This is a genomic window from Rhizobium sp. LARHSG275, assembly GCF_052871115.1.
In genome coordinates this window covers 1-56,391 of record NZ_JBIXJN010000030.1, presented here as the reverse complement: position 1 = coordinate 56,391, position 56,391 = coordinate 1, and the positions used below count along the sequence as shown (strand labels likewise).

Below are 56,391 nucleotides of genomic sequence, written 5' to 3'. Positions count from 1 at the left end.
AGAACCAACCTCCCGCATGCGAGACCAGCAGCAAGGCCAGCCGGTCGATCATCAAGGCGGAGAACACGGCAAAGAGATAGAAGATCGAAAAGCCGAACAGCTTCTTTGCCGGGATCATCTTCAGATCGCCGTCGGGCATGCGCCAGACGGCGATGGAACAGTATATGAAGATCGCGCCGAGGGCGGCAGCAACGAGGCCGTAGCCGAAGCTGGCGAAACCGAGGAAGGACGGCAATACCGCGCAGACGGCGGTCAGCACCGCATAAGCGACGATCTGATGCTTGGTCACCCGTTCGCCGGCGACGTTCGGCAGCATCGGCACGCCGACGGCCTCGTAATCGCGCATCTTGAAGAGCGCCAGCGCCCAGAAATGCGCCGGCGTCCAAAGGAAGATGATGAGGAAGAGAACGGTGCTCTCGATCGTCACGCTGTTGGTTACGCAAGCCCAGCCGATCATCGGCGGGAAGGCGCCGGCGGCACCGCCGATGACGATGTTCTGCGGCGTCGAGCGCTTCAGCCACATGGTGTAGACGACGGCATAGAAGAAGATGGTGAAGGCGAGGATGCCGGCCGAGAGCCAGTTGACCGCAAGGCCGAGGATCACGACCGAGAAGCCCGACAGCACCAGGCCGAAGGCGAGAGCCTCCGACGGCGCGATACGGCCGGCCGGGATCGGACGGTTGGCCGTGCGGCTCATGATGGCGTCGATATCGGCGTCATACCACATGTTCAGCGCGCCGGAGGCGCCGGCGCCGACGGCGATGCAGAGAATGGCGATCAGGCCGAGGACGGGATGGATGTGGCCCGGCGCCAGCACCAGACCGGCAAAGGCTGTGAAGACCACGAGCGACATCACTCGCGGCTTCAGCAATTCGAAATAATCGCGCGCACTCGCTTCCGACAATTCGCCGTCCTTTGCAAGCACCTCGTGATTGTCGATGACCGTCATCATTCCGTCCTGAATGTCTTACCATCAGGACGCCGTACCGCATGCGGCGTCCTGATGTCCGAGCAAATTACTTGATGCGCGGAAGCTGTTCCCACTGGTGATAGGGCGGCGGCGAAGGCAGCTGCCATTCGAGCGTCGTTGCACCCTCACCCCACGGATTGTCGCCGGCGACGCGCTTCCTGGCGAAGGCTTCGAAGACGCCGAAGAGGAAGATCAGCACACCGAAGGCCGAGATGTAGGAGCCGATCGAGGACACGTAGTTCCAGCCGGCAAAGGCATCCGGATAATCGATATAGCGGCGCGGCATGCCGGCGAGGCCGAGGAAATGCTGCGGGAAGAACACCAGGTTGACGCCGATGAACATGACCCAGAAATGCAGCTTGCCGACGAACTCGTTGTACATGTAGCCGGTCATCTTCGGGAACCAGTAGTACCAGCCGGCGAAGATCGCAAAGACGGCGCCGAGCGACAGAACGTAATGGAAGTGGGCCACGACGTAATAGGTGTCATGCAGCGAGCGGTCGAGACCGGCATTGGCAAGCTGGACGCCGGTGACGCCGCCGACCGTGAACAGGAAAATGAAGCCGATTGCCCAGAGCATCGGCGTGCGGAACGAGATCGAGCCGCCCCACATCGTCGCGATCCAGGAGAAGATCTTCACGCCCGTCGGAACGGCGATGACCATCGTCGCGAAGACGAAATAGCGCTGCGCATCGAGCGACAGGCCGACCGTGTACATGTGGTGAGCCCAGACGACGAAGCCGACGGCGCCGATCGCGACCATGGCATAGGCCATGCCGAGATAGCCGAAGATCGGCTTCTTCGAGAAAGTCGAGATGATGTGGCTGACCATGCCGAAGCCCGGCAGGATGAGGATGTAGACCTCGGGGTGACCGAAAAACCAGAACAGGTGCTGGTAGAGGATCGGGTCGCCGCCGCCTTCCGGAGAGAAGAAGGAGGTGCCGAAGTTGCGGTCGGTGAGCAACATGGTGATGCCGCCTGCCAGAACCGGCAGCGACAGCAGCAGCAGGAAGGCGGTGATCAGCACGGACCAGGCAAACAGCGGCATCTTGTGCAGCGTCATGCCGGGAGCGCGCATGTTGAGGATCGTGGTGATGAAGTTGATCGCACCGAGGATCGACGAGGCGCCGGCAATGTGGAGCGCGAAGATCGCAAGGTCGACCGCCGGTCCCGGCGTGCCGCTCGTCGCCAGCGGCGGATACATCGTCCAGCCGCCGCCCGTGCCGTAGGCGCCTGCCGGGCCTTCGACGAACATCGACAGCAGCAGCAGCGCGAAAGCGGGAACGATCAACCAGAAGGAGATGTTGTTGAGGCGCGGGAAGGCCATATCCGGCGCGCCGATCATGATCGGCACCATCCAGTTGGCGAAACCGCCGATCATCGCCGGCATGACCATGAAGAAGATCATGATCAGCGCGTGCGCTGTGGTGAACATGTTGAACATCTGCTTGGCGCCGTCGATCGCGGCATCGCCCTCATAGCCGTAGACCATCGAGGCCAGGCCGTGGAAGATCTGGATGCCCGGTTCCTGCAGCTCCATGCGCATGGCAACCGACAGTGCGCCGCCGATGATGCCGGCAATGATCGCGAAGATCAGGTAGAGCGTGCCGATGTCCTTGTGGTTCGTCGAGAACAGCCAGCGATTGGCAAAGCTCGGCTTGTGCCCGTGATCGTGATCGTCGTGCGCGTGGTCATGATGGGCGGCGTGATCGCCATGCGTGCGATCGTGACCATGAGAATGATCGTCGTGAGCGGAAGGTCCAGCCATTGTCCCGATCCCCTTAATTACTGTGCTTCGGCGACGTCGAGGGTCTTTGCGGGACCATCGGTTGCGGCCATGAGTGTCTTGTAGGCGCCGGGCAGGTCGCTGGCGGCTGCGGTCAGCCACTGCTTGTACTTGTCCTCGGAGACGACGCGGATGGCGATCGGCATGAACGCATGGTCCTTGCCGCAGAGCTCGGAACACTGGCCGTAGAACAGGCCTTCGCGCTCGGCCCTGAACCAGGTCTCGTTCAGGCGGCCCGGCACGGCATCGATCTTGACGCCGAAGGACGGCATGGCGAAGGCGTGGATGACGTCGGTCGGCGCCGAGGTCACGAGAACGCGGACCGTCTTGTTGACCGGCAGGACCAGCTCGTTGTCGACGGCGAGAAGTCTGGGATAGATCGACTTGTCTTCCTTGCCGGCGGCCGCGCGATCCTGATCCTTCAAGAGGTAGGAATCGAAAGCCAGCGGGCTTTCGCCCGAACCTTCATATTCGTAGTTCCACTGCCACTGGGTGGCGGTCGCCTTGATCGTCACGTCGGGATTTTCGGGCAGCGTCAGCTGCGCCGTCAGCAGGTTGAACGAAGGAATGGCGAGAAGAAGCAGCACCAGAACCGGCCCCACGGTCCAGGCAATCTCGATCATCGTGTTGTGGCTCGTCCTCGAGGGAACCGGGTTCGCGCTGGCGCGGAACTTGAAACAAACGACGATGAGCAGGACCAGAACGAAAAGCGTGATCGGAACGATAAACCACAGGGTATATTGTTCGAACCAGTGGATTTCCCGCATGATCGGCGTTGCCGCCGGCTGCAGCGTCGCCTGCCACGGCATGGGCTGGTCGGCATATGTGCCGGAAGCAAAAAGCAGACAGACCAGCGCGGTCAGGGCTGCATAAGCCTTCTTCATCACCTTATTATCTCCCTCGAGCGCTTGACCTGCACAATAGAACGCAGAATCCTTGCCATCTTCAGCGCTTCAAACCACAGTTTGGCATTCGCCGCAACAGGTCAGAGCAATTGTCTATGCGGCATTTTTGCTCAAAGCATAGGCAGGCCGGAACGGCAAAACATACCAAGTTTTTCATCAGCATATGAAAAATCGGCTTTCCGGCCAATCCGCGCGCGACACATTATTTCGCAAAGGTCCAATTTCCGCCGCAGTCCCCCGGTTTTCACGGGGTGGGGCTTTTCATTTTTGGTGGGCAGCTTCAACAATAGCCGCAATGATTCGATATCCAGAGGTTTCCATGGGTTTCCGTTCCCTCGCGCAGTCGCTTCTCGTGACTGCCAGCATCGCGGCCGCAGCGACGACGCCCGTTTTCGCACAGCAGCAACCCACCCCGTCGGAGGCCAAGCCGCCCGCTTCGGCGCCGGCTCCGGCGCCGACCCCTGCTCCGGCGCCGCAACAGCCGAGCGCCGCCAAACCGAATGTCGAACAGGTGACGCCCGGCCAGACGCAGCCGCCGGCGCCCGGCACGGTGAAATCCAATCACGGCGCATGGTCTGTCGTCTGCGACAAGCCGGCCGGGGCTTCGACCGAACAATGCGCGCTGATGCAGAATGTCATCGCCGAGGATCGGCCGGAGGTCGGCCTTTCCGTCGTCGTCTTGAAGACGGCCGACCGCAAGTCGAAGATTCTCCGTGTGCTCGCGCCGCTCGGCGTGCTGCTGCCGAACGGCCTCGGGCTCAATGTCGACGGCAAGGATATCGGCCGCGCCTATTTCGTCCGCTGCTTCGCCGATGGCTGCTATGCCGAGGTCGTGCTCGAGGACGAGCTGCTCAAGACCTTCCGCAGCGGCGCCCAGGCAACCTTCATCGTCTTCCAGACCCCGGAGGAAGGCATCGGCATCCCCGTCGACCTCAAGGGCTTTGCCGAAGGTTTCGACGCCCTGCCGTGAGCGCCGGCTAGTCGCGACGTCTCGATTCCCTCTTCTCCCCAGCGGGGAGAAGGTGCCCGTAGGGCGGATGAGGGGGCCGGCGAAGCCGGTCTTTTCAACAACGCCCATACGGGCTTCGACAGCGCTGGCGTCATCTCGGCCGTGCTCAGGGTCTTGGCGCGGTGTTATCGTTAGCGAACCGGGAATAGGATTTGCGTGAAGGATGTGCCGTGTGGCCCCCTCATCCGCCTGCCGGCACCTTCTCCCCGAGGGGAGAAGAGATTGCGCCGCGCCCTCTCCGTTCCCCGCCTACTCATCGTATGGTACGTTCCGTCTCGTCACATCATCCCATTAAAAAAGAATAATTCGACGGCGGGGCTTCACTCCTTATTATGTGGAGCCCTATCTAGGGAGTAAGTGCACTCCTGAACGCATGCCCATTGGAGCCCTATCATGACCACCGATCTCCTGACGCTTTTCGATGCCGATGAAGCCACGATGCGCAAGCGCGTCGCCGAGGCTCTGTCCGGCGCCGATGACGGCGAACTGTTCATCGAGCATGCGCAGGCGGAAGCGCTGACCTTCGACAATGGCCGGCTGAAGGGCGGCAGCTTCAACACCGAACAGGGTTTCGGCCTGCGCGCCGTTGCCGGCGAAGCTGTGGGTTATGCCCATGCCGGCGATCTCTCGGTGGCGGCGCTGAAGCGGGCGGCCGATGCCGTCGGCGCGGTGACGCGCGGCTATTCCGGCTCCTATGCGGCAGCGCCCCAGGGCACCAATAAGAAATTCTACAGCGACGAGAACCCGATCGGCCAGCCGAGCTTCGAGGAGAAGGTCAAGGTCCTGCAGGACATCGACGCCTATCTCAGGGGCAAGGACGACAAAGTGCGGCAGGTGACGGCCTCGGTCGCCGCGAGCTGGCAGGTCGTCGATATCCTGCGGGCCGACGGACATCGTGTGCGCGACATCAGGCCGATGACGCGCATCAACATTTCGGTGATGGTCGGCGAAGGCGATCGGCAGGAGAGCGGCTCCTATGGCCACGGCGGGCGCATCGGATTCGGCGACTTCATCGCCGAGGGCAGCTGGCAATACGGCGCCGACGAGGCGCTGCGCCAGGCGCTCGTCAATCTCGAGGCGATCGATGCACCGGCGGGCACGATGGATGTCGTGCTCGGTTCGGGCTGGCCGGGCGTGATGCTGCACGAGGCTGTTGGTCACGGGCTGGAAGGTGATTTCAACCGCAAGAAGACGTCGGCATTCGCCGGGCTTCTCGGCCAGATGGTCGCCGCTCCCGGTGTCACCGTCGTCGACGACGGAACGATCGACAATCGCCGCGGCTCGATCACCATCGACGACGAGGGTACGCCGTCTGCCTACAACGTGCTGATCGAAAACGGCAAGCTCGTCGGTTATATGCAGGATCGGCAGAATGCCCGGCTGATGGGCATGGCGCCCACCGGCAACGGTCGCCGCCAGGGCTATGCCCATGTGCCGATGCCGCGCATGACCAACACTTATATGCTCGGCGGCGACAAGACGCCCGAGGAGATCATCGCCTCCGTGAAGAAGGGGATCTACGCGGTCTCCTTCGGCGGCGGCCAGGTTGATATCACCTCCGGCAAGTTCGTCTTCGGCTGCACGGAAGCCTATGTGATCGAGAACGGCAAGGTCGGCGCGCCGATCAAGGGCGCGATGTTGATCGGCAACGGTCCAGATGCGATGAAGCGGGTGTCGATGATCGGCAACGACATGAAGCTCGATACCGGTATCGGCAACTGCGGCAAGGCCGGCCAATGGGTTCCCGTCGGCGTCGGCCAGCCGCATCTGCGCATGGATCAGGTGACGGTCGGCGGCACGCAGACCTGAGGCAAAAGGAACTGTGATGGCGGACATCGAAATCAGGACCTTCACAGCCGATGACGCCGATGCCGTGCTTTCGGTGATCCTGCCGATCCAGCGCGAGGAGTTCGGCATCGACATCACCGCGGATGCGCAGCCGGATCTCCGGGTCATCCCGGATTTCTATCAGTCCGGCAAGGGACAGTTCTGGGTTGCCGTCCAGGATGGCGCCATCGTCGGCACCGTCGGGCTCAAGGATATCGGCAATAATCAGGCGGCGCTGCGCAAGATGTTCGTCTCAGCTGCGGTTCGCGGTCGCGAGCACGGCGTGGCGGCGCGGCTTCTCGATCGGCTGTTTGCCCATGCCAGGGAAGCCGGCATTACCGATATCTTCCTCGGCACGACCGACAAGTTCGTCGCCGCGCATCGCTTCTACGAGAAGAACGGCTTTACCGAGATTGCCAAGAGCGCCCTGCCCCGCGCCTTCCCGCTGATGGCGGTGGACAGCAAGTTCTACCGCCATAAGGTCGGCTGATTTAAGTTTTGGGACGATCGTGATGCGGCTGAACACGAACAGCCTCGCCTAAAGCGACTATGCAGTCGTCCGAAAACCGCCGCACGTTTGGCCGCCCTGCATCAGCTCTTCGACGTTTGCGCCGGCTGAAACAGCCACTTCCGTTCGATGGCGGCAGCAAGGTCGATATCGTTGCGTCGGGCGAAGAGCAGGAGGTGGCCGAGAACGTCGGCGGTCTCGTCGGCAAGGTCTTGCTGCATATCTTCCGGTGAACGCCCCTTTGCACGGCCGCGCCCCGTTAGCCGGTTCCAGGCCTGTGTCAGCTCGCCCATTTCCTCCTGTAGTTTCAGAAGGAACCAATCGGCATCACGCTCAATGCCGTTGGCGGCGACGTGGGTAGAGGAAGAAATTTCGAACTGATCGGCGAGACGGCGCAGCATGGGCGTTCTCCTTTTGTTTAGGGAGGAGACGCTGATTCCCCATGATTGTCCAGACTGGGATTATGCCAATGCCGGGCGGCGATCAACCGCGATCCGGCAGCAGCATGCAGTCATAGGAGCGCTGCTTCAGCGCATCGCAGGCCGAGACGGCAGCATCCTTGCTGGCGAAACCGACGAAGCGGGCGCGATAGATCTTATTGGCCCCCTGCCCGACCGCCTCGGTATAGGGCGAAGCAGAAAGGAGTGGCGCGCCGCCTTCCGACTTCGCCTGGGCGAGGAGCGCGCGTGCGGCGTCGGCGCTCGGAGCGGCCGAGATCTGGATCTGCCAGTCGCCATTGGTCTTCCCCGCCGATGTCTTCGGTGTCTTGCCGGCGTTGAGGATCTCGTCCATCGCGACCGGACGCTCCAGCGGCACGACGGCGTCATCGGCGTAGGCCAGGCTCTTGGCTGCGAGATCGTCGGCTTGGCGCGGAGCATTGAGCGGCACCGGAACATCCGAAGCGTCAGCGGCGGACGCGACTTCGACAGTATCTTTGGCGCCGACGCTCGCCACCAGCTTTGCGCCGCCGGAAGACGAGGCACGGCCGAGATAGCGGTCAAGCAAACCAGCCATCTTGTCGTCGCGGCTGCGGGCGGTCCGGCCGCCGAGCACGACGCCGACCACGCGGCGGTTGCCGTCTCTGACGGCGCTGACGAGGTTGAAGCCGGAGGCGTTGGTGTAACCGGTCTTGATGCCGTCCATGCCCTGGTAGCGGTACATGAGATTGTTGTGGCCGCGCACCGTCCGGCCGCGGAAATTGAAACTTGCCGTCGAAAACAGCCGATATTCGTTCGGATAATTCTTCATCAAGGCGACGGCGAGCGTCGACATGTCGCGCGCTGTGGTGACCTGGCGGCCGTCCGGCAGGCCGGAGGCATTGACGAAGACGGTGCGGCTCATGCCGAGCTGGCGGGCCCTGGCCGTCATCATCCGGGCAAAACCGCTTTCCGAACCGGCGAGCGTCTCGCCCATGGCGGAGGCGGCATCATTGGCGGATTTGACGATCATGCCATAGACCGCCTCGCGCACGGTGATCGTGCCGCCCGCCTTGACGCCAAGCTTGGTCGGCGGCCGGGCGGCGGCGTATTTCGAAATCCTGATCGGAGTGTCCCAGGCGATCTTGCCGCGTTTCAACGCCTCGAAAGTGAGATAGAGCGTCATCATCTTCGTCAGCGAGGCCGGATGGTTCAGCGTATCGGCGTTTTCGGCAGCGAGAACCTTGCCAGTGCGGGCATCGAGGATCAGCGAAGCGCTGCCGGCAAGGGCCGCAAGCGGCGCCGAAACGGCAAGCGCTACGGTCAACAGAGCCGCCAAAAGCTTTCTCATCCACTTTCCCCTCATACGCTTGCCCTGATGCTCGGCACTTGATGCACCGGCTCTCGGTCAGATCGGCGTTTGTGTCGTAATGTGACAGAAGCCGTAAGTTTGGCGCGACTTTGAGGCAACGCCTATCATTTTTCTAGTCTTTTCATCACCTTGGTTAACAGGAAATCAAGGACATGTGCCGGATCGGGATTCAGCAAGGCTTAAGTCGCACTTGCTAGTTTCCGGCAAAGGCAACGAACGGGCGCCGCATGACGGGACAATTCAAGCGACTGGCAAAACGTGCAGCGATCGGCGCCGGGCTCGAGCTTTCCTGGCTGCTCGGCTCGGCCGGGCTGATGCGCGAAGCGCGCGGGCGCGGCGTCGTCTTCACGCTGCATCATGTCCGCCCGCACATGCCCGAAATCTTCGAACCGAATGCGCATCTCGAAATCACCCCGAGTTTTCTCGACGCGGCGCTGCAACGGCTGAGGCGGCAGGGCTATCGTTTCGTGCCGCTCGATCAGGTGCCGGCGCTGTTGGCAGAGCCCGAGGGCGCACAGCCGTTTGCGGCCTTCACCCTCGACGACGGATACGGCAACAATCTGGAACATGCGCTGCCGGTGTTCGAGCGGCATCAGGCGCCGTTCACGGTGTTCGTCGCCAAGGGTTTTGCCGAGAGCTCTCACAGTATCTGGTGGGAGACGCTGGCGATCCTCTTGCGCCAGGCGCCGGAAATCCGCTTCGATTTCGGCCGCGGCATGGAGCGCCTGGTGCTCGACAGCCTGCAGCAGCAATGGCATGCCTTCGATCGCTTCGCCTGGTATATCCACCGCTCCGACGAGGCGCGCGCCGTCGCCGCGATCGATCTGCTGGCGCGGGAAAACGATATCGAGCCGACAGACATCGTTCGCGAACTGGTGATGGGGCCTGGCGAATTGCAATGGCTCGCCAGCCATCCGCTCGCAGCGCTTGGCGCCCATACGATCAGCCATCGCGCGCTCGCCCGCCTGCCGGAAGCCGAAGCGCGAATCGAGATGCAGGCTTCAGCGGATTACCTTGAGGCGGTGACCGGCTTCCGTCCCGAGACGATCGCCTATCCCTACGGCACGCCGGAGGCTGCGACCGCCCGCGAGGCGCGCATCGCACGCAATCTCGGCTTTACCCTCGCGGTCACCACGCAACCCGGGCTGCCGGCAGCGCGGCTCACCGGCTATCTCCCGCGCATTTCGCTCAACGGCTTCTACCAGAAGCGACGCTACGTCTCGGCGCTTGCTTCCGGCATACCGCTGAAGCTGATGGGCCGGTAAAGCCCGCTACGGATACATCCGCACCTTGTCCCATTCGCCTTCCGGTGATGGCCGGCGAAATTCGACACGGTCGTGCAGGCGGAATTTCTGGTCCTTCCAGAATTCGATCGAGGTCGGCCGGATGCGGAAGCCCGACCAGTGGGCGGGGCGCGGAATCTCGCCGATGGCATAACGCGCGGTATATTCAGCCACGGCCTTCTCAAGCGCGAAACGGCTTTCGAGCGGACGAGATTGTTTAGAGGCCCAGGCGCCGATGCGGCTGCCGCGCGCACGTGTCTTGAAATAGGCGTCGGCTTCGGCGTCGGTGACGATCTCGACGGGACCACGCAGCCGCACTTGACGGCGCAGGCTTTTCCAGTGAAAGCACATGGCGGCCTTTCTCTGGCCAAGAATTTCGCGGCCTTTCTGGCTCTCGAAATTGGTGTAGAAGACGAAACCATCTTCGTCGAATCCCTTCAGGAGAACCATGCGGACATTCGGAAGACCATCTTCATCGACCGTCGCCAGCGCCACCGCATTGGGGTCGTTGGGCTCGGAGGCCTCCGCTTCTTTCAGCCATTCGGCAAAGAGCTTGAAGGGCTCGCCACTTTCGGTAAAGTCACCGCTTGTTAACTCGTTTGCCGACATATTGGTTCAAATGCCCCGGATTATTCAAAACTCGCCCAGCTTTTGATAACTGGACAGGATGCAGGGTGGAAGTCATAGCAAAGTCATCTCGCTATACAAAGGGGCTGCGGCGACGCAGCAGCGCATCCTTCGTCATCGGCGTCGCGATGTTGTCGCTTTCCGGCTGCGTCGGCGGCGGCATGGATTTCCTGAGTGACGCCAAGGTCGACCGGTCGGTGGCAACCGGCACCGTGCCGCAGACGCCGCCGAGCACGGACACGCTCTCCGACGAGATGACCGTGCGCAACGCCGTCACGTCGGCCGACGTGGAAAGGCTGGAGGGCCAGCCGCTTCCCTGGGCGAACGCATCGACCGGCAGTGCCGGCGTCATCGAAACGATCGTCGAGAACAATGAGTCCGGCCAGGTCTGCCGGCAGTTCCGCACGACCCGCCATTCCTATGTCGGCATCGCCAAATTCTACGGCAAGACCTGCCTCGTCGGCGGCGGCAACTGGCAGCTTCTGAGCTTCCAGCCGGAAAGTTGATCCGGCGGGAAAGTTGATCCGGCGGGAAAGTTGATCCGGCGGGAAAGCTGATCTGCCTCTGCATAATCAAATGTGTGACAGCGTCCTTTTGCGCGCCCGAAAAGACGGGTAGCGCCGTCGCCGACAGGTTAACGCCCGTCCACTTTCTGCCGCGTGCTTAGCAAAGAGCTAACCATTCGCCGCAAAACACCCCACATGTCTCCACAGAAATAACAAGTGATTAGCAACTCCGCCGCAGGATCGGCGTTGAGAGTGGCTGTTCCTGCCTATGTAGCGGGCGGCGCCACATACGTTTTATTGAACGGGGATGCCGGGCAAGGACGAGGCTTGCCGCATCGCAACACCGGCGGTTTTAACATGCGCGATCCTTATAAAATTCTGGGCGTCAAGCGCGACGCGGCAGTAGACGAGATCAAGGCGGCTTGGCGCAACATGGCCAAATCAGCCCATCCCGACCACAATCAGGACGATCCGACAGCAACGGCCCGATTCGCCGAGATCGGCCGCGCCTATGAAACGCTGAAGGACCCGCGCAAACGCAGCCTGTTCGACAATGCCCTGCGGATGGCCGAAGCCAAGAAGCACGAACAGACGATCATGCAGCAGCGCCAGGCCGCCCGCGAGGCGGCCGTGCGCGCCAAGGGGGCGCAGGCCAATGCCGAGCGCGTGATGGAAGAGCTGGCGCGCGCCGCCGCCCAGAAGGCTGCCGCCGACGGCTCCAGGCAACAGGCAGGTTCCGCTGAGGCGGCCGATGAGATGGTGGATCGCATTTTCGGCGCCCAGGCCCGGGCTGCCGCCGGCGGCCAAGCGCAGGGTCGCGCCCAGCGGACGCAATATCAGCAGGCCCAAAATCAGCAGACACAAAACGCCCAGGGCGACGCCGGCAAGCGCATGGATGGCGACGCCGCCGAGGCCGACACCAAGGGCGACGAGGAAGCGGGCGAAGCGGCGGCAAATGCCGCCGCCAACCTGTCGCTGCCACTCAGCATCCTGACAAATCTGGTGCGCCGTTTCACCGGCGCCAAGGACACCGGCCTCGAAAGGGCGCCGGATGAGGTGACAACGGCGACGGTCACTATCGACGACGTGTTGAAGAGCGGCTGGATCACGGCGTCATTGCCGGAGGGCCGCGAAGTCGGCTTCGCATTGCCGGCAGGCACGACCGACGGTCACGAGATCAGGCTCAAGGGACAGGGCTTCAAACTGCCGGGCATGCAGCGCGGCGACGCCGTCGTCAACATTCGCATTGCACCCGATCCGCGCTTCACGGTCGATGGTTTCGATCTGCACGCCGTGCTGCCGCTCAGCATCGAAAATGCCGTGCTCGGCACCGAGGCGCGTATCGAAGGACCGAGCGGCCCGCTGAACGTGACGATCCCGGCATGGTCGGGCTCGGACAAGACGATCCGTGTTCCCGGCCAGGGATTGCCCCGCGAAGAGGGCGGCAGAGGCGATCTCGTCGTCGAATTGCGCATTATCTTGTGGGAAAAACCCGACGACAAAATCACCGATCTCATGCGGAGCATGCGCGAAGGCCTGTTCCTATGAAATTTTTATGACATTCGCACCCTTTATTACGATCCCTAACAGTTGATGATCCCGGCCAAGCTTGAACCGATTAACGGCCTATGCCATAGGCAGGATCGATCAGAATCCTAGGGAGCGAAATATGGCTCAAGCATCCGGCCTCATGGCAGGCAAACGCGGCGTCATCATGGGTGTCGCCAACAATCGTTCGATTGCGTGGGGTATTGCCAAGGCCATTCATGCGCAGGGCGGAGAAGTTGCGCTCACCTACCAGGGCGATGCGCTGAAGAAGCGCGTCGAGCCGCTCGCCGCCGAAATCGGCGCGACGCTCGTCGGCCATTGTGACGTCGCCGACGAAGCAACCATCGACGCCGTTTTCGAAAACGTCGAAAAGCTCTGGGGCAAGATCGATTTCCTCGTGCATGCGATCGGCTTTTCCGACAAGGACGAGCTGACCGGCCGCTACGTCGACACCTCGCCCGACAATTTCACCAAGACGATGCAGATCTCCGTCTATTCCTTCACCTCGGTCGCACGCCGCGCCGAGAAGCTGATGACGGATGGCGGCGCCATGCTGACGCTGACCTATTACGGCGCCGAAAAGGTGATGCCGAACTATAACGTCATGGGTGTCGCCAAGGCCGCGCTCGAAGCCAGCGTCAAGTATCTTGCCGTCGATCTCGGCCCCCAGAACATCCGCGTCAACGCCGTTTCGGCCGGACCGATCAAGACGCTTGCCGCCTCCGGCATCGGCGATTTTCGCTATATTCTGAAGTGGAACGAATATAACGCGCCGTTGCGCCGTACCGTCACCATCGAGGAAGTCGGCGATGTCGGCCTCTATCTCCTGTCGGATCTCTCGCGCTCCGTCACCGGCGAAGTGCATCACGCCGACAGCGGCTATCATGTCATCGGCATGAAGGCGGTCGACGCGCCCGACATTTCCGTCATCAAGGACTGATTTCTCCATATGGATGCGAGACCGTGCTTATCTACGTGATCAGACACGGCCAGACCGCCTGGAATGCCGAGCGCCGCCTGCAGGGTCAGAAGGATATCCCGATGAATGCCACGGGCCTGGAACAGGCCCGGCAGAACGGCATCGCGCTTGCCGGGATTCTCGGCGACACGATCGACCAGTTCGATTTCGTCGCAAGCCCGCTCCAGCGCACGCGCGCGACGATGGAAATCATGCGCACCGCCATGGGCCTGCCGCCGCTGGCCTATCGCACCGATCCAAGGCTGGTGGAAATTTCCTTCGGCGACTGGGAAGGCTCAACGATCAAGGAGTTGAAGGCGACGCAGCGCGAGCGGGTAGCGGAGCGCAACGCCTCGAAATGGGATTTTATCCCGCCCGGCGATGATGCGGAAAGCTATGAAATCCTCTCCTGGCGCACCGGCTCTTGGCTGAACTCGGTCGATCGGCCGACGGTCTGCGTGACGCATGGCGGCGTCATCCGCACGCTGTTCCAGACGATCGCCGACCTGCCGAAAAGCACTGCTGCGGAAGGTGCGATCCCACAGGATCGGATCATCAGGATCGAAACCACGGAGCGGACGATCGTCTGGCTGTAGGCATTGCCATTGCGCCTCGATCAAAAAGCCTTCGGAAGTCCGGCCTGTTTTAGCGTTTCATTGGCCGTATGGCGGGATTTTACACCATGGTCGACCGTGAAGTGGCGGTTAGAAATCGGCTGTACCAGATTTCATGATCACCCTTTCCCGGTCGCACGTATTCGCAGCCGGCTTTCAGCAATAACTCTTTGAGTTCGCGGAGATAGCCGGCCATGCGCTCAGTAGGTCGGATTGGGGATGCGAACGAGCTGTTCGGCCATGATATGGACGGGGATTTCCGGCAGACTCGAGGTGAAGCCGTTAAGCTCGAAAAGGTCGGTTATAGCTGCCACAACTTTAGGCTCGAGGGCTTCGAGGGTGTCGGCCTCGACGGCCAGCCCTTCGATATCGTTGCTACTGGCAACCCAAACACCAGCCTCTTCATCCCAATCCGCGCGCACTATGATCGAGGCGTGCTTCATACGATCAGTCTCCATAGCGGACACGATTGTCCTACGAGGTTGCGCACCACTGTGGGCACTACGCCGACGTGGCATAGTGTACATATGTAGTGGAATGGAAGTGAATTTTATACGCCGATCTAGGCGTTACGCTGCCTATTTGACGATATCGAGATCGTTGATGACGCGCTTGCCGTCGACCTCGGTATAGAAGACGATCACCTTCACGCCGGCTTCGAGGCCGTCGAAATTGAATTCCTCGGGCGCCTGATAGGTTTTGCCGTCATCTAGGGTCAGCACGAGGTTGGCCGTGTCGACCTTCTTGATCGTCGCCTCGACATCGGCGCTCTCGGCAAAACCGCTCATCGGGGACAGGAAGCTTGCTGTTGCCAAAAGCGTGGCGACGACGAAACGCATGGCGACAATCCTTATAAGACGCTGCACGAGAAACTGACTGGCCACAGATAAGCTCCTGAATATGGCGAAAATTGCCCGGAAGAATGGCTTTCCCCGCCCAATTGATGAATAGGATTTTAAATATAATCAAGATGCCGCGTTAACCCGGGTTTTTACGCCTTTCTTCGCCTTCCCGGAATCGACGGCGGGCAATCGTAAATTAACCCGCGCGCCCTACAGTTGCTCGTCAACATGGGGGTTTCATTTTGTTATCCAGGCTCAGCGACAGCAAGCAGTTGCGGCGCGTGTTGAAGAATAGCCGCGTCTCGTTTGTGGTTTCGTCGCTTGTCGCCCTGGTCGTCATCGTGGTCGGCTTCGGGCTCGACCAGGCCAATACTGCGTCTCATGTGCGCGAACTTCGTATCCGCACCGAAAACGAGACGAACCTGATCCGCGCCCGCGTCATGGCCGAGATCAATATGGACCTCAGCATCGTGCGCGACCTGACGAACCTGATCTCCGTCAGCACGGCAAACGGAGAGGAGATGGAGCGCCAGATCAACTGGCTGCTGATCCAGAACCCCTGTTTCATTCATATCGCCGTCGCGCCTGATTTCATCGTCCGCGACATCCACCCGCCGCAATCCGGCAATGAGCGGATCGGCCGCGACGTGCGCGAGGCTCTGTTCTTCCGCCAGGCGATGACCGGCGCGGCCGGCGACCAGTCGGCGCGCTTCTACGGCCCGATCAGCATTGACAGCCGCGACGCCTTTGCCATCTTCTTCCCGGTTTTTGTCAGGGAGAACGGCGAACGGCGGCTCTGGGGGGCGGTCGAAGTCGCCATCGACCAGACGATGTTCTACCAGGCGACCGGGCTGATGCCGGCACGCGACCGCGAGAACCGGGAACGCTATCCGCATCTCGACCATCTGTCGATCGCCATCCGCGATATCGGCGCGGCGGCCGCGACCAATGCTGCTCTGCCGGCACCGTTCTTCGGTTCGTCCGATATCGATGACAAGCATCCGATGCGCCAGAAGATCGGCTTTGCCGGCGGCAAGTGGGAGCTTTCCGCGGTCCCGAACAGCGGCTGGGACGCGATACCCGAAAACCGCACCGAGCTGCGCCTGATCATCCTTGCCGGCGGCTTCGTCATCATCGTGCCGATCTTCTTCGCGACCCTCCTGCTCGGCGAGCGCAATCGCAACATTATGGCGCTGGAGACGCGCGAGGCAAAACTGCTGGAACTGTCGCAGCGGCTCAATCTGGCGCTGGAGTCCTCGAATATCGGCATCTGGGAGCTGCAGGATGATTCGAGCAGCCTGCTCTGGGACACGCGCGCCGCGGCCCTGCACGGCAAGCCGGCCGAGGAAGGAAGCTGGGCGCTCGACGAATGGCTGGCGGCTGTCCTGCCCGAGGACCGCGACATCGCCGAAGTGCATTTCTTCAGCTGCAGCATCGCCGGTGCTGCCTGCACGGCACAATACCGCATCATGCTTGCCGACGGCGGTATCCGCCACCTGCGCTCGGTCGGCGCCTTCTATACGGATGCCGGCGGCATCAGCAAGACGATCGGCATCGTCTGGGACGTGACAGCCGATGCGGAGATCACCGACAGGCTGCGCAAGGCCAAGGATATGAGCGAGGTCAAGAATGCCGAGCTGGAGCTGGCGCTTGAAGAACTCTCGAGCCGCGAGGGGCAGCTGGCCGAGCTTTCCAGCCGGCTCGACCTGGCGCTCGATTCCTATCAGTGCGGCATATGGGAAGCCCGGCCCGGCCGAGGCGGCTCGATCTGGAACGAGCGGATGCACGAGCTCTATGGGCTTGCGCCGCGCAACGGCTTCATGACCGAGGAGATCTGGCTTGGCTGCATCCACCCCGAGGATCGAGCCTTAGCGCTCGAAAGCGCACGCCACTTCAAGAAGAACGGCGATACGCACACGCTCGTCTGCCGCGTGCTGGTCGACGACGGCTCGGTGCGTTATGTGCGCTCGGTCGGCAAGGTCCACCAGACGGGGACGGGCGAGATGAAGGTCATGGGCATCGCCTTCGACGCCACCGAAGACGTGCTGATGACGATCCGGCTGAAGGCCGCCAAGGACGAGGCGGTCGCCAAGAATATCGAGCTCGAGCTTGCCAAGAACAGGATCGAGCACAACTCGCTGCACGATCCGCTGACTGCACTCGCCAACCGCCGCAAGCTCGACATCGCGCTCGAAAATCTGACCCATGACGGACGCCGAGAGCGGCAGAAATTCTCGATCCTGCATATCGATCTCGACCGCTTCAAGGACATCAACGATACGCTCGGCCATGCCGCCGGCGATGCGATGCTGGTGCACGCCTCGAAGGTGCTCGCCAAGAACGTCCGCGGCAGCGACGTCGTCGCGCGCATCGGCGGCGACGAGTTCGTCATCCTCGCCCTCGACGTCGGCGACAAGGAGATGGCGCAACTTTCGACGCGGATCATCGAGGAGATGCGCCAGCCGATCGATTTCCAGGGCTTTTCCTGCCGCTGCGGCGTGTCGATCGGCATTGCGCTCGCCAACGGCATCCATGTCGATGCGCGCAAGATGCTGATCAATGCCGATATCGCGCTCTACCGCGCCAAGAGCATGGGCCGCAACCGCTTCGAATTCTTCAATCACAATCTCCAGGCCGATATCATCAATACCAAGCGCACCGCCGACGAGATCCTTGCCGGCATCGACAATGGCGAATTCACCGCATGGTATCAGCCGCAATTCTCGGCCCGGACGATGGAACTGACGGGCGTCGAGGCGCTGGTGCGATGGAACCACCCGTCCAAGGGGTGGCTCGCCCCCGACAAGTTCCTGCGCATTGCCGACGAGATCAATGTCGTGCAGATGCTCGACCGGATCGTTCTGGAAACGGCGCTGCGTGACAAGGTGCGCTGGACAGCCCGTGGCATTGTGGTGCCCAAGGTCTCGGTCAATGTTTCGGCGCGGCGGCTGCATGACGGCAGCCTGTTGGAATCGCTCGCCGACCTGCATATCCGTCCGGGCGAGATTTCCTTCGAACTGGTGGAATCGATCTTCCTCGACGAGAGCGAGGACGTCGTCTCGCAGAATCTCGAGCGCATCAAGGCGCTCGGCATCGATATCGAGATCGACGATTTCGGCACCGGCCATACCTCGATCGTCAGCCTGTTGAAGCTGAAGCCGAAGCGTCTGAAGATCGACCGCCAGCTGGTGCAGCCGATCGTCAATGCCTCGCAGGAGCGGGCACTCGTCAGCTCGATCATCGAAATCGCCCGCTCGCTCGGGGTCGAGACGGTGGCCGAAGGGGTGGAGACGGCGGCACATGCCGCACTGTTGCGCGATCTCGGCTGCGATATCCTGCAAGGTTATGCCTTCTCGCGGCCGCTCTCCTTCGACGACTTCACCGAGGAAGCCACCGGAACGGGGTGGCGGCTGGCGTCCTGATCGCTGCCTGCCGATCGCCCCCAGCCCTGACCCCTCCCCGCCTGTGCAGAGAGAATGGCGGCACAATGCACCGCCCGTCCATGACAACGGACGGAAACAGCATTTCCTGAGCTGCCGGTTTGGCGCAAAGAAAGGCTTTTGCCTCGGCGGTTTTTTGGCCTATGAGTGTCGCGCCTTTTCAAGCAATGGCGCGGCCGGCAGCGACCGGCTTTGGCGCGCCACCGTGGGAACACATGTCGCACAATACATTCGGTCACCTTTTCCGCGTAACCACCTGGGGCGAAAGCCATGGTCCGGCGCTCGGCTGTGTCGTCGACGGCTGCCCTCCGGGGCTGCGCTTCAAGCTCGAGGACCTGCAAGTCTGGCTCGACAAGCGCAAGCCCGGGCAATCCCGCTTCGTGACGCAGCGGCGCGAGGACGATCTGGTGAAGGTCCTGTCCGGCGTCATGATGGACGCCGACGGCGAGACGATGACGACGACCGGCACGCCGATCTCGATGCTGATCGAAAATACCGACCAGCGCTCCAAGGATTACGGCGAGATCGCCCGGCAATACCGCCCCGGCCATGCCGATTATACCTATGACCTCAAATACGGCATTCGCGACTATCGCGGCGGCGGCCGCTCCTCGGCGCGCGAGACCGCCGCGCGGGTTGCCGCCGGCGGCATCGCCCGCCTTGTCGCGCCTGGCGTTACCGTGCGCGGGGCGCTGGTGCAGATCGGCAAACACAAAATCGACCGCCGCAACTGGGATTGGGACCAGATCGATCAGAACCCGTTCTTCTCGCCCGATGCGGCGATCGTGCCGGTCTGGGAGGAGTATCTCGACGGCATCCGCAAAAACGGCTCCTCGATCGGCGCAGTCATCGAAGTGATCGCCGAAGGTGTGCCGGCCGGCCTCGGCGCGCCGATCTATGCCAAGCTCGACCAGGATATCGCCTCGCTGCTGATGTCGATCAACGCCGTCAAGGGCGTCGAGATCGGCAATGGTTTTGCCGCCGCCGAGACGTCGGGCGAAGACAATGCCGACGAGATGCGCATGGGCAATGACGGCACGCCGATCTTCCTTTCCAACAATGCCGGCGGTATTCTCGGCGGCATCTCCACCGGGCAGCCGGTGGTGGCGCGTTTCGCCGTCAAGCCGACGTCCTCGATCCTGACCGAACGCCAGTCGATCGATGCGGACGGCAAGAATGTCGATATCCGCACCAAGGGCCGGCACGACCCCTGCGTCGGCATCCGCGCCGTGCCGATCGGCGAGGCGATGGTCGCCTGCGCCATCGCCGATCATTATCTTCGCGACCGCGGCCAGACCGGCCGCCTGAAATAGGAGCGCTTGCCCCATGTCTTATGACCAGAAGCGCGTCGTCGACGCCATCCGGGCCTTCGAGGCCGGCGAGATCGTCGTCGTCATGGACGACAATGACCGCGAGAACGAAGGCGACCTGATCGTCGCCGCGGTGCATTGCACACCCGAGAAGATGGCCTTCATCGTGCGTCACACCTCCGGCATCGTCTGCGCGCCGATGCCGAAGGAAGAGGCAAAACGCCTCAACCTCAACGCCATGGTGGCGGAAAACGATTCGGCCCATACGACGGCCTTCACCGTCTCGGTCGATTTCAAGCACGGCACGACGACCGGCATCTCCGCCGACGACCGGACGCTGACGGTGCGCAACCTCGCCAATCCGAATGTCGGCGCCTCCGATTTCGTCCGCCCCGGCCACATCTTCCCCCTGGTTTCCCGCGAAGGCGGCGTTTTGATGCGCTCGGGCCATACGGAAGCGGCCGTCGATCTCTGCAAGCTTGCCGGCCTGCCGCTGATCGGCGTCATCTCCGAGCTGGTCAATGACGACGGCACCGTCACACGCGGGCCTGAGGTGGTCGATTTTGCCGAACAGCACGGGCTGAAACTCGTCTCGGTCGCCGATCTCATTGCCTATCGCCAGCGCAAGGAAACGCTGATCGAACTCGGTACCAGCTTCGACATCGAGACGCCGTTCGGCAAGGCCAAGGCCCATACCTATTCCCTGCCCTGGGATCCGATGCAGCATCTCGCCGTCGTCTTCGGCGACATCCGCGACGGGGTCGACATCCCGGTGCGGCTGCATCCGGAGAATGTCGCCGAGGATCTTTTCGGCAAGAACAGCCCGGTCGATTTCTACATGCAGAAGATTGCCGAGCAGGGCCGCGGCGTCATCGTCTACCTGCGCGAGGGCTCCGTCGGCGTCGGCCATCACGACAACGGCCGCAAGGCCCGCAACCAGGGCCGGGAGGCCCATTCCGAAGCCCAGACCCGCGAGAGCGAATGGCTGGAAATCGGCCTCGGCGCACAGATCCTCAGGGATCTCGGGGTGAGTTCGATCAAGCTGCTCACCAGCCGCGAGCGCCACTATGTCGGCCTCGAAGGCTTCGGCATCAAGATCAGCACGACGGAAATCTGCTAGCGGGGAGCCCGCCGTCGGCAAGGCAGAGACAAAGACCCCTCCCCAACCCCACAAGGGGGAGGGACTAACCCGCGGCATAGTCCTGCCACCAAAATACGCCGCCACATGCCGGATCGTCTGGAATGAAATGCGACGGGCGCCACACGGCCGCCCCTCCCCCTTGTGGGGAGGGGTTGGGGAGGGGTTTTCGCGCAGGATGCTGCTGCTCCGGCGAAAGCTTTACCCTCTCCAGCCCTCCAGAAACACGACCTTCTCCACGCCGGCAAACCGCGCGACCCGCTCCAACTCCGCTTCCAACCTCTCCAGCCGGCCGGCCGACGGCTTCACGCCCGGCTCCAGCCACAGCCGCTTGATGTCGAGCGTCGATTTCTTCCGATCCGCCTTCATGTCGATGCGGCCGATCAGCCGGTCGCCTTCGAGCAGCGGGAAGACGTAATAGCCATATTCGCGCTTCGGCTCGGGCACGAAGACTTCGATGCGGTAGAAGAAGCCGAACAGGCGTTCGGTGCGGTTGCGGTCGCGGATCATCGGATCGAAGGGGCTGAGAACGCGGATGCGCGGCGGAGCATCGGGATAGCTGTCGAGCGTCGACGGGAAATCGGCAAAGGCCCAGGATGGGCGCGCCTTGCCGTCGAGCGCCGGTTCGATCAGCACTTCGGTCAGCTCGTCGCGATGGGCCGATACCCAGGCTTTGGCCTCATCGGGCGAGACCAGGTTCCAGAAGGCCGATATCTCGCCGTGGGTGGCGAAGCCGAGGCGGGTGAGCGCGCTGCGGCAGGCCCAGTCGATGAATTCCTCGCGGCTCACCTCGGGCTCGCGGAACTCGGCCGGGATGACGCGCTCCGCCAGGTCATAGATCTTCTGGAAGTTCGAGCGGCCGGCGATGGCGAACTTGCCGGTGTGCCAGAAATATTCGAGCGCCGTCTTGTTCGGATGCCAGTTCCACCAGCCGCCGGAAACGTGGCCGTCGGCCTTGACGTCGCGCGCCAGCATCGCGCCGTCGCGACGCACGCGCTCATAGGTCTCCTCGAAGGCTGCCTCGAAACCCTCACCGCGCCATTTGCGCCAGCGTTCGACGAGGACCTTTTCCTGATGGCGGAACTTGTGTTTCCAATAGACGAAGAAGGCGCTCGGCAAAATCGAGGCGTCGTGCGTCCAGTGCTCGAACAACGCGCGTTCCTTTTCGAGCAGCGCCTTCAGATGCTCGCGCCTATACGTCTGGTTGCGGGAAAACAGGATCTGATGATGCGCCCGCTCCACCGTCTGGATGCTGTCCACCTGGACGAAACCCAGCTCATGGATGAGCTGCAGCAGGCCGGCCTTGGTCAAGGCGCGGTTCGGCGGGGCGCTGAGGCCCTGCTTGGCAAGAAAGACACGGCGGGCGTCGGAATTGGAAAGCAGATTCGTCATGACCCCATCATAATCCGGAAAATCTTCCTAGCCACTCGATATCGACAGCGCAATTTGCTCTTTCATCAGGCTGATGTCCCCGTATAGAAGCATTGCTATCCGGTTGGCGCCAATGGCTGCCCCTCACCCTAACCCTCTCCCCGCCTGCGGGGAGAGGGGACGTGCCAAACGCAGCGTCGAGATTGAGGAAGCGGGTGCGGCATATCCCCTTCTCCCCGCGAGCGGGGGTCCGAAGGACGGGTCGAGACATGTGGCTCGACCCAGGCAGAGGTGGCGGCAGGCGGATGAGGGTCGGGCGGCAATCTCCTGGGGCAAGGCGTCGAAGACGTACCACGCAGGATGCGAGGGATTGGTTTGGATATTCGTTTCGAAGGTGCCGGTGTCAGTTTCGGGGCGCGGGTGGCGCTGCAGCCGCTGACGCTTGGCATCAGTGGAAAACGCATCGGCGTCATCGGGCTGAACGGTTCGGGCAAGACCACTTTTGCGCGGCTGATCAACGGGTTGACCAAACCATCGGTCGGCCGCGTCACCGTCAACGGCCGCGACACCAGCGATGAAAAGACTGCGGTGGCCGATGTCGGCTTCATCTTCCAGTCGCCGCAGAACCAGATCATCCTGCCGATCGTCAAAGACGACATCGCCTTCGGGCTGAAGCGGCGCGGCTTCAGCAAGGCGGAAATCGACGCGAAGGTCGAGGGCGTGCTGGCCCGGTTCGGCGCCGAGGCGCTGGCCGACAGGCGCGCGCATGAGCTTTCCGGCGGCGAGCTGCAGGTGGCGGCCCTCTGCTCGGTGCTGGCGACTGGGCCTGGCATTCTTATCCTCGACGAACCGACCAACCAGCTCGACCTCAAGAACCGGGCGCTGGTCGAGAAGATTATCGCCGGGCTGCCGGAAAGCGCCATCATCATCACCCATGATCTGGAGCTGATCGCCGGTTTCGAGCGGGTGCTGCTATTTCATGAGGGGCGGCTTGCCGCCGATGCGCCGGCTACTGAGGCGATCGCCCGCTACAAGGAGATCGCCGCCTGATGCAGTCACTCTATGTCGAAGGCAACAGCGTGATGCACCGGCTTTCGCCGCGGCTAAAACTGCTGTCGCTGACGGTCTTCGGCGTGGTGCTGTTCATCAGCGGGAACCTCGCCCTGCTGTCGATCGCCGTGCTGCTGACGGCGGTTCTCTACCGCATGGTCGGCCTGCCGTTTGCCGATGGGCTCAGGCGGCTGCGGCCGATCTTCCTGACGATCGCGGTCGTGGCACTCTTCAACCTCATCTTCAATCCCTGGCAAGAGGCGCTCGTGCCCCTGCTGCGGCTGACGGCGCTGATGCTTTTGGCCGCCACCGTGACGGCGACGACGTCGATCACCGAGTTCATCGACGAGGTAACGGCGCTCGCCCGCCCGCTTGAACGCACCGGCTGGGTGCAGGCCGACGATATCGGCCTGGCGCTGGGGCTGGTGCTGCGTTTCGTGCCGGAGATCGTCGGGCGTTATCAGGCGATCCGCGAGGCGCACAAGGCACGCGGGCTGAAGGTGCGGCCGACAACGCTGCTTGCGCCGCTGATCATCCTGACGCTCAAGGATGCGGATAATATCGCCGCGGCGATTGACGCGCGCGGCATTCGGCGGCATGTGAGTTAACGATTGATAAACACGGAATTCATGATGAGCACTCGCGACCTCGTTCTTACCGCCCTCTTTGCTGCGATCATCGTGGCGCTTGGCCTGCTGCCGCCGATCTCCCTCGGCTTCATTCCGGTGCCGATCACCGCCCAATCCCTCGGCGTGATGATGGCCGGCGTCGTGCTCGGCGCCCGGCGCGGCGCGATTGCCGTGCTGATCGTGCTGGTGCTGATCGCGATCGGCCTGCCAGTGCTTTCCGGCGGTCGCGGCGGGCTTGCCATTTTCGCATCGCCAACGGCCGGCTTCCTGATCGGTTGGATCTTTGCGGCCTTCGTCACCGGCTGGCTCAGCGAACGGCTGGTCAACCATCAGCAATCCGGCCTGGTGCAGACGGTCAGCTTCTTCCTCACCGCCATGGTCGGCGGCATCGTCGTGCTCTACGCCTTCGGCATCACCTATCTGGCGACCGTCGCCGGCCTCGGCTTCACGAAAGCCTTCGTCGGCTCGATGGCTTTCATTCCCGGCGATGTGATCAAGGCTTTCGTCGCAGCCCTGCTCGGCCGCGCCGTCATGGTCGGCTATCCCCTGCTGCCGTCGCGCGCCTGAGGCATAGGCCAGTCTTGTCCGGTGAACACCCCCAACGGCCCCCTCGGGGGCCGTTGCGCTTCCGGTCCGCATAAACGGGAACTTCCGAACCTTCATTTTATTTTTCCGCAATGAACATCCCTGGAGGAGAACCCATGCGAGGCGACCGGCAGGAGGAGGTGGCTGCCTGGTTCCGGTCGCTGGATCCTGTCCAGCCGAAGGACATGGTCGGCCTTTGGAGCGGCGTCGGCATTCCGTCGGGTCATCCGCTAGACGGCGTGCTCGAGAACCTCAACTGGTTTGGCAAGCGCTTCCATTCCGACATGCGGGCGGACGCCCTGCTCTTCACATGGAAACCGGGCCGACTCGTGGCGCTCGAGCCAAGCTTGTTACCCATTAATCTGGCGATCAAGATGGCGCCCTTTGGCCGGACATTCGTTGCCCGCGGCTGGTTCTCATACCTGCAGAAGGTGCTTCGAGCGAGAGGCACCACAGCTTCGTTGCGGCTTCAGGCCCTCGACGGCATCGAAACGGCTGCGATGATCTACGACAAACAGCCGATCGTGGACTATTTCCGCAGGATTGACGATGACGAGATTGCCGGAATGATGTGCGTGCGCGGCGACCCTCGGCGGTTCTTCTTCAAGCTCCGGAAATTGACGGACTGAGGTATGCAGCAAACGGCTGGCGGCCACCTCTGGAACATCGCGGCACACGACCATCGAACGCATTGCCCAATTCTTTCCTCAATCCAAAACAGGCTGAACATGCTATGAAAGCAGGGCAGAGGGCGAGATGACCGTCATCGATCGAAATCATGTTCAAGTCCGGGGCGATGGCCAGCGTGCGATGATATTTTCGCATGGATTCGGATGCGACCAAAATATGGGGCGCTTCGTCGCCCCGGTCGGCGAATTCGTGCATCAGCAGGTCCCAAACAGTCAATTGGTCGTGCTGAACGCCAGGGGCCACTGCCCCAATCTCAGCGCTCCCGACGAGGTCATATCCGCAATCCGGCGGTTCGTCCGATGACCGGTGGCGACACGCAAATCGTCATGCCGGCGGAAGACCTTGAGGACCTGTACGAAAACGCGCCATGCGGCTATCTTTCGCTGCAGCCGGACGGGCGCATCGTCAAGGTGAACCGAACGCTATCGACCTGGATCGGCATCCCTGCCGAGCAACTCCTCGGCAAACGACTTCGCGACCTGCTCAACACGTCGGGCCGGATATTCTACGAAACCCATTTTTCGCCTCTGCTGCGCATGCAGGGGGTTTTCAATGAGGTTGCTCTCGATCTTATGACGGCCGACGGCAGGACCTTGCCCGTGCTCGCCAATGCAATGGAAAGACGCGCAGAAGACGGTGCCCTGCTTTTCACCCGCGTGACGATGTTCCAGGCTGCCGAGCGTCGCCGTTATGAACGGGAGCTGGTCGAGGCGCGCGCAGCCGCGGACGCAGCCGGCGCCATCGTCAAATCCCAGCTCGACCTTGAACAGCAAACCGCCGAATTGCGGGAGCAGTTTATCGCTGTCCTTGGCCATGACCTGCGCAATCCGCTTGCCTCGATTGCCGCTGCGGCTCGCATGCTGCGAAAGGAGGAGCAGACCGATCGCTCGACCAACATTCTCGATTTGATGCAGGGCAGCGTCGTTCGCATGTCCGGCCTGATCGACAACGTTCTCGACTTCGCGCGCGGACGATTGGGTGGCGGCATCACGATCGAGAGGCGAGCGGAGTATCTCGAACCGATCCTGCGACAGGTCATCGGAGAACTCCGCTCCTGTCATCTCGACCGCGCAATTGAGGTGAGTATCGACTTCGCCGGACCGATAAACTGCGACAGCGGCCGGATTGGCCAGCTGGTGTCCAACCTGCTCGGAAATGCCCTGACCCATGGGACGCCGGACGAACCGGTGCGGCTCTCGGCGGCAACTGTCGACGGAAGACTGGAACTTTGGATCGCCAACAGCGGCCCTCCGATTTCCTGCGATGCGATGACAAGGCTTTTTCAGCCTTATTTCAGAGGCGAAATCGGTACAAATCAAAGAGGATTGGGGCTGGGTCTGCACATCGCTTCGGAAATCGCCCGCGCCCATGGCGGGACGATCACGGTCAGTTCCGATGACAAGGAGACGCGCTTCACCTTTGTGATGCCGTTGGATTGATCCGGACGGTAGATCGGTTCGTCCACTTGCCCCTCGGATAGCTTTCGGTAGCTCTGCCTGCGTTCCCGCCTGCGGCCGTCTCGACACTGTAGAATGCCGTTCGATGTGCGCTTCGATGTCCCTGGATCATCGCCGGAGTGGACCGGGCGTTGAGCCGATGGGAAGGGCAATCACGATGGCCGCAAGCAGCGCTGCGACGAGCATGCCGACACAGGCCGGCCAGCCCACGTGATCATAGATCTGGCCGAGTACGAGGCTGCCTGCGAGACCCCCGGTGTAATAGGAGGCGAGGTAAATTCCGCTGGCGCCTGCCTTGTCCGTGACCGCGCGTCGGCCAACCAATCCGGTGGCGATCGCTTGGGCGAGGAATGTCCCTATTGCCACGAGCGCCAGTCCGGCCAACACCAGAGGCAAGCTGACACTCAGAAGTGCCGCGAGGCCGACAATGGCGAGCCCAAGCGTCGAAATGATCCCAAGTTTTGCCCCGATCCGGACCGCGAGCTTGCCTGCCATCGGCGTGGTCAGCATCGACGGCAGGAATACCAGATAAACCAGGCCGAGCGTCATCGGCGACAGGCCGAGAGCCACGAGTTGGAAATTCACATAGGTGAAGGTTCCGATGAAGACGAAAAGGATGAGGAAGCCGATCGCGAAGACGCGGCGCAGCTCACCATCGGCGAGATGATAGGTCCAGCGGTACGTGTTGAACGAGCCGTCTTCGCTGGTCTGCATCATGGAGGAGGTCTTTTTGAGGGTGAGCCAGACAAGCAGCGCGCCGGCGATGTTGAGGGCCGCGAAGGTGAGGAAGTTGATTTCAAGCCCACCGAACCCGACCACTATTGCAGAGAGGATGCGGCCGAAGAAATTGCTCGCGACATTGCCGGTGACATACGCCGCCAAGGCGCCTGTCGCCTGGGTTGGCGAGAAGTGTTCCGAGAGATAGGCAATGGTCAGCGTGAAGGCTGCCGACATGCAGAGGCCCTGGACGATACGGAGGACGGCAAAAACCGTCAGATCGTGGGTAAAGGCCAGAGCTGTCGTGGGAAGTGAAAGCAGCGCAAGGCTGATCCAGATACCGCTGCGGCGATCGATCCTGCGACCGAAGAAAGCTATGCCAAGCCCGGCGACGGCCATGCCGAAAGTGCTGGCATTGACGGCAAAGCCCATGGCGGCGCGGCTGACCTGAAATCTCTCCACAAGCGCGGGCAGGATCGCCTGAGCCGCGAAGAGATCGACCAACGTCAGGAAGGAAATCAACGCGATGACGGCAAAGCGCCAGCCATCGGCGGCGGTAGCGCCGAGGGTCGTTCTCGGCGGATTGAGGACATGCTCGATGCCGGTCATGGCGATCACTCCAAGTGTCTGGTGAATGCGTGTGGCGTCTCCGGCTTGGCGGGGCCGGAGACAGCTGTCAGCGAGCTCGGAAGCGGCTCACATGGATTCGTTCTTTTGCTCTTCCGAGGTCAGGATGTCGGCGGAGTAGAGAACAGCCGGCTTGCTGCCGTTGTTCTTCCACCAATGCGACAGCATGCCGAATTCGGCAGTCACGTCGCCAGCCTTATGCTCGATCGGCACTTTGCACGTGCTGCGGTATTCGGTGATCGAGCCCGAAACGATCAGGATGTTGGCCGGACGGCTCTCATGCGAATGCCACGGCACGACGCCGCCAGGCTGCACAACCAGCTTGCGCATCCGCAGGGCGCTGTTCTTCCAGGCGTCTCCCTTGGAGGCGAGGTCAATCGATGAGATGAGCTTGTCAGTCACACCCTTCGGCATCATTTCGCCGGGTTGCATGCCGTTTTCGGCGACCTGGCCGGCCGGGCATTCGCCGGCATAGGCTTGGCCTGTGGACATGGTGGTGAAAGACGCGAGAGCGAGGACGGAGGCGAGCGTCAGGCGCTTGGCATTCAGTTCGAATTTCATCAGAGTTCTCCTGGTTGGGCCCGGATGAAGCGTTCGCGCCGGGCATGACAAGGAGCATGGAGAAGGTGATGGCGAATGAGAAATGCCGCCTCATTCTCAATTCCATAGCCTGAGGCTATCGTGAAACGCAGGACGTGCGGACGCTCCGCATCGCCAGGACACGGAGCACAGTTCATTATTCGCTATGCTTTCAATGTGAGCGGCCTGGCAGCGCGGCCCAACCGTAAGATTTGACAGCGCCGACGAAAGTCGAGACGGCCGGGGAGAAGCGGCGGCCAGCTACGGTTACAAGGCAGACTTCGCGGGTTACCTCCGGTTCGGCGACCGGCCGGACTTGCAGGCCAGGCACGACGGCGCTGTATTCAGGAATGAAACAGATACCGAGACCACCAGCGACAAGATTCTGAATCCAGTCCTCACGTTCGCTCGAATAGGAGACGATAGTGCTCACACCCTGAGCGTCACAGAGATCCGTCAGGTAGTCCCAGTACTCGCAATTGACACGGCGAAGATAGATCTCGCCATCGATCGCGGCGATCGGAATGGCATCGTATTGGCTAAGCCGGTGCCCCGCCGGAAAGGCCAGCATGAACCGTTCCCGAAACAGCGGCGTCACATCGAAGCGCTCCGGAAAATTGTCGGCGCTCGACATGATCGCGATATCGAGTTCGCCCTGCTCCAGCAATCCCGCCAACTTGGCCGGAATGCCCTCGACGAGTTGGAGCTGGATACCCTTGTGGCGCATGTTGAAATCGGTGAGCAGGCCGGTAAAGCGCCGCGGTCCGATCGTGCACATGATGCCGACCTTGAGGTGCGCGTCGTTGAGACAGAGAAATTTCGATGCCTCGGTTTTGACGCCCAGGAGTTCGTCCTGCACTTGCTGGAAACGCGGACGCAAGAGATTGCCGAGATCGGTGATGTGGGTGAGGTTTCGTTCGCGACGAAAAAGCAGCCCGCCCACCTCGTCCTCGAGCTGCTGAACCGCTCTGCTCAGCGCGGGCTGAGTGACATTGCAGTTCTGCGCCGCGCGCGTGAAGTTGCGCGTTTCGCAAACGGCCAGAAAATACCGGATGTGATGGATATCCATATCCGCTCCCCAACAATTCCAAAGTAAGCCAATGCATCTACTCTGGTCCCCGGCGCTATATTCGGCCAATGCCACTGAATTATCAATTCCATTAGTGAGCGGCATTTCTCTTATGACTGCAACCGCGCCATTTTGAACGGGAAGCTACAAATCGTGGCGTCTAAAAATGGAGAACGCAATGCTCAATCTGCTTGCTACCGAAACTGAACCCCTGGCTGGCCGCAAGATGCTCGAGGGTCGTACGGCGATCGTGACCGGCTCGACCAGCGGTATCGGCCTTGGCATTGCCCATGCGCTGGCAAGGGCGGGTGCCTCGATCATGCTCAATGGATTCGGCGATCCCGCCGGCATTGAAACGTTGCGCGCCGAGATGGCCGAGAGCAACGATGTCGATGTCGCCTATGACAGCGCCGACATGTCGAAGCGCGACGCTATCCTGATGATGGTGGAGCGCGCCAAGGCTCGATTCGGCCAAATCGATATCATCGTCAACAATGCCGGCATCCAGCACGTTTCTCCCATCGGCGAATTTCCGCCTGAGAAGTGGGATGCGATCATGGCGATCAACTTGTCGGCCGCCTTTCATCTTGTCCAGGCCACTTTCGACGGCATGTGCGAGCGCGGTTATGGCCGCATCATCAATGTCGCCTCGGCGCACGGCCTTGTCGCCTCGCCTTTCAAGTCGGCCTATGTCGCAGCAAAGCACGGCATGGTGGGGTTCACCAAGTCGATTGCACTTGAGGGTGCCGAGTTCGGCGTGACGTCGAATGCAATCTGCCCCGGCTATGTCTGGACGCCGCTTGTCGAGCAGCAGATCGACGCGCAGGCGAAGTCGCACAACATCGCACGCGACGCAGTGATCCGCGACGTGTTTCTCAAGAACCAGCCGACCAAACGTTTCGCGACGGTCGAGGAAATGGGCGCGCTCGGCGTCTTTCTCTGCTGCGATCTCGCAGGCTCCATCACCGGCACGGCCATTCCGGTCGATGGTGGCTGGACGGCGCATTGAAAATCTCAACACGAAGAAATCGGGGAGTGAGGACCATGAACAAGCACGCAGGTGTGAAGAAAATAATCGCCGACAGCGCGGTTGTCGCCTCCTCTGAGCGAGGGCCGCGGACGCTCAATCTGGCGCTCCAGGGCGGAGGCGCGCATGGCGCCTTCACCTGGGGCGTGCTCGACCGGCTGCTCGACGAGCCGAACCTCTCCTTCGAAGGCATTGTCGCAACCAGCGCCGGCGCGATGAATGCCGCCGTGCTGGCCTATGGCCTGGCCGAAGGCGGGCGGAGCGGGGCGCAGACCGCGCTCGCCAATTTCTGGCGGCGCGTCAGCCATGCATCGGCATCCGGGCCTTTGCAGCCGACGATCTTCGACAAGATGACCGGATCTCGGGCGCTGGAATTTTCGCCGGCCTTCATGATGTTCGACATGGTGACGCGACTGATGTCGCCCTACCAGTTCAACCCGTTCAATTTCAATCCGCTGCGGCAGATCTTGGAGCAATCGGTCGACATGGATGCGATCCGCACGGCGCGCTGTCCGGTGAAACTCAGCATCTGCGCTACCAATGTCCGAACCGGCAAGGTCAAGGTGTTCGGCAATGACGAACTGTCGATCGACGCCGTCATGGCATCGGCTTGCCTGCCCTTTCTGTTTCAGGCCGTCGAAATCGACGGCGAGTCCTATTGGGATGGCGGCTATATGGGCAATCCGGCAATCTTTCCGCTGATCTATGGCTGCGACACGCCGGATGTGCTGGTCGTCCATATCAATCCGATCGAGCGGGCCGAGGTGCCGCACACCGCCTCCGAGATACTCAATCGCATCAACGAGATCAGTTTCAATTCGTCGCTGCTGCGGGAAATGCGGGCGGTGGCTTTCGTCACCGATTTGATCGATGCATCTCCTGAAAGTACCGGCAATCTCAAGCGCATCTTCGTGCACGGCATCTCCGACGACGAGACGATGAAGAGCCTTTCCGTGTCGAGCAAGCTCAATGCCGATTGGGGGGCGCTGGTCGATCTGCGCGACCGCGGCCGGGAATGCGCCGACATGTGGCTGCTGACCAACTACCAGGACATCGGCAAGCGCTCGACAGTCGACATTCGCGAACGATATCTCTGATTTTCCAAGGAGTTCCCTCCGCGTCGCCGGTTCCGGTCCACGCCACCTCCCCCCGTCGCCCCGGGGGTTATTTTTTGCCTTCTCGCCAGCCGCCGCCGCGCATAGCGCCAGTCTATGAAAACCATGCCGCAACAGCATTTCAAACATCGGCGGCAATGCGGGAAAGTAATTCCAGTCAAGCCGGAAACCGGTTTGATCCAACCTCAACCAGGAGACATTTCCATGAACTCGACCCGCATCCTCATCGGCTCCGCCCTTGCTGCCATCACCTCCCTGGCTGCCTCCAGCGCCTTTGCCGGCCCTGCTGCACAGCCCGAATTCTCGTTCGAGAAGTGCTACGGCGTCGTCAAGGCCGGCCTCAACGATTGCCAGACGGCCACCCATTCCTGCGCCGGCACCTCGACGGCCGACAACCAGGGTGATGCCTGGGTCTACGTGCCGGCCGGCACCTGCGCCAAGATTTCCGGCGGCGCGATCGAACCCAAGGCCTGAGCCTCCCTGGCTTCATCCAACCCATATGAAGGAGTGACCAATGTCCAAGATATTTCCCAATCTTCCAGTCCCGGATGCCGCGGGCATTGGTCTGCGCTCCCCGCATATTTCCGATATGATCTCCCGCCGGCCTTCGGCGGGATGGCTGGAGGTCCATGCTGAAAACTACATGGGCGATTCCGCCGCCGTCGACGCTTTGGAAAACTTGCGCGAGACCTATCCGCTGTCGGTGCACGGCGTCGGTCTCTCGCTGGGCAGCGCTTCGGGTCTTGATCGGGACCATCTGGAACGGTTGCGGAGCGTGTGCATCCGGTTTCAGCCAGCATTGGTCTCGGAACATCTGGCCTGGAGCGTTGCCGACGGCGCCTATCTCAACGACCTCCTGCCGCTCCGCTACGACGAAGATGCGCTCGATATCGTTGCGGCCAATGTCGACCAGTTGCAGGACAGGCTGCAGCGCCGCGTCTTCATCGAAAACCTGTCGGCCTATATCGCCTTCGCCAATTCCACGATGACCGAGGCGCAATTCCTCGCCGAGCTCGTCAAGCGCACCGGTTGCGGCCTGCTGCTCGACGTCAACAATGTCTATGTCTCGGCCTGCAATCTCGATTTCGACGCCAAGGCCTTCATCGACGACCTGCCCGCCGATGCCATCGGCGAAATCCATCTCGCCGGCCATGCAGTCAACGAGGTCGAGGGCGACATCGTGCTGATCGACGATCATGGCTCCCGCGTGCCGCCGGCCGTCTGGTCGCTCTATGCGCATGTGCTGCGCAAGATCGGCCCACGCCCGACGCTGATTGAATGGGACACCGAGGTTCCCGCGCTCGATGTGCTGCTCGGCGAAGCAATGTGGGCCGACATGATGGCCGCCTCGATCGGTTTCGAGCAGCGCGGTGCGCCGCAGATCGCCCAGCAGCAGAACCGCCGGTTCCGCGGCATCGCGCTGCCCTCCACGAGCAATCTCGCACGCGGCGCCATGCCGGCGATCTCGGCCTTGACGACGATTACACCGTCGGTCTTCGCGAGCAACTCCGTCACGCGGAGGGCGCGTTATGCTGTCTGAACTCGAACTGCAGCACGCCGTCGCGGATGCTATCCTTAACCGTCGAGGGCCGGATCTCGGCCCCTCATTCGATACGGGCGGCCGCTTCGATCCGATGCGCCGCTTCAACATCTACCGCAACAACACATTCGCATCGCTGAGCGCCACGCTCGTGTCGGTCTTTCCTGTCGCCGTCAGCCTGATTGGAGAGCGGTATTTCCGCCATATCGCCGCAAGCTTCATTCGCGTGAGCCCGCCGTCCGAAGCGCGGCTGGTACGCTATGGCAGCGACTTCGCCGACTTCCTCGGCCGGCTCGAAGACCTCAAGTCTATGCCCTTCATCGCCGATACGGCGCGGCTTGAATGGTTGATCGCCGAGGCGCTCGATGCGCCGGCGCTGCCGCCTGCGAATATGGCGGAACTCTCCCGGAGTGGCGAAGACACCATGCCCGAGCTGATCCTCCAGCCGTCGTTGCGACTGCTCTTTTGCCGCTGGCCGGCGCTCGACATCTGGTCGGCGCACCAGGCAAGCGGCGATCTCGAACAGCTTGGCGGCATCAGAAGGCAACCGCAGCGGATCGCGTTGTGGCGGAACCGGGACAGCGTTCGCTTTCTCCGCCTCAGCGGCGCCCATTACGCCTTTCTGCAGGCGCTGAAGAGCGGCCGCGGACTTGAACATGCCGTCCGGAAAGCCGCCGCGCGCGATCCGAATTTCAACCTCGTCTCCTCGCTCGGCGGTCTCTTTGCTGACGGCCTCGTCACCCGCGTCCGCCACCAACCTGCAAACATCAACTGAGAAGGAATGGATCGATGACCATGATGACCCCGACATCCATGCCCGAACGAGGCGGTTTCGCCGGCCTTTATTCGCATGCACTCCGGCTGGCCTCGTCCGTACCGCTTTCGGCGGTCCAGTTCGTCGCCCGGCTCACTGTTGCGAACGTGTTTTGGCAATCGTCGCAGAGCAAGCTCGCCTCCTGGCCCGTCACGGTCCAGCTCTTCGCCTTGGAATATCGGCTGCCGGTACTCGATCCCGGCGTCGCAGCCCTGCTCGCCACGGCCGCCGAACTGTCGGGTGCAATCCTGATCTTCTTCGGACTCTTCTCGCGACTCGCGGCGCTTATGCTGCTCGGCGTTGTCGCCACAATCCAGATCTTCGTCTATCCTACCCATTGGGGCGAACATCTGACGTGGGCGGCTCCGCTGCTGCTGATTTTCGCGCGAGGCGCGGGCGTCATCTCGCTCGACCATCTCGCCGGCCGCTTTTTCTCGCGGGAGCGCTGAGCCATGCGGATCGAAGCCGAGGGCGCGATGACGGGCGGTGCGCCGAACATGATCCGCCCAATGCCCGGGAATGGCCTCCCGCGCGTGGTCATTCTCGGTGCCGGCTTCGGCGGGCTTGCCGCAGCCATGGCGCTGAAGAGCATTGAGGTCGATATCACCGTCATCGACCGTCGCAATTATCACCTTTTCCAGCCGCTGCTCTACCAGGTGGCGACTGCAGGCCTATCCCCCGCTCAAGTCGCGATGCCGATCCGCCGCATCCTGTCGCGCCAGAAGAATGTGACGGTATTGATGCAAAGGGTAGAGCGGATCGACAAAGCCTCGCAGCTTGTTCACACCGCCGAGCGGACCATCCCTTACGACTATCTTGTTGTCGCGACCGGCGCCCGTCATGCCTATTTCGGCCATGAAGAGTGGGCCGAAAGCGCGCCGGGCCTGAAGACGATCGGCGATGCGACGGAGATCCGCGCCCGGATTCTCTCCGCTTTCGAACGCGCCGAAGTCACTGAGGATGATCAGCGGCGCGAGGCGTTACTGACCTTCGTTGTGGTCGGCGGCGGCCCGACAGGCGTCGAAATGGCCGGTGCGATTGCGGAACTTGCCCGCAAGGTCGTGGTTCGCGACTTCCGTCACATCAATGCCGCTTCGGCGCGCGTCGTCTTGGTCGAAGCCGGCAACCGTATCCTGCCCACCATGCCGGCCTGCCTTTCGGCAAAGGCGCACCGTCATCTCGAAGGCTTGGGCGTGGAAGTGTTGCCCGCCGCTGCCGTCACCCATTGCGATAGCGAAGGCGTCATGCTCGCCGACGGCCGCCAGATTCGCTCGGCATGCGTGCTTTGGGCCGCAGGTGTCATGGCATCCAAAGCGGCCAAATGGCTCGGCGCCGGGGCCGACCGCGCCGGCCGCACGGTGGTCGACGAACGGCTGAATGTCCACGGCCACGACAACATCTTCGTCATCGGCGATACCGCTGCGGCGAAGAACGCGGATGGCCATCCCGTGCCAGGCACAGCGCCGGCCGCCAAGCAGATGGGCGAGCATGCCGCGCATGCCATCCGGGCGCTCATCGCGGGCAATCCGGTCAAGCCGTTCCGCTATCGGCATTTCGGCAATCTCGCCACGATCGGCCGCAAGGCGGCGGTCGCCGATTTCGGACGGATCAGGCTGTCCGGGTTTTCGGCCTGGCTGATCTGGAACCTCGCCCATCTCTGGTTCCTCGTCGGTTTCCGCAATCGCCTCGTGGTTTTCATGGATTGGGGCCTGGCCTATCTTCGCTACGAGCGGAGCGCCCGCCTCATCACCGACCGCCATGAGCGCTGATTTCCTTCCACGCGTGAAGATGGGCCGCGCAGTCACTATGCTGCTGCTGCTTGCCGTCATCTCGACGGCTGTCCTCGTCCATCTGATCTGGCAACGCACCGCGAGTGCCAATGTCGATAATGTCGTGGCCGCCCTCGATGCGCAAAGCACCGGCGCCGTTCGCAACGAACTCGCCTCGCAACTCGCACTGGTATCGAGTACCGCGGAAATAATCCGCTCGGTCTTCTTCCAGGGCGCCATCAAGCCCGATGACGAGGTCAAGCGCGAGTTCCTGTTTCTCTCGCTGCTGCGTGAGCAGCCGGCGATCGCCTGGATTGGGTTCGGTTTCACCGATGGGCGCTTCTTCGGTTCACATGCCGCCGCCGATGGCCGGATCGAGATGGTCGAAATCGGCAAAGCCGCGCCCGGCAAACCTCGAACATTGCGCCGCGACCGATACAAGCCGATCCCCGGCGACATATTCTTCGAAGAGCGCGTCAACACCGAGAGCGCCTATGTGACGGAGGGCTCGTCCTGGTATCGCAAGGGCAAGGACAGCACCGATCCGGCCTGGACGGTCGTGGACATCTTGCCAAGCGGTTTCGAGCCTTCGATCGTTCTTTCCAAACGGGTCGAAGCCTTCGGACGGCTCGAAGGTGTCGTCATGGTAGCGGTCAGCCTGCGACAACTGTCGCTGACGTTGCAGGATCTCAACATGCCCTCGGAGAGCAAAATTTATGTGCTCGCGAAGGACGATGTGGTCCTCGCCACGTCTGAACCGTCGGACGGCATCATGGCCGCCCATCTCGCCGATTTTCCGAAGACCGACGTGCTTTCTGCTGCCGTCGCATCCGCGCGCCGGACCCATCCTCAAAACGTCTTCCGCACGCTGCAACAAAGTGCCGCTCTCGGGCCGGTGTTCATTTCATCCAGTGCGCTGCCGTTTGAAGACTGGCGGCTGCTGACGGCGATTCCGCGCTCCACCTTTGCCGGCGATATCGATGAGAACACCAAGCGCGTGCTCTTCATCGTCGCTGGCATCGCGCTGCTTGCCGCTGTCACCGCGATTATTTTCGCCCGCCTGCTTTTCGCCCGGCCGCTTGCCCGCCTGGCGCAACAACTGCACGCGGTCGAACGCTTCGAACTCGATGCCGTCAGCCACACGCCCACCGTGCTGGTTGAACTCAATGACTTCTCCGTCGCGCTGAAACGGATGTCTTCGGGGCTATCGGCCTTCGCCCGCTTCATGCCGCTCGATGTCGTCAAGCCGCTCGTCAACGGCGGCATCGAGCCCAGGCCCGGCGGCAAGCTTACCGACATCACGGTTCTCTTCGCCGACCTGCCGGGCTTTACGGAGATGACCGAGGAACTCGGCGCCGGTGTCGAACCGCATCTCACCCGCTTCCTCACGCTTTCCATCGCCGCGATCCACGCCGAGGGCGGCACGGTCGACAAATTCATCGGTGATGCTGTGATGGCGATCTGGAATGCGCCGAACGACGAGCCCGATCACGCGTCGCGTGCCTGCCGTGCGGCAGCCGCGATCCGTGACGCGATGCATGCCATCCCGCCGCTCGCGCCCCAGCATGACGCAGTGCGGGTCAGGATCGGCATCAACAGCGGGACGGCACTCGTCGGCAATATCGGCTCGGCCGAACGCCTGAGCTACACGGCGATTGGCGATGTCGTAAACCTCGCAAGCCGCCTGGTCGGCGTCGCCAAAGACAAAGGCGTTGAAATCGTGTTGAGTGGCGAGACGTGGGAACGGGCGAACCGGCGGCTCGATGCCCGCTCGCTGGGAGAGACGGTGGTGCGCGGCAAATCGCAACCGGTGCCGATCTTTACCCTGGATCGGAAATCGCCCCCGATTTGAGGGAGGACGGATCATGGAAAGTGCATCTTTCCTTATTGGCTTACTCGCCTGGCTGCAGGTCAAACATTTCGCCGCCGACTATCTCTTGCAGCCGGCCTGGATTCTGCAGGGCAAGGGCGATATCCGCCACCCGGGAGGCTATATTCATGCCGCGATCCACGTAGCGGGCACCCTTCCGGGATTGCTTTTGTTCGGGCTGGATGGCGTGACGATCACGGTCTTGGCGCTAGGCGAATTTCTAATTCACTTTACCGTTGATCACGTAAAGGCCGTTCACGCGCGCCGCCATCCGGCTGCCATGACAAGCCGTCCTTACTGGGCCGCGCACGGAGCCGATCAGTTGTTGCATCATCTGACCTACACTGGGATTTTGGCTGTTGCGATGTGACCGAAGACAGACGTCTACTCGATCCTGCAGATCATGCGAATGTCCGCTGTCAGCCAATCCGAGGATGACTGCCCTCTTTTGCCGTCTCCAAGCGGGCTGGAGGGCTGTACGCACGAACCCGCCACGGCAGATAGCTCGCTGGACTCTTGTTGATTCAAGTCCTGGAGCAAGCATCAGCGATACGCGCGGATCTCCATCAGGAAAAATTCTCCAGTACGGCCAGGAATGTGTGCCGGTCACCCTGCCCTTCGGTCAGGCGCACACGGCCTTCGATGTCGGCGAGGTGGTGGTCCATCAGCTGTTGCGCCTTGGCGAGGTCTTTTGCCTTCAAGGCAGCAACGATCATGCGATGGTGGTCCGCACCGCAGTCGTCCTTGCGGTCTTCCTCATAGAGCGACATGACGAGGGAAAGCCGGGCGACGATCTTGGCGAGCACTTCCGTCAGCACCGGGTTGCCGGCGATTTCGGCAAGCACGATGTGGAACTTGCCGGACAGAACCGTCTTCGATTTTTCGTCGCCATGGTGATGGATGTGCTCTTCTTCGTCCGTCAGCTTTTGCAACGCATCCAGCTGCTCCGGCGTGACCCGGGCGATGACGAGTTCCAGAAGCAGCCGCTCTATTTTCCGCCGCGCCTCGAAAAGGCTCTTTGCCTGCTCGACGCTCGGCTCGGCGACGAAAGTGCCGCGATTTCTCTTGCGTTCCAGCAGGTGGTCGCTCTCAAGCACACCGAGTGCCCCGCGCACGACGGTGCGGCTGACACCGAAATGCTCGGCGATCGCCTCCTCCAGGATTTTGGTGCCGGGCTTGAGCGCACCCTCGCCGATGGCGGCGGCAAGCGTGGCGCGGATACGTTCCGAAACATCGTCATGGGTATCGGCGCTCTCTACCGACCCATTGGCCGCTGTCATCGCCTTGGGACTCTGACGGCGCATCTTTCTCATTTCAGTCTCCAAATTGCCTCTGGCGGCCTTGCGTCGATTCGATCGATCACCAGATATCCGTGCCCGATAATTATTTCCATAAGAATATTCCTGCGTAGATCATCTCGGCACGTGCATTTCGATCGGCGGTACTGGCGAAAACGCCGATACCGCCTTGGGAAATCAAGCCGCTTTCTGCTTCTTCACCGATGCGGACAGGGCAATACCCTTTTCGGCGCAAACCGCCTCGACATGACGCGCCGATTGCTGGATGAAGCCGATCGCCTCGGCAAAGCCGTAGGACTGATTTTCGTAAGTCGGGTAGCCGTATTGGCTGCTTTCATAGGCGACCCAGTCCGGAATTTCACCTGAGGCGACGCGTTTCTCATAGGCATCCACCATCGCCATATAGGCCGCAAACTCATCCGCCGTCAGGTCGGGGTGGCCGGCGCGCCAGATAGGATCGTCGATCTCGATGCACTGCCGCGGATTGGCTTTGCGAGACTTGTCGGCGACAGACTGGGCAACCTCCAGCGACAGGTTCAGCGTCGGGTGGGCGTCCGCAAGAATGGGAAGGATCGTGGCGAAATCGACGATGCCGCCGCCAACGGGTCTGGTCTGGAAGTCGAGACCACCCGGAGCGCGCCCGACATAGGCATCCTTGATATGGGTTTGGCGGATATAGGGAGCCAGCCGCTTGGCGGCGAAGACCGGATGCTCGCCCCGCTGCAGTCCGTTTGCCGTGTCGAAGACGACGCCGACGCAATCGGCGCCGACCTTCTCGATCAGTCTCAGGATCTCGAAGGAGGTGATCTCGTCATGGGTTTCGATGTTCATGTGCGCGCCATTGGTACGGGCGACGGGAGCGAGCTTGCGGAGGACCTTTTCGATCCCGAGCAACTGATCTTCCCAGGTCACATCGGTGCGGAAGCGGTCATTGGCCAGCCGGCCGCGATATTCGCTCTTGAAATTGCCCGGAGCAACCCAGAGCTCATGGCAGCCGATCGCGGCGCTTGCTTCGATCATGCGCGTGAAACCGGCAATGATATCGCCGCCGCCGGCTGCCCGCAGGGCCGGTTCCTCGGCGCTGCAATAGGGATTGATCTTGCCGATGCCGCTTTCGAGATAGAGGCCAAGGTCGTCGGCCTTCGCCCTGATCTCGCGCAGCAGGCCGCTGTCGAGGTCAGGACTCATGTCCAGCGCCGTACTGAAGAAAAGGCCTGCGAGCCCAAGTTCCTTGACGTGATCAAGGCTTGCCAGAGGCCCCCGCTTCTTCGCCTCCGGCAGCTTTATGCCGTCAATTCCCAGTTTCATGTCATGCTCCTCTGCTGTTTCCTGATGGGGCGCGCTGCACTGGCGACCCCTTCGTTGTTGATCTCAATTCACGTAGATCGATCCGCGATCACGCCCGTCCGGGAGCGCGAGGCTTCGTTGCTGTCCGGCCTTTCGGAACGAGACTCTTTTCGAGATAGTGCTGGCCAATGGATGCGACACTCGTGATGGCGAGGTACCAGATCGAAGCGACGAACAGCAGTTCGATGACGAGGAAGTTCCGGGCGTAGATTGCCTGCGCCTGCGTCAACAGATCCTGCATGCCGATGACCGAGACGATGGCGCTGGCCTTCAGCATGCCGATGGCCTGGTTCCCCGTCGGCGGCACGATGATACGCGTGGCTTGGGGCATGATGACGGTAAAAAAAGTCTGTGTCTTTCTTAGCCCGAGCGCCGTGGCCGCTTCGCGCTGGCCGCGATCGACCGCGACCAGGCCGCCGCGGATGATCTCCGACATGTTCGCGGCTTCGTGCAGCCCGAGTGCGAGGAAGCCGGCCAGGGCCGGCGTCACTAGATCGTTGATCGAAATGGTGAAGCTTCCCATCCCGATCTGCGGGATGAAGAGGGCGATATTGAACCAGAAGAAGATCTGGACGATGAGCGGCACGCCGCGAAACCACCAGACGAAGCCGGCGGAGATCACCTTGAGAACTGGGTTCTGGCTCGTCGCCATCAGCGCCAGCAGGCATCCGAGCACGATGCCGAACACCATGGCACCCGCCGTCAATTCAAGCGTCAGCAGCACGCCGCGCAGGATCGAAGGATCCACCAGATAGCGGGGGATCTCGGACCATTGGATACTTTGGCTCTGCCCGACGACGAGCGCGAAGAAGGCCAGCGCTGAAATCGCGATGGCACCGGTTGCGATCTGCCCCCAACGCATCGGTCTTCCGACCGATGGCGCAAGGGAGAGCGATATGGGTGATGCTTGAAACAGGGCCATCGGCGTCAATCCGCAGGCATGCTGGCGGCATCGTTGACCTTGACGGTCTTCACGGCCAGCGGTCCGAGGCTCCACTTCTTCATGATGGTCTCGTAGGCGCCGGAGTCCACGATCTGCTGCAAGGCGGCTACGACGCTGTCGCGCAGCTGCGAATTGTCCTTGGCCGTCAGCATGCCGAGATAACCGACGGCAAGGCGGATATCCGGCAGCGCCTGCAGGCCCTTGCCGTTTCCGGTCTGGTGCTCGGTGGTGTAGACGCTGGTGGCGTAACCATTGACCGTGGCATCGGCCCGCCCCGTGCGGACGGCCTGCAGCACATCCGGCATTTTCGGGATCGACATGATATTGACCGGGGTCGCGCATTTGGCCGATGCCGCCTCGACCATCTTCGCCTGGAAGGTGCCGACGGGAACAGCGACCTTCTTGCCGCACAGATCCTCCATGCCCTTGATGGCGAGAGGATTGTCCTTGATCGTCATGATCGTCGTTGCGTCATACATATAGTCGATGACGTCGACCTGCTTTTCCAGCTCCAGATCGTCGTTGATGCCCGAGATGGAGATGTCGAAGCGCTTTGCCAATATCGAGGGCACGATCGCCGCACCCGCCCCGACATCGGTCATCTCAACATCGACGCCCAGGATGACGCCGAGTGCTGCAGCGATATCGGCATCGATGCCGATCAGCTTGCCATCCTCGCCGTGAAAGCTGATCGGCGGCGTCAGGTCGGTCGCGACCTTCAAGACGCCCGACGACTTGATGGAGGGCGGCAGACCGTCGGCCAGTTGCTGCGAGAGGACGACGCCTGGGAGCTTGGCGACATCGGCATCGGCCGTCATCTTCTCGGCGGCACCTCCGGCGGCGTAAGCAGAGGCCGCGATCAAAGAGACCATCGCTCCGGCAACTCCGGCCTTCAAGATTTTCTGGATGCGCATCATGTGATCCCCTTTTTGTGTCGGTGAATTCTCGGGATCATCCATGCAATCGCCGTGCCACCTGCAGTGGCGCATCGATAATTGTCTGATATCCATAGTCTTTTTCTTGATGACGACATTTCGGATAGAGTTTCGCAACATAATTCGCATTAAGTTTCGAACGTATGATGCACAATTTTTACGCTCGCCTGCCCTGCCGCATCACTTTTGACCGCCCCATTCGCCTAAGAGGCCTAAAAACACCTCATCAGATGCCAAATCCGCACTTTTCGGCGCTTGATCGCCGGCTCAGGGGCCGTGGCTGTTTCTATCTGATGCCCATTTAATATACGACACTGGCGAAAATTTATACAAAAACTAAATGCGAATTCTAAATCTCATATGTATTATTATGAATTTGCGAAACTTTATAAATCTAAAATGTTGCTTAATTTTCATTGACTTAGAATTGACGACAATGACGAACGGCAAAACTGGCATGCCGCTTGCAATTCGTTTCTCATGAACAAGCTCGACGCAAAATTTCTCGCCGGACCGCATCTCCGTCTTGTGCCGGAGACAGCACAGCAATCCGTGACCTCGACCCAGAACCAGGGAGGCCCTATGCCAGGCATACCGAATATGGCTGAACGCAAGCGGCTCAGCGTTCAGGGCCTCACCCACAGTTACGGTGGCCAGAACGCCATCAGCGACGTGGCCTTCGATATCGAGGCCGGCGAGATCGTTGCTCTGCTCGGGCCGAGCGGCTGCGGCAAGTCGACCGTGCTGCGCGCCATCGCCGGGCTGATCCAGCCGAAGACCGGCAGGATTGTGCTCGGAGAGAAAGACTTGGCAGAGGTCTCGGCCCGCTCACGCGGCGTCGGCATGGTCTTCCAGAACTATGCTCTGTTTCCGCATCTGACGGTCGCAGAAAACATCGCCTATCCGCTGGCCTGCCAGAAGCTTCCTCGCGCCGAGCGCAAGGTGCGGGTCGAGGAGATGCTGTCTCTCGTCAGGCTCAAGGATTATGGCAACCGCCTGCCGCGCGAACTCTCCGGCGGCCAGCAGCAGCGCGTCGCCGTTGCGCGTGCCATCGCCGGGCGCCCGTCCCTTCTTCTGCTCGACGAACCCTTCGGCGCGCTCGACCGCGCCTTGCGTTTCGATCTGCAGGTGGAGCTGCTGCACCTGCAGAAGACGCTCGGCATCACAACGCTGATCGTCACGCACGACCAGGAGGAGGCCCAGAGCCTCGCAAACCGCCTGGTGCTGATGAACAAGGGCAATGTCGAACAGATCGACACGCCGATGACCGTCTATGACCGCCCGAAGACGCTCTTCGTCAACACCTTCATCGGCCAGGCCAACCTCCTCAATGGAACGGTGCTGCGGCTCGATGCCGAGAGCTCGCTGATCGGCCTTGCGAATGACCGGACCCTGCTGCTGCCGCGCCGGCTGAATTTCACCCTCGGCTCGAAGGTCACGATCACCTTCCGGCCGGAAGAGGTTCGCCTGTCGACGCAGCCGGGCGAGAGTACCCTGCCCGTTCACATGACGGTTTCCGTGCCGCTCGGCCCTTCCCTCGTCCATGACCTTGTTCTGGAAGACGGCACGGGCCTGCGCGCCTCCGAGGTCAGAGGCCCCACCACATTCATTCCCGAACCGGGAACGCAGCTATTTGCCGAGATCGACACCGCAAGGTGTCACGCCTTTCCGGCCGAACCGGAAATCATGAGTGAAGAAACAATTCAACAGAGGTGAACGAGATGAAGGACTTTCAGATTACCCGCCGTGGGTTCGGTTTCCTGGCAGCCGGTGTTGCCGCATCGGCCATGCTTCCATTTGCCGCCCGCGCTGCCGGCAGCGGAGCCGTTGCCGCCACTTTCCCAGGCAGTTGGGAGGATGCCTACCGCACAGTGCTGACACCGATGGTCAAGGATGCAGGCTACGACCTGACCATTGCGCCGGCGATGGCGCAGGACCAGCTTGCCAAAATCATGGCAAGCCCCGGCAACCCGCCCTATGACACGCTGCTGATGTCGCCCGGCCAGATGGCCGTCGCCATCGAGAAGGATCTCATCCAGAAGATCGATCCGAGCAAGCTCAAGAACTGGGGCATGCTCGATCCGTCCTTCCAGGGCGAATATGGCCCGACCGTGACCATCGAAGTCAACGGCATCGCCTACAATCCCGATCTCGTTCCGAAGCCGAAGGGTTATCGCGATCTCTTCGAAAACCCGGCCTATAGCGGCAAGGTTTCCTGGACTGGCTTTGCCTCGAACACCGCCGTCATGGCCTATACCGAGATCGCCAAGATCTTCGGTTCCGGCCCGAACGACATGGATGCCGTCTTCAAGCTGTTCAAGGATCATCCGGAGCATCTGAAGGGCGTGGTCGACAGCACCAACCATCAGATGACGCTGTTCCAGCAGGGCGAAATCGCCGTCTTCATGTGCTCGACCGGCAACGTCGCCCACCTGAAAAGCCTCGGCCTCAATGCCGAATTCGTCCACCCCGAAACCGGCTCGCCGGCAGCCCCCGTCAACATCCACCTGACCAAGGGCTCGGCCAATCTCGACGCGGCCTATGCCTATATGGATGCCGCGATCTCCAAGGCCGCCCAGGACCAGCTCAAGGAGCCGCCGACAGAGATGTTCCCGACCAACAAGGACGTGGCGCTGACACCGGGCATCGAAGCCTATGTCACCCGCGATCAAATCAAGACCATGGTCTATCCGGACTGGGTGGCGATCAACAAGAACCGCGACGACTGGATCCGCCAGTTCGACGCGCTGGTCGCCGGTTGAGGTGATGTGATGAAGGCGAGCGGCTTCCCATACGTCCTGCCGATGCTGTTGCTTTCCGTGGCGTTCTTCGCAACGCCGCTCGCCGTCCTCGTCGGTTTCAGCTTCGCCGGTCCCGGCGGAGCAACCCTCGAACATTATGCCCGCTTCTTCGGCGACGCGTTCAATTTCCGCGTCCTTGTCAATACCGCAAGGCTCGGGCTCGAAACCGTCATCGGCACGACCTTGCTCGGCGTGCCGATCGCGCTTCTCTACTGGCACGGCGGCCGAAACCTGCGGCAGGTTCTGATCTTCCTGACGCTCATTCCGATGCTGACCAGCAATGTCGTGCGCACCTTCGCCTGGATCGTCATCCTCGGGCGCCAGGGGCCGATCAGCGAAGCGCTGGTCGGGCTCGGCCTGACGGGCATGCCGACCAGCCTGCTGTTTACCGAACTCGGCCTGGTCATGGCCATGTGCCAGATCGACCTGCCGCTGATCATCCTGCCGCTGATCGCCATCCTGTCGCGCACGCCGGTGCAACTGACGGAAGCGGCCCAGGTTTCCGGCGCCGGTCCCTGGCGCATCTTTGTCACCGTGCTTCTGCCGCTGATGCTGCCGGGCTTGCTGGCGGGCTGGATCCTGGTCTTTGCCAGCACCAGCAGTTCCTTCGTTACCCAGGCCGTCATTGGCGGCGCGCGCAACGTCTATGTTCCGCAACTGATCTACCGTGAAGTCGGCACGCTGTTCGACTGGCCGCTGGCCTCGGCCATCGCCGTCGTCCTGCTGCTGTCCACCGGCTGCCTGCTGGTCGCCCTTACCATGATGTCCCGTCACAGGAGGTTGGTCGGTCATGCCTGATCGTCGCGAAAATCCCATTCCCGTCATGCTCTACAAGGCATTCGTCTACGGTTTCGGCGGGCTCTGCGTCATCTATCTCGTGGCACCGATCGTGATAGCGCTGACGATGTCGTTCACCTCGGGGCAGACATTGAAATATCCGCCGCAGGGCTTTTCGCTCCGGTGGTACGCGGCGCTGCTCGATCCCGTTCGCTCGGCAACCGAACATATCGCCGCCTGGAATTCGCTGAAGATCGCCGGCCTTGCCGTCCTCGGATCGCTGATCTTTGCGGTTCCGGCAACCATTGGCATGACGCGCATGAAGCGCAGCGCCGCCGGCACCATCGAGCCGCTGCTGCTCGCCCCGCTCGTCCTGCCGAGCCTCGTCTACGGCCTCGCCGCCCTGATCGTCGCCAACTTCATTGGCTTCAAGCCGTCGCTCTGGCTGACCGTGGCTGGCCATGTCGTCGTCTTCGGACCGCTGATGTACCGCGCCGCCTCCGTCGTCGCCCAGGGCCTCAATCCCTCGCTTGCCGAAGCATCGACGACGATGGGCGCAAGCTGGTTCATGACACTGCGGCGCGTCACCCTGCCGCTATTGATGCCCGGCATCCTGGCCGGCGCATTCCTCGTCTTCATCCAGTCGCTCGACAATGTGTCGGTATCGCTTTTCCTCGCCGACGCCCGAACGACCGTCTTGCCGCTGCGGATGTTCGCTTTGATCGAGGAATCGCTCGATGTGCGCGTCGCGGCAATCTCCGGAATTCTGATCGCCGTGACGCTGGTCGGACTGCTGGTTGCCCGGCGCGTTCTCGCGCCGCCGCGGCAGGCCTGAACGATCCGCCATTTGACCGATGCCTGAACTTGGAAGGAACAAACTCATGAACATGCGCGCGACAAACGCAGGCGGCGGGATGGGATCGCTGCTGGCCGATTTCCAGCCGGATTTCGACTTCTCCGCCCCGCTGCCGCTTCCTGTCGAAGAGTTCGAGGATCGCCTTCGCAGAATTCGCCGTCAGGCGGTCGAAGCCGGGCACGACGCGCTGATCGTCCACGCCGGCAGCGTCGGCTGGTTCCACGCTTCGAACGCCTATCTGCGCTATATTTGCGACTGGATGCGCGAAGGCGTGCTGATCATTCCGACCGACGCCGACAAGGCGATGGTGCTTCTCTCCTTCTTCACCCAATCCGTCCTGTTGCCGCCGGGCGGCGAGCCTGTGCTCGTCGACGAAATCTGGCAGATCGGCCCGATCGGCCGCGAATATGCCGACCGTCCCGGCGATTCCGTCATCAAGACCGCCGAGAAATGCGCCGAGGTTCTCGCCAGTCTCGGCCTCGCCAAGGCCCAGATCGGCAGGATCGGCGACCGTACGTCGCTGACCTTCTGGTCTGCCCTCGACGAGTTGATGCCGAAGAGCAAGTTCGTCGCCGACAACACCATTCTCGACCGCATGCAGAAGGTCCGCTCGCTGCCCGAGATCGAGATGTTTCGCGCCGCCGCCCAACTGGTCAGCATCGGCACGCAGGCCGCATATCATGTGGCGAAGTCAGGCGTCACCGACCATGAAATCCTGGCCGCCTTCACCTATGCGCAGATGGCGCTCGGCGGCGAAACCGGCGACGGCTACCAGATCGGCATCAACGAATTCGGCACCCATTGCGGCAAGCCCTATGGCCACATCGTCCGGCCCGGCGACCTCATCAACCTCTATATCTCCAACGTGACCTATCGCGGCTATACCGCCCAGACCGCCCGCATGATCGCAATCGGCGATATCACCAGCCATCAGGAGGATGTGCTTGCCGCCTGCACCGAAGGCGTCAAGCGGGCCGAAAAGCTGATCAGGCCCGGCGCATTGATGCGCGACGTCAACAATGCCGCCTTCGAGCCGATGATCGAGCGCGGCATGCTCACCTCACCCGAGGCACGCACCATGCCCTATAACTGGTCGCCGATGGAAGATGGCGGCGCACGCCTGATCCCCCATCAGTATGTGAAGGACATCGATTGGGAGGCGCAGGGCCGCAAGCTCATGCACGTCTATCCGGCAACGCACGGACCGCACAATCCGAACCTCGGCCATTCGGTCGGCATGGCCGGCGGCCAGAACAGCTTCAACATCTCCTCGCATAACTACGACAGGATGGAAGAGGGCATGGTCTTCGTGCTGCACACGCAATGGCTGGAGCCGCTGTCGGCCGGCTGCAATATCGGCGACATGTATGTCGTGACCAAGGACGGTTTCGAGAACCTCAGCCGCCATACCCCGCTTGAAACCCACCGCGTCGCTGCCGAGGCCTGACATGACCAACAACAAACACACGCATTTCGATTTCGCCAAGCTGACCGAGCGCGAGCGTTACAAGATCCTCATCGGCACGGTCATTCCGCGGCCCATCGCGCTGGTCACCACCTTGAGCAAGGAGGGCCAGCCGAATGCCGGCCCGTTCAGCTTCTTCAACGTCCTGACCCACGACCCGGCAATCGTCGCCATCGGCGTCGAGAATTATGCCGACATGCGCTTCAAGGATACCGCCCGCAACATCCGCGAGACCGGCGAGTTCACGGTCCATATCTGCGATGACGCCCTTGTCGAGCAGATGGAGGTCTGCGCCATCAAGTTCGGCCCTGAGGTCGATGAGCTCTCCGAAGCCGGGCTGGCAACGGCGCCGGGACAGATGGTCAGAAGCCCGCGCATCCTGGCAGCACCCGCAGCACTCGAATGCCGCCGCCACACGACCCTGCAGGTCGGCCCGGCGCGCGAAATCATCCTCGGCGAAGTGCTTGGCGTCTATGTCAGAAGCGATGCGGTCAATCCGACAAACCTGCATATCGACCAGCAACTGATGGACGCCGTCGGAAGGATGGGTGGCCACACATATGCGAGGACACGCGACCAATTCGACGTCAAGACTCAGACCAACGAAGAGTGGAGTTCGCGAAAGAGCGTTTCGGAGCCGGTCATCGCATAGCCGGGCATTGGCTCCGGCCGATCGCGCGTCGTGGGTGATCCGGTCCAGGGCGACGTGAAGGGCCACAGGGACGGACTGCCCTGCTCGTCGAAGGCAATCAGGATGTCATATGACGCGCATCATTTTACGGTGATTCAAGCAGCATCACGCCCCCCTGAATCTAGATTTGCCTGATTGCACAAATCCCAACCCGATGCAGGTTAGGTTTGTTGTGCAATGGCTTTGGGGACTATCTCAAATTCGGGCGTGGCTGGTGTCACAACATCCATGCACGTCCAGCCAGTTACGAAGCGGAAGTGTAAAGTCGGGCCGTATATACCAACAGCCGTCTTCCAGATTTCAGACTGCGACTTATTGAAGGCAGCTTCCTCCACTTGATATGCGAAATGGTCGCGAACCAAGCCTTCGTCAGCACTGTGCTCGTGTTCGGTGCTCAGCGGCATTTCATCAATCAATCGGACGATACAGGGACCATCAAATGAGACCCTCAGCAAATGTTGGAGGTCATCGATAAGAAAGTCTGCTTCGACGCGTTTGCCGGTCTTCCAGCGGAAGGAATGGAGGTCGCTGGTGCTAGCCCGAATGGCGACCCCGATGTTTAGTGGAATATATTTGCTCACCGGCCAATCTTTTTCGTTTAAACTTGAATCGCGGAAGATTTACCTCAGGAAAACGCCGCAAGCTTTCATATGAAAGCATGGCCATCGGAGCAAATTTACTGACATTTCGGCATGAATAAATCGCCACGATGGCCACCTTTGCCCGACATGGACCGAACGCTAGCCGTTTGTTCTTACGCAATTCACGAGGAACCTACTTTGTACTTTTTCTGGCATCCCCTAATTCAAAAACCGATAAAGCCAGTCGCGCGTCTCCTCCGGCAACGGAGCCGGCGATTCGTCTTCGGGGGCGTGGGCCTGCCAGATGATTTCCACCTCGGCCGCGCGCTCCTCGCCCGTCTCGATCGAAATGAGGAAGCCGATGGAGCGCACGCCGATCTTGTCGACGGTGGCGGTGAAGGTTGCCCGCTCATCATAGTGCAGCGGGCGGTGGAGAAAGCAGGAAACCTTGCTGGGGCTATAGACGGGTTCGTCGTCGACATCGGGCCGTGAGGACCAGAAGCTCGCAAGCACGGACTCTGCATAGGAAATATAGGAGGCCAGAAACATCCGGCCGGTCATATCGACATCGCGAAACGGCACGCGTATTTCCGCCACATCAGGACGTTTCGACTGACTCATCAACAGATCTGCCTTACAGAGTTCCCATGGCAACAGTACTTCATAATAGCTTATACCGGAACCGGCTTAAGGATAAAATTACGCAGTAGTTCAAAGTGTTACAGTGTCCTCCACGTACCGGCAACATGCAGGGCCTTGCAAGGGACCTGATCGACGGGAACGGCGCAAAAGAGACAGTCCTGATAGGCGAACGGTCGGACGGCGCGACAAGAGCGCTTGTTGAAATCGTCAGGCGACGCCCCATCTGCTGTGGCACATGACATAAGCGACCGATAGAGTGTCTTCATGAGCACCCGTCTTTATGAACACCCGATCTTCCTGGAACATGTGACACCAGCCGGCCATCCGGAACGGTCGGACAGGATCCGCGCCATCAATGTCGCGCTGGAACATCCGAATTTCGAGCGGCTGGAGCGCCGGCAGGCGCCGCAGGCGAATGAGGATGCGGTGCTGCTGGCGCATCCGGAGGAGCATCTTACCGCCGTGATGCGGGAGATTCCCGAGGAAGAGGGTGAGATCAACCAGATCGAAGCCGATACCTATGCCAGCAGCAAGAGCCTGCAGGCGGCATTGACCGGCATCGGCGGGGCGATGGCGGCGGTCGACGACGTCTTTACCGGCCGGGCCGACAATGTCTTCGTCGCCGCCCGCCCGCCGGGGCACCATGCCGAGAAGATGACGGCGATGGGCTTCTGCTTCTTCAACAATGCGGCGATCGCCGCCCGGCATGCGCAAAAGACGCATGGCGCCGAGCGCATCGCCATCGTCGACTGGGACGTTCATCACGGCAACGGCACGCAGGATATCTTTTGGGACGATCCTTCGGTGCTGTTCTGCTCGACGCATCAGATGCCGCTCTATCCCGGCACCGGCGCCAAGGACGAGAAGGGCAAGCACAATACCATCGTCAATGCGCCGCTTTCGCCGAATGTCGGCAGCGACCATTTTCGCGAAGCGTTCAAATCGCGCGTGCTGCCCGCCCTTGACGATTTCCGGCCGGATCTCATCATCATCTCCGCCGGCTTCGACGCGCATCACCGCGACCCGCTGGCGCAGATCAACCTGACCGGCGAGGATTTCGACTGGGCGACCGGGCGGGTGCTCGAACTGGCGGACCGGCACGCCAAGAACCGGGTCGTCAGCCTGCTCGAAGGCGGTTATGATCTCGAGGGACTCGCCGAATCGGCGGGCATGCATATTCTGAGAATGATGAAGGGTTGAGAATGACTGACAGCGCCAAGCCTGAGGTATCAGGCCTTTCCTTCGAAAAGGCGGTCGCCGAACTCGAAAGCATCGTCGCCCGGCTGGAACGCGGCGATGTGGCGCTGGATGAATCGATCGAGATCTACGAGCGCGGCGAAGCGCTGAAGAAACATTGCGAGACCCTGCTTTCGGCCGCCGAAAACCGCATCGAGAAGATCCGGCTCGACCGCGCCGGCAAGCCGCAGGGCGTCGAGCCGCTCGACGGCGCCTGAGACAGCAAACTACCTTTTGAAGACGCTTGGCCATCGGCTTCGGACCGATCTATGATCCCCTCCCAAACAATGAGGGGACAGCGGAATGACGGACAGATTGAAGGGCAAGGTCGCCATTATCTCGGGCGGCGCAACCGGCATGGGCGGTGCCGCCTCGAAGCTTTTTGCGGCGGAAGGCGCGCGCGTTGCGATCATCGACCGCAATCGGCAAGCAGCAGCCGAGACAGTCGAGGCGATCCGTGATTCCGGCGGCGAGGCCGATTGCTGGACGGCCGATGTCTCGGACGAAGCCGCCGTCAATGCCGCCGTCGCCGGTGTCGAGGAACGCTACGGCGCAGTCACCGTGCTCTTCAATCACGCCGGCACGATCGTCATCAAACCTTTTCTCGAAACAACCGTCGAGGAATGGGACTGGCTGCACGCCGTCAATGTGCGCTCGATGTTCCTGATGACCAAGGCCGTGCTGCCGAAGATGATTGCGAGCGGTGGCGGGTCGATCGTCTGCACCTCGTCGATCTCGGCGGTCGCCGCCACGCCGATGGAAGTCCTTTACGACACGACCAAGGGTGCCGTGCATATGTTTGCCCGCGCCATCGCGGTGGAATTCCGCGACCGCAACATCCGCTGCAACGCCGTCTGCCCCGGCTTCATCCGCACGCCGCACGGCCTGCGCGAGGTTGCCGACCTGCAGGCGCTCGGCGTCGACGTTTCGGATGCCGCCATTGCCGCCCAGCAGGGGCGGATCGGCGAACCCGAAGACGTGGCGCGGGCCGCGCTTTATCTCGCCAGCGACGAATCGAGCTTCGTCAACGGCGCCCATCTCTTCGTCGACAACGGCTTTACCGCGATCTGAACCAATCGTCCGACGCACTTTCCAGTGCTGGGGCATCCTTTCGCGCGTCCGATTGGACGCGCGGCGCGCTTTCCAGTGCTGGAGCGTCTTTGCGCATCCGATTGGACGCGCGGCGCGCTTTCCAGTGCTGGAGCGTCCTTTGCGCGTCCGATTGGACGCGCGGCGCTCCAGGCGCTATCTGTGGGCGATGACGCGCGGCCCTGTAGCGATCGGAGATCCCCATGTCCTTCTTTCCCGGTAAAGACCCCCTGCCCGGCGATGCCTTCGCCTGCGACGCGATCGAGAGCCTGATCATCCCGCGCACCAGCGATATCGGCGGTTTTCAGGTGCGCCGCGCGCTGCCGAGCCGGCAGCGGCGGCTGGTCGGGCCGTTCATCTTCTTCGACCGCATGGGACCGGCGATCCTCAAGCCCGACGAGGCGCTCGACGTCAAGCCGCATCCGCATATCGGCCTGTCGACGGTCACCTATCTGTTCGACGGCGAGATCCGCCATCGCGACAGCCTCGGCACCGAAAAAGTCATCCGTCCCGGCGATATCAACCTGATGACGGCAGGCCGCGGCATCGTCCATTCCGAGCGCACGCCCGACAATCTGCGCGGCCATCCGCTGCTGATGTCGGGGCTGCAGACCTGGCTGGCGCTGCCCGACGACAAGGAGGAGATCGATCCCGCCTTCGCCCATACGGAAAAATCCGCCATGCCGCTGATAGAGACGGCAGGCGTGCGCGGGCGGGTGGTCATCGGCTCGTTCGAAGGCATGACATCGCCGGTCGGTGTTTTCTCCGACACGCTCTATGTCGATCTCGACCTGCAGCCGGGCGCCAAATTTCCCTTCGGCGCAGGCCACGAAGAGCGCGCCGTTTATGTGCTGTCGGGCGAGGTCGTCATATCAGGCGACCGTTTTGCCGCCGACCAGCTGCTGGTCTTCCGGCCGGGCGATCAGATCACGCTGGAAGCCGGCCGTGACGGCTGCCACCTGATGCTCTTCGGAGGGGCGGCGCTCAATTCGAAACGTTATATCTGGTGGAATTTCGTCTCCTCCTCGAGGGAGCGGATCGAACAGGCCAAGGAGGAATGGCGCACCGGCCGCTTCGATATCGTTCCCGGTGACGAAGAGGAATTCGTGCCTTTGCCGGAAGGCTGAACCCGCCCGATTCCGGACCCTGATCGAAGAAATAGAGGGTGATATCCGCTGAAAACCGCTCACGCTTTTCGGCATCATGCTTTAACAGTGGGAGCATGATGTCATCCGAAAACCGCTCACACTTTTCGGCATCATGCTTTAACAGTGGGAGCATGATGTCATCCGAAAACCGCTCACACTTTTCGGCATCATGCTCTAAGGTGAAAACCTTCGGTTCCTGAAATGCACTTGTTTTGCCGCAATCTAATCGAATAAAAGCGGAACAAGGAAAAGCAAGAAAGAGCGCCCGCCCGTGACACAACTGCCGAAGACCCCCCTGCTCGACCAGGTCATCTATCCCGCCGACCTGCGCAAGCTCGAGGATCGCGACCTGCCGCAGCTTGCCCGCGAAGTCCGGGACGAAATGATCGATGCGGTGTCGCGCACCGGCGGCCATCTTGGCGCCGGTCTCGGCGTCGTTGAATTAACGATCGCCATCCACAGCGTCTTCGACACACCTGATGATCGTCTGATCTTCGATGTCGGCCATCAATGTTATCCGCACAAGATTCTCACCGGCCGGCGTGACCGCATCCGGACGCTGCGCCAGGAAGACGGGCTGTCCGGCTTCACCCGCCGGGCGGAGAGCGAATATGATCCCTTCGGCGCCGCGCATTCCTCGACCTCGATCTCGGCCGGCCTCGGCATGGCGATTGCCGCCGACCTCGACAAATCAGACCGCCGCGTCATCGCCGTCATCGGCGACGGGGCGATGTCGGCCGGCATGGCCTATGAGGCGCTGAACAATGCCGGGGCGCTGGATGCGCGCCTCATCGTCATCCTCAACGACAACGACATGTCGATTGCGCCGCCGACGGGCGCAATGAGCGCCTATCTCGCCCGCCTCGCCTCGGGACGCACCTATATGGGTTTCCGCGATCTCGGCAAGAAGCTGACGGCCTATCTCGGCAAGAACATCGACCGGGCGATCACCCGCGCCGTCGAGCACGCGCGCGGCTATGTCACCGGCGGCACGATGTTCGAGGAGATGGGCTTCTATCATATCGGCCCGATCGACGGGCATTCCTTCGACCACCTGCTGCCGGTGTTGCGCAATGTGCGCGACAATGGGCGCGGACCGGTGCTGATCCATGTCGTCACCCAGAAGGGCAAGGGCTATCCGCCGGCGGAAGCCGCGGCCGACAAATATCACGGCGTCAACAAGTTCGACGTCATCACCGGTGCCCAGGCAAGGGTCAAGCCGAATGCGCCGAGCTATACCAGCGTCTTTGCCGAAGCGCTGGTGCAGGAAGCCGCCCTCGACGACAAGATCGTCGGCATCACCGCCGCCATGCCGAATGGTACCGGCCTCGACAAGCTCGCCGAGGCCTTTCCGTCGCGCTGTTTCGACGTCGGTATTGCCGAACAGCATGCCGTGACCTTCGCTGCCGGCCTGGCAGCGGAAGGCTACAAGCCGTTCGCAGCGCTTTATTCGACCTTCCTGCAGCGCGCCTACGACCAGGTCGTGCACGACGTGGCGATCCAGGGACTGCCGGTGCGTTTTCCGATCGACCGTGCCGGCTTTGTCGGCGCCGACGGGCCGACGCATGCCGGCTCCTTCGACACCACCTTCCTCACCACCCTGCCCGGCTTCGTGGTGATGGCGGCCGCCGATGAGGCCGAACTCAAGCACATGGTGCGAACGGCTGTCGCCTATGATGGCGGGCCGATCTCGTTCCGCTATCCGCGCGGCGAAGGCGTCGGCGTCGACATGCCGGCGCGCGGCGAAATCCTGCAGATCGGCAAGGGCCGCATCGTCAAGGAAGGCACCAAGGTGGCGCTGCTCTCCTTCGGCACGCGTCTTGCCGACTGCCTGCTTGCCGCCGAGGATCTCGACGCTGCGGGGCTTTCGACGACGGTCGCCGATGCGCGTTTCGCCAAGCCACTCGACCACGACCTGATCCGCCAGCTTGCCCGCCACCACGAGATGGTGATCACCGTCGAGGAAGGCGCAATCGGCGGCTTCGGCAGCCATGTGATGCATTTCCTCGCCACCGAGGGCCTGCTCGACAACGGCCTGAAGCTGCGCTCGCTCGTCATGCCCGACATCTGGATGGAGCAGGCCAAGCCCGAAGCCATGAACGCCCACGCCGGCCTCGACCGCGCCGGCATCGTCTCGACGGTGTTCAGGGCGCTGGGGCGCGGCGTGGCGGTTGGGGTTGGGGTTGCGGGGTAATGCTTTGGTGAGGGCGTGCCGTGTGGCCCCCTCATCCGCCTGCCGGCACCTTCTCCCCGAGGGGAGAAGAGATATGCGGCGACGTCTCGATTCCCTCTTCTCCCCTCGGGGAAAAGGTGCCCGTAGGGCGGATGAGCATCTGTGTTTGGTGTCAAGGTGGATTTGGTGTCCAGATGCGGTTTTTGGTGATGAGGGTGTTTGCCAGGACGATGAGCTTTCTCATGACGGCGACGAGGACTACCTTATTGGGTTTTCCGACTTTCTTCAGCCTTGCGGCGAAGCGTGCGAGGTCCGGGTTGTGACGGGAGGCGGACAGGGCGGCCATGTAGATGGCGTTCCTGGGTGCTGGGCGTCCGCCCCTGATGGAGCGATGTCCGGCCCGCTCGCCACTTTCGCAGGCAATCGGCGCAAGGCCGGTCA

55 protein-coding genes and 2 pseudogenes (1 of these 57 only partly in view) are annotated in these 56,391 nt (G+C 61.7%); 37 read left to right on the top strand and 20 right to left on the bottom strand.

What is annotated here, in order from left to right; translation table 11 throughout:
• The 3 genes from ACIPSK_RS29965 to coxB form a co-directional block, all read right to left on the bottom strand.
• On the bottom strand, positions 1 to 949 hold the 5' portion of the coding sequence (locus ACIPSK_RS29965; protein WP_162118296.1) for a heme o synthase. 2 nt of this gene lie to the left of the window's left edge; the window shows 949 of its 951 coding nt (coding positions 1–949); its start codon is at positions 947 to 949; its stop codon straddles the left edge of the window (only 1 of its three bases is visible, at position 1).
• A gap of 67 nt (positions 950 to 1,016) precedes the next feature.
• Entirely contained in the window at positions 1,017 to 2,738 is a 1,722-nt protein-coding gene (gene ctaD, locus ACIPSK_RS29960) for a cytochrome c oxidase subunit I (protein WP_162118297.1), read from the bottom strand.
• A 17-nt stretch (positions 2,739 to 2,755) separates the two neighbouring features.
• Positions 2,756 to 3,640: a cytochrome c oxidase subunit II gene (gene coxB, locus ACIPSK_RS29955; protein WP_032985025.1), complete on the bottom strand. Its 885-nt coding sequence runs from the start codon at positions 3,638 to 3,640 to the stop codon at positions 2,756 to 2,758.
• Positions 3,641 to 3,956: 316 nt separating this feature from the next.
• Here coxB and ACIPSK_RS29950 point away from each other — a divergent pair, with 316 nt between their 5' ends.
• From ACIPSK_RS29950 to ACIPSK_RS29940, 3 genes are all read left to right on the top strand, one after another.
• Positions 3,957 to 4,631, top strand: a complete 675-nt coding sequence (locus tag ACIPSK_RS29950; RefSeq protein WP_170278557.1) for an invasion associated locus B family protein — start codon at positions 3,957 to 3,959, stop codon at positions 4,629 to 4,631.
• A 432-nt stretch (positions 4,632 to 5,063) separates the two neighbouring features.
• Positions 5,064 to 6,479: a metalloprotease TldD gene (gene tldD / locus ACIPSK_RS29945; RefSeq protein WP_162118299.1), complete on the top strand. Its 1,416-nt coding sequence runs from the start codon at positions 5,064 to 5,066 to the stop codon at positions 6,477 to 6,479.
• Between the two features lie 16 nt (positions 6,480 to 6,495).
• Positions 6,496 to 6,987 carry a GNAT family N-acetyltransferase gene (locus ACIPSK_RS29940; protein WP_162118300.1) on the top strand — a complete coding sequence of 164 codons (492 nt, stop codon included), beginning with the start codon at positions 6,496 to 6,498 and terminating at the stop codon, positions 6,985 to 6,987.
• A gap of 101 nt (positions 6,988 to 7,088) precedes the next feature.
• Here the strand turns inward: ACIPSK_RS29940 and ACIPSK_RS29935 are convergent, their stop codons facing one another.
• Entirely contained in the window at positions 7,089 to 7,406 is a 318-nt protein-coding gene (locus tag ACIPSK_RS29935) for a MazG nucleotide pyrophosphohydrolase domain-containing protein (RefSeq protein WP_017963106.1), read from the bottom strand.
• An 82-nt stretch (positions 7,407 to 7,488) separates the two neighbouring features.
• A complete protein-coding gene (locus tag ACIPSK_RS29930) occupies positions 7,489 to 8,772 on the bottom strand; it encodes a D-alanyl-D-alanine carboxypeptidase family protein (protein WP_162118301.1) in 1,284 nt (427 codons plus the stop codon).
• A 248-nt stretch (positions 8,773 to 9,020) separates the two neighbouring features.
• Here ACIPSK_RS29930 and ACIPSK_RS29925 point away from each other — a divergent pair, with 248 nt between their 5' ends.
• Positions 9,021 to 10,058: a polysaccharide deacetylase family protein gene (locus ACIPSK_RS29925; RefSeq protein WP_162118302.1), complete on the top strand. Its 1,038-nt coding sequence runs from the start codon at positions 9,021 to 9,023 to the stop codon at positions 10,056 to 10,058.
• 6 nt (positions 10,059 to 10,064) lie between these two features.
• Here ACIPSK_RS29925 and pdxH read toward each other — a convergent pair whose 3' ends face one another.
• The gene (gene pdxH / locus ACIPSK_RS29920) at positions 10,065 to 10,685 is read right to left on the bottom strand and encodes a pyridoxamine 5'-phosphate oxidase (RefSeq protein WP_162118303.1); all 621 of its coding nucleotides are present in this window, start codon (positions 10,683 to 10,685) and stop codon (positions 10,065 to 10,067) included.
• Positions 10,686 to 10,750: 65 nt separating this feature from the next.
• Between pdxH and ACIPSK_RS29915 the strand changes: the two genes are divergently transcribed.
• The 4 genes from ACIPSK_RS29915 to ACIPSK_RS29900 all read left to right on the top strand — a co-directional run bounded on the left by ACIPSK_RS29915 (position 10,751) and on the right by ACIPSK_RS29900 (position 14,311).
• Positions 10,751 to 11,209, top strand: coding sequence for an RT0821/Lpp0805 family surface protein (locus ACIPSK_RS29915; protein WP_017963102.1), 459 nt, complete (start codon positions 10,751 to 10,753; stop codon positions 11,207 to 11,209).
• Positions 11,210 to 11,536: 327 nt separating this feature from the next.
• The gene (locus ACIPSK_RS29910) at positions 11,537 to 12,757 is read left to right on the top strand and encodes a J domain-containing protein (protein ID WP_210254209.1); all 1,221 of its coding nucleotides are present in this window, start codon (positions 11,537 to 11,539) and stop codon (positions 12,755 to 12,757) included.
• Between the two features lie 121 nt (positions 12,758 to 12,878).
• Complete coding sequence (gene fabI / locus ACIPSK_RS29905; RefSeq protein ID WP_017963100.1) at positions 12,879 to 13,697, top strand: enoyl-ACP reductase FabI; 819 nt, start codon at positions 12,879 to 12,881, stop codon at positions 13,695 to 13,697.
• A gap of 23 nt (positions 13,698 to 13,720) precedes the next feature.
• The gene (locus ACIPSK_RS29900; RefSeq protein ID WP_162118305.1) at positions 13,721 to 14,311 is read left to right on the top strand and encodes a histidine phosphatase family protein; all 591 of its coding nucleotides are present in this window, start codon (positions 13,721 to 13,723) and stop codon (positions 14,309 to 14,311) included.
• Positions 14,312 to 14,331: 20 nt separating this feature from the next.
• Here the strand turns inward: ACIPSK_RS29900 and ACIPSK_RS29895 are convergent.
• From ACIPSK_RS29895 to ACIPSK_RS29885, 3 genes and pseudogenes are all read right to left on the bottom strand, one after another.
• Positions 14,332 to 14,525 (bottom strand): annotated as a pseudogene (locus ACIPSK_RS29895) (type II toxin-antitoxin system HicA family toxin).
• A gap of 4 nt (positions 14,526 to 14,529) precedes the next feature.
• On the bottom strand, positions 14,530 to 14,772 hold the full coding sequence (locus ACIPSK_RS29890) for a DUF1902 domain-containing protein (RefSeq protein ID WP_037115447.1): 243 nt from the start codon (positions 14,770 to 14,772) through the stop codon (positions 14,530 to 14,532).
• A gap of 135 nt (positions 14,773 to 14,907) precedes the next feature.
• Positions 14,908 to 15,168 (bottom strand): DUF1344 domain-containing protein, encoded by a 261-nt coding sequence (locus ACIPSK_RS29885; protein WP_003569889.1) that lies wholly within the window; start codon positions 15,166 to 15,168, stop codon positions 14,908 to 14,910.
• Between the two features lie 245 nt (positions 15,169 to 15,413).
• Here ACIPSK_RS29885 and ACIPSK_RS29880 point away from each other — a divergent pair, with 245 nt between their 5' ends.
• From ACIPSK_RS29880 to ribB, 3 genes are all read left to right on the top strand, one after another.
• Entirely contained in the window at positions 15,414 to 18,593 is a 3,180-nt protein-coding gene (locus tag ACIPSK_RS29880) for a bifunctional diguanylate cyclase/phosphodiesterase (RefSeq protein WP_162118306.1), read from the top strand.
• A 233-nt stretch (positions 18,594 to 18,826) separates the two neighbouring features.
• Positions 18,827 to 19,924, top strand: a complete 1,098-nt coding sequence (aroC, locus tag ACIPSK_RS29875) for a chorismate synthase (RefSeq protein ID WP_162118307.1) — start codon at positions 18,827 to 18,829, stop codon at positions 19,922 to 19,924.
• 13 nt (positions 19,925 to 19,937) lie between these two features.
• The gene (gene ribB / locus ACIPSK_RS29870; protein WP_162118308.1) at positions 19,938 to 21,041 is read left to right on the top strand and encodes a 3,4-dihydroxy-2-butanone-4-phosphate synthase; all 1,104 of its coding nucleotides are present in this window, start codon (positions 19,938 to 19,940) and stop codon (positions 21,039 to 21,041) included.
• A gap of 219 nt (positions 21,042 to 21,260) precedes the next feature.
• Here ribB and ACIPSK_RS29865 read toward each other — a convergent pair whose 3' ends face one another.
• A complete protein-coding gene (locus ACIPSK_RS29865; protein WP_162118309.1) occupies positions 21,261 to 22,451 on the bottom strand; it encodes a winged helix-turn-helix domain-containing protein in 1,191 nt (396 codons plus the stop codon).
• Between the two features lie 354 nt (positions 22,452 to 22,805).
• On the opposite strand from ACIPSK_RS29865, the gene ACIPSK_RS29860 reads away from it, so the two are divergent.
• From ACIPSK_RS29860 to ACIPSK_RS29835, 6 genes and pseudogenes are all read left to right on the top strand, one after another.
• A complete protein-coding gene (locus tag ACIPSK_RS29860) occupies positions 22,806 to 23,480 on the top strand; it encodes an energy-coupling factor ABC transporter ATP-binding protein (RefSeq protein WP_162118310.1) in 675 nt (224 codons plus the stop codon).
• On the top strand, positions 23,480 to 24,088 hold the full coding sequence (locus ACIPSK_RS29855; protein ID WP_162118311.1) for an energy-coupling factor transporter transmembrane component T family protein: 609 nt from the start codon (positions 23,480 to 23,482) through the stop codon (positions 24,086 to 24,088). The genes ACIPSK_RS29860 and ACIPSK_RS29855 overlap by 1 nt, the downstream gene beginning before the upstream one ends.
• 24 nt (positions 24,089 to 24,112) lie before the next feature.
• Complete coding sequence (locus tag ACIPSK_RS29850; RefSeq protein WP_162118312.1) at positions 24,113 to 24,676, top strand: biotin transporter BioY; 564 nt, start codon at positions 24,113 to 24,115, stop codon at positions 24,674 to 24,676.
• A gap of 110 nt (positions 24,677 to 24,786) precedes the next feature.
• On the top strand, positions 24,787 to 25,323 hold the full coding sequence (locus ACIPSK_RS29845) for a GXWXG domain-containing protein (protein WP_162118313.1): 537 nt from the start codon (positions 24,787 to 24,789) through the stop codon (positions 25,321 to 25,323).
• A 238-nt stretch (positions 25,324 to 25,561) separates the two neighbouring features.
• Positions 25,562 to 25,687, top strand: a pseudogene (locus tag ACIPSK_RS29840) (alpha/beta fold hydrolase); the annotation flags it as partial.
• Complete coding sequence (locus tag ACIPSK_RS29835; RefSeq protein WP_162118315.1) at positions 25,684 to 26,823, top strand: PAS domain-containing sensor histidine kinase; 1,140 nt, start codon at positions 25,684 to 25,686, stop codon at positions 26,821 to 26,823. The pseudogene ACIPSK_RS29840 and the gene ACIPSK_RS29835, both read left to right, overlap by 4 nt.
• Positions 26,824 to 26,949: 126 nt before the next feature.
• Here ACIPSK_RS29835 and ACIPSK_RS29830 read toward each other — a convergent pair whose 3' ends face one another.
• The 3 genes from ACIPSK_RS29830 to ACIPSK_RS29820 all read right to left on the bottom strand — a co-directional run bounded on the left by ACIPSK_RS29830 (position 26,950) and on the right by ACIPSK_RS29820 (position 29,833).
• Complete coding sequence (locus ACIPSK_RS29830; RefSeq protein WP_162118316.1) at positions 26,950 to 28,167, bottom strand: MFS transporter; 1,218 nt, start codon at positions 28,165 to 28,167, stop codon at positions 26,950 to 26,952.
• Between the two features lie 87 nt (positions 28,168 to 28,254).
• On the bottom strand, positions 28,255 to 28,746 hold the full coding sequence (locus ACIPSK_RS29825) for a cupin domain-containing protein (RefSeq protein WP_162118317.1): 492 nt from the start codon (positions 28,744 to 28,746) through the stop codon (positions 28,255 to 28,257).
• Positions 28,747 to 28,936: 190 nt separating this feature from the next.
• Positions 28,937 to 29,833, bottom strand: a complete 897-nt coding sequence (locus ACIPSK_RS29820) for a LysR family transcriptional regulator (RefSeq protein ID WP_162118318.1) — start codon at positions 29,831 to 29,833, stop codon at positions 28,937 to 28,939.
• 178 nt (positions 29,834 to 30,011) lie between these two features.
• Between ACIPSK_RS29820 and ACIPSK_RS29815 the strand changes: the two genes are divergently transcribed.
• From ACIPSK_RS29815 to ACIPSK_RS29775, 9 genes are all read left to right on the top strand, one after another.
• Positions 30,012 to 30,842, top strand: coding sequence for a 3-hydroxybutyrate dehydrogenase (locus ACIPSK_RS29815; protein ID WP_162118319.1), 831 nt, complete (start codon positions 30,012 to 30,014; stop codon positions 30,840 to 30,842).
• 35 nt (positions 30,843 to 30,877) lie between these two features.
• A complete protein-coding gene (locus ACIPSK_RS29810) occupies positions 30,878 to 31,957 on the top strand; it encodes a patatin-like phospholipase family protein (protein ID WP_162118320.1) in 1,080 nt (359 codons plus the stop codon).
• Positions 31,958 to 32,179: 222 nt separating this feature from the next.
• On the top strand, positions 32,180 to 32,449 hold the full coding sequence (locus ACIPSK_RS29805; RefSeq protein WP_162118321.1) for a BufA1 family periplasmic bufferin-type metallophore: 270 nt from the start codon (positions 32,180 to 32,182) through the stop codon (positions 32,447 to 32,449).
• A gap of 40 nt (positions 32,450 to 32,489) precedes the next feature.
• Complete coding sequence (gene bufB, locus ACIPSK_RS29800) at positions 32,490 to 33,515, top strand: MNIO family bufferin maturase (protein WP_162118322.1); 1,026 nt, start codon at positions 32,490 to 32,492, stop codon at positions 33,513 to 33,515.
• On the top strand, positions 33,505 to 34,290 hold the full coding sequence (locus tag ACIPSK_RS29795) for an HvfC/BufC family peptide modification chaperone (protein ID WP_162118323.1): 786 nt from the start codon (positions 33,505 to 33,507) through the stop codon (positions 34,288 to 34,290). Before bufB ends, ACIPSK_RS29795 begins: the two co-directional genes overlap by 11 nt.
• Positions 34,291 to 34,304: 14 nt before the next feature.
• Complete coding sequence (locus tag ACIPSK_RS29790; protein ID WP_162118324.1) at positions 34,305 to 34,778, top strand: DoxX family protein; 474 nt, start codon at positions 34,305 to 34,307, stop codon at positions 34,776 to 34,778.
• Positions 34,779 to 34,781: 3 nt separating this feature from the next.
• A complete protein-coding gene (locus tag ACIPSK_RS29785; protein WP_162118325.1) occupies positions 34,782 to 36,098 on the top strand; it encodes an NAD(P)/FAD-dependent oxidoreductase in 1,317 nt (438 codons plus the stop codon).
• Positions 36,088 to 37,950, top strand: a complete 1,863-nt coding sequence (locus tag ACIPSK_RS29780; RefSeq protein WP_162118326.1) for an adenylate/guanylate cyclase domain-containing protein — start codon at positions 36,088 to 36,090, stop codon at positions 37,948 to 37,950. The genes ACIPSK_RS29785 and ACIPSK_RS29780 overlap by 11 nt, the downstream gene beginning before the upstream one ends.
• A gap of 13 nt (positions 37,951 to 37,963) precedes the next feature.
• Positions 37,964 to 38,338, top strand: coding sequence for a DUF3307 domain-containing protein (locus ACIPSK_RS29775; protein ID WP_017963085.1), 375 nt, complete (start codon positions 37,964 to 37,966; stop codon positions 38,336 to 38,338).
• 196 nt (positions 38,339 to 38,534) lie between these two features.
• Here the strand turns inward: ACIPSK_RS29775 and ACIPSK_RS29770 are convergent, their stop codons facing one another.
• The 4 genes from ACIPSK_RS29770 to ACIPSK_RS29755 form a co-directional block, all read right to left on the bottom strand.
• Positions 38,535 to 39,281: a GntR family transcriptional regulator gene (locus tag ACIPSK_RS29770; protein ID WP_017963084.1), complete on the bottom strand. Its 747-nt coding sequence runs from the start codon at positions 39,279 to 39,281 to the stop codon at positions 38,535 to 38,537.
• A 162-nt stretch (positions 39,282 to 39,443) separates the two neighbouring features.
• Complete coding sequence (locus tag ACIPSK_RS29765; RefSeq protein WP_162118327.1) at positions 39,444 to 40,574, bottom strand: sugar phosphate isomerase/epimerase family protein; 1,131 nt, start codon at positions 40,572 to 40,574, stop codon at positions 39,444 to 39,446.
• Positions 40,575 to 40,662: 88 nt separating this feature from the next.
• Entirely contained in the window at positions 40,663 to 41,535 is an 873-nt protein-coding gene (locus ACIPSK_RS29760; RefSeq protein WP_162118328.1) for an amino acid ABC transporter permease, read from the bottom strand.
• 5 nt (positions 41,536 to 41,540) lie between these two features.
• Complete coding sequence (locus tag ACIPSK_RS29755) at positions 41,541 to 42,473, bottom strand: ABC transporter substrate-binding protein (RefSeq protein ID WP_162118329.1); 933 nt, start codon at positions 42,471 to 42,473, stop codon at positions 41,541 to 41,543.
• Between the two features lie 498 nt (positions 42,474 to 42,971).
• Here ACIPSK_RS29755 and ACIPSK_RS29750 point away from each other — a divergent pair, with 498 nt between their 5' ends.
• The 6 genes from ACIPSK_RS29750 to ACIPSK_RS29725 are packed head-to-tail and all read left to right on the top strand — an operon-like array spanning position 42,972 to position 49,042.
• Positions 42,972 to 44,207, top strand: a complete 1,236-nt coding sequence (locus ACIPSK_RS29750; protein ID WP_162118330.1) for an ABC transporter ATP-binding protein — start codon at positions 42,972 to 42,974, stop codon at positions 44,205 to 44,207.
• Complete coding sequence (locus ACIPSK_RS29745) at positions 44,204 to 45,253, top strand: ABC transporter substrate-binding protein (RefSeq protein ID WP_222385808.1); 1,050 nt, start codon at positions 44,204 to 44,206, stop codon at positions 45,251 to 45,253. Before ACIPSK_RS29750 ends, ACIPSK_RS29745 begins: the two co-directional genes overlap by 4 nt.
• A 9-nt stretch (positions 45,254 to 45,262) precedes the next feature.
• Positions 45,263 to 46,090, top strand: coding sequence for an ABC transporter permease (locus ACIPSK_RS29740; RefSeq protein ID WP_012755672.1), 828 nt, complete (start codon positions 45,263 to 45,265; stop codon positions 46,088 to 46,090).
• A complete protein-coding gene (locus ACIPSK_RS29735; RefSeq protein WP_162118333.1) occupies positions 46,083 to 46,904 on the top strand; it encodes an ABC transporter permease in 822 nt (273 codons plus the stop codon). The genes ACIPSK_RS29740 and ACIPSK_RS29735 overlap by 8 nt, the downstream gene beginning before the upstream one ends.
• Before the next feature lie 46 nt (positions 46,905 to 46,950).
• Positions 46,951 to 48,372, top strand: a complete 1,422-nt coding sequence (locus tag ACIPSK_RS29730; protein WP_162118334.1) for a M24 family metallopeptidase — start codon at positions 46,951 to 46,953, stop codon at positions 48,370 to 48,372.
• A gap of 1 nt (position 48,373) precedes the next feature.
• Positions 48,374 to 49,042, top strand: coding sequence for a flavin reductase family protein (locus ACIPSK_RS29725; protein ID WP_162118335.1), 669 nt, complete (start codon positions 48,374 to 48,376; stop codon positions 49,040 to 49,042).
• Between the two features lie 200 nt (positions 49,043 to 49,242).
• Here the strand turns inward: ACIPSK_RS29725 and ACIPSK_RS29720 are convergent, their stop codons facing one another.
• The gene (locus ACIPSK_RS29720; RefSeq protein WP_246709851.1) at positions 49,243 to 49,662 is read right to left on the bottom strand and encodes a hypothetical protein; all 420 of its coding nucleotides are present in this window, start codon (positions 49,660 to 49,662) and stop codon (positions 49,243 to 49,245) included.
• Positions 49,663 to 49,881: 219 nt separating this feature from the next.
• Positions 49,882 to 50,283, bottom strand: a complete 402-nt coding sequence (locus ACIPSK_RS29715; protein ID WP_162118336.1) for an acyl-CoA thioesterase — start codon at positions 50,281 to 50,283, stop codon at positions 49,882 to 49,884.
• 285 nt (positions 50,284 to 50,568) lie between these two features.
• Here ACIPSK_RS29715 and ACIPSK_RS29710 point away from each other — a divergent pair, with 285 nt between their 5' ends.
• The 5 genes from ACIPSK_RS29710 to dxs all read left to right on the top strand — a co-directional run bounded on the left by ACIPSK_RS29710 (position 50,569) and on the right by dxs (position 55,971).
• Positions 50,569 to 51,504: a histone deacetylase family protein gene (locus ACIPSK_RS29710; RefSeq protein WP_017959231.1), complete on the top strand. Its 936-nt coding sequence runs from the start codon at positions 50,569 to 50,571 to the stop codon at positions 51,502 to 51,504.
• A gap of 2 nt (positions 51,505 to 51,506) precedes the next feature.
• Entirely contained in the window at positions 51,507 to 51,758 is a 252-nt protein-coding gene (locus ACIPSK_RS29705; RefSeq protein WP_003545921.1) for an exodeoxyribonuclease VII small subunit, read from the top strand.
• A gap of 85 nt (positions 51,759 to 51,843) precedes the next feature.
• Entirely contained in the window at positions 51,844 to 52,611 is a 768-nt protein-coding gene (locus ACIPSK_RS29700; RefSeq protein ID WP_162118337.1) for an SDR family NAD(P)-dependent oxidoreductase, read from the top strand.
• A 221-nt stretch (positions 52,612 to 52,832) separates the two neighbouring features.
• Positions 52,833 to 53,756 (top strand): pirin family protein, encoded by a 924-nt coding sequence (locus ACIPSK_RS29695; protein ID WP_162118338.1) that lies wholly within the window; start codon positions 52,833 to 52,835, stop codon positions 53,754 to 53,756.
• 292 nt (positions 53,757 to 54,048) lie between these two features.
• Positions 54,049 to 55,971 (top strand): 1-deoxy-D-xylulose-5-phosphate synthase, encoded by a 1,923-nt coding sequence (gene dxs / locus ACIPSK_RS29690; protein ID WP_162118339.1) that lies wholly within the window; start codon positions 54,049 to 54,051, stop codon positions 55,969 to 55,971.
• Between the two features lie 151 nt (positions 55,972 to 56,122).
• Here dxs and ACIPSK_RS29685 read toward each other — a convergent pair.
• Positions 56,123 to 56,391, bottom strand: a 269-nt coding sequence (locus ACIPSK_RS29685) for a transposase (RefSeq protein ID WP_446533092.1), incomplete at its 5' end; no start/stop codon positions are given.

Coding starts and splice junctions, on each gene's coding strand:
- ctaD (WP_162118297.1), bottom strand. CDS start 2,738: ATGGCTGGACCTTCCGCTCACGACGATCATTCTCATGGTCACGATCGC.
- coxB (WP_032985025.1), bottom strand. CDS start 3,640: ATGAAGAAGGCTTATGCAGCCCTGACCGCGCTGGTCTGTCTGCTTTTT.
- ACIPSK_RS29950 (WP_170278557.1), top strand. CDS start 3,957: ATGATTCGATATCCAGAGGTTTCCATGGGTTTCCGTTCCCTCGCGCAG.
- tldD (WP_162118299.1), top strand. CDS start 5,064: ATGACCACCGATCTCCTGACGCTTTTCGATGCCGATGAAGCCACGATG.
- ACIPSK_RS29940 (WP_162118300.1), top strand. CDS start 6,496: ATGGCGGACATCGAAATCAGGACCTTCACAGCCGATGACGCCGATGCC.
- ACIPSK_RS29935 (WP_017963106.1), bottom strand. CDS start 7,406: ATGCTGCGCCGTCTCGCCGATCAGTTCGAAATTTCTTCCTCTACCCAC.
- ACIPSK_RS29930 (WP_162118301.1), bottom strand. CDS start 8,772: ATGAGAAAGCTTTTGGCGGCTCTGTTGACCGTAGCGCTTGCCGTTTCG.
- ACIPSK_RS29925 (WP_162118302.1), top strand. CDS start 9,021: ATGACGGGACAATTCAAGCGACTGGCAAAACGTGCAGCGATCGGCGCC.
- pdxH (WP_162118303.1), bottom strand. CDS start 10,685: ATGTCGGCAAACGAGTTAACAAGCGGTGACTTTACCGAAAGTGGCGAG.
- fabI (WP_017963100.1), top strand. CDS start 12,879: ATGGCTCAAGCATCCGGCCTCATGGCAGGCAAACGCGGCGTCATCATG.
- ACIPSK_RS29890 (WP_037115447.1), bottom strand. CDS start 14,772: ATGAAGCACGCCTCGATCATAGTGCGCGCGGATTGGGATGAAGAGGCT.
- ACIPSK_RS29885 (WP_003569889.1), bottom strand. CDS start 15,168: ATGCGTTTCGTCGTCGCCACGCTTTTGGCAACAGCAAGCTTCCTGTCC.
- aroC (WP_162118307.1), top strand. CDS start 18,827: ATGTCGCACAATACATTCGGTCACCTTTTCCGCGTAACCACCTGGGGC.
- ribB (WP_162118308.1), top strand. CDS start 19,938: ATGTCTTATGACCAGAAGCGCGTCGTCGACGCCATCCGGGCCTTCGAG.
- ACIPSK_RS29865 (WP_162118309.1), bottom strand. CDS start 22,451: ATGACGAATCTGCTTTCCAATTCCGACGCCCGCCGTGTCTTTCTTGCC.
- ACIPSK_RS29855 (WP_162118311.1), top strand. CDS start 23,480: ATGCAGTCACTCTATGTCGAAGGCAACAGCGTGATGCACCGGCTTTCG.
- ACIPSK_RS29850 (WP_162118312.1), top strand. CDS start 24,113: ATGAGCACTCGCGACCTCGTTCTTACCGCCCTCTTTGCTGCGATCATC.
- ACIPSK_RS29845 (WP_162118313.1), top strand. CDS start 24,787: ATGAACATCCCTGGAGGAGAACCCATGCGAGGCGACCGGCAGGAGGAG.
- ACIPSK_RS29835 (WP_162118315.1), top strand. CDS start 25,684: ATGACCGGTGGCGACACGCAAATCGTCATGCCGGCGGAAGACCTTGAG.
- ACIPSK_RS29830 (WP_162118316.1), bottom strand. CDS start 28,167: ATGACCGGCATCGAGCATGTCCTCAATCCGCCGAGAACGACCCTCGGC.
- ACIPSK_RS29825 (WP_162118317.1), bottom strand. CDS start 28,746: ATGAAATTCGAACTGAATGCCAAGCGCCTGACGCTCGCCTCCGTCCTC.
- ACIPSK_RS29820 (WP_162118318.1), bottom strand. CDS start 29,833: ATGGATATCCATCACATCCGGTATTTTCTGGCCGTTTGCGAAACGCGC.
- ACIPSK_RS29815 (WP_162118319.1), top strand. CDS start 30,012: ATGCTCAATCTGCTTGCTACCGAAACTGAACCCCTGGCTGGCCGCAAG.
- ACIPSK_RS29810 (WP_162118320.1), top strand. CDS start 30,878: ATGAACAAGCACGCAGGTGTGAAGAAAATAATCGCCGACAGCGCGGTT.
- ACIPSK_RS29805 (WP_162118321.1), top strand. CDS start 32,180: ATGAACTCGACCCGCATCCTCATCGGCTCCGCCCTTGCTGCCATCACC.
- bufB (WP_162118322.1), top strand. CDS start 32,490: ATGTCCAAGATATTTCCCAATCTTCCAGTCCCGGATGCCGCGGGCATT.
- ACIPSK_RS29795 (WP_162118323.1), top strand. CDS start 33,505: ATGCTGTCTGAACTCGAACTGCAGCACGCCGTCGCGGATGCTATCCTT.
- ACIPSK_RS29790 (WP_162118324.1), top strand. CDS start 34,305: ATGACCATGATGACCCCGACATCCATGCCCGAACGAGGCGGTTTCGCC.
- ACIPSK_RS29785 (WP_162118325.1), top strand. CDS start 34,782: ATGCGGATCGAAGCCGAGGGCGCGATGACGGGCGGTGCGCCGAACATG.
- ACIPSK_RS29780 (WP_162118326.1), top strand. CDS start 36,088: ATGAGCGCTGATTTCCTTCCACGCGTGAAGATGGGCCGCGCAGTCACT.
- ACIPSK_RS29775 (WP_017963085.1), top strand. CDS start 37,964: ATGGAAAGTGCATCTTTCCTTATTGGCTTACTCGCCTGGCTGCAGGTC.
- ACIPSK_RS29770 (WP_017963084.1), bottom strand. CDS start 39,281: ATGAGAAAGATGCGCCGTCAGAGTCCCAAGGCGATGACAGCGGCCAAT.
- ACIPSK_RS29765 (WP_162118327.1), bottom strand. CDS start 40,574: ATGAAACTGGGAATTGACGGCATAAAGCTGCCGGAGGCGAAGAAGCGG.
- ACIPSK_RS29760 (WP_162118328.1), bottom strand. CDS start 41,535: ATGGCCCTGTTTCAAGCATCACCCATATCGCTCTCCCTTGCGCCATCG.
- ACIPSK_RS29755 (WP_162118329.1), bottom strand. CDS start 42,473: ATGATGCGCATCCAGAAAATCTTGAAGGCCGGAGTTGCCGGAGCGATG.
- ACIPSK_RS29750 (WP_162118330.1), top strand. CDS start 42,972: ATGAACAAGCTCGACGCAAAATTTCTCGCCGGACCGCATCTCCGTCTT.
- ACIPSK_RS29740 (WP_012755672.1), top strand. CDS start 45,263: ATGAAGGCGAGCGGCTTCCCATACGTCCTGCCGATGCTGTTGCTTTCC.
- ACIPSK_RS29735 (WP_162118333.1), top strand. CDS start 46,083: ATGCCTGATCGTCGCGAAAATCCCATTCCCGTCATGCTCTACAAGGCA.
- ACIPSK_RS29730 (WP_162118334.1), top strand. CDS start 46,951: ATGAACATGCGCGCGACAAACGCAGGCGGCGGGATGGGATCGCTGCTG.
- ACIPSK_RS29725 (WP_162118335.1), top strand. CDS start 48,374: ATGACCAACAACAAACACACGCATTTCGATTTCGCCAAGCTGACCGAG.
- ACIPSK_RS29715 (WP_162118336.1), bottom strand. CDS start 50,283: ATGAGTCAGTCGAAACGTCCTGATGTGGCGGAAATACGCGTGCCGTTT.
- ACIPSK_RS29710 (WP_017959231.1), top strand. CDS start 50,569: ATGAGCACCCGTCTTTATGAACACCCGATCTTCCTGGAACATGTGACA.
- ACIPSK_RS29705 (WP_003545921.1), top strand. CDS start 51,507: ATGACTGACAGCGCCAAGCCTGAGGTATCAGGCCTTTCCTTCGAAAAG.
- ACIPSK_RS29700 (WP_162118337.1), top strand. CDS start 51,844: ATGACGGACAGATTGAAGGGCAAGGTCGCCATTATCTCGGGCGGCGCA.
- ACIPSK_RS29695 (WP_162118338.1), top strand. CDS start 52,833: ATGTCCTTCTTTCCCGGTAAAGACCCCCTGCCCGGCGATGCCTTCGCC.